The sequence below is a fragment of the Flavisericum labens genome (assembly GCF_045446075.1).
In the GTDB taxonomy this organism is placed as follows: Bacteria; Bacteroidota; Bacteroidia; order Flavobacteriales; family Flavobacteriaceae; genus Flavisericum; species Flavisericum labens.
The window spans coordinates 25,686-83,356 of the sequence record NZ_JBJJBQ010000013.1; the positions used below are offsets into that span (position 1 = coordinate 25,686).

A 57,671-nucleotide genomic window follows, 5' to 3' on the forward strand; every position below is an offset into this window, starting at 1 on the left:
TGTCGTTTGGAGATACAGATATACTGCCTGTGATTCTTCGACTACTGTTGATTGGACTCATACTTATACCATTGATTACGCTGGCGCTTTAACACCTCCTGCTTTAGGAACTAGCACTGTCGCTTGTCCTGCTGACGCAACAGACCCTGGTGCTCCCGCAGATATTACTGATGCTTGTGGCAGAACCGTTTCTGCTGTACTTATTGGGCAAGATGCCGCAACCCCTGGTTGTGAAGGAACTGTCGTTTGGAGATACAGATATACTGCCTGTGATTCTTCGACTACTGTTGATTGGACTCATACTTATACCATTGATTTACCTTCACCAATAGTTCCTGCAAACGGATCTAGCAATGTACAATGTTTAGCAGATGCTGTTCAAGTTGCCGCTCCTCTTGTTACCGATGCTTGTGGAAACAATCTAACTCCAGTAATTACTGAAAATGTTGATCCCGTTCCAGCCTGTGGCGCTAACAAAATTTACACATATACTTATACCGATTGTGCAAATAATGTATCTGTTTACACATATACATATACTATTGATGACACAACAGATCCTACAGCAATCCCACCAACGGCAACAGCCTTACAATGCGCTGGAGATATACCAGCCGCTATAACAACAATAACAGCCTTTAACAATTTAATTGGAGCCAATGCTTCCGATAATTGTACAGCCACTTCCAATCTTACGGTTTCCTCAACAACAGGAAGCTTAGTAGGACAAAGTTATAATGGTACTATTAATAGAACATACACCATCACAGACGCTTGTGGAAATGAGACCGATGTTGACCACGTGTTTAACATTAATGATACTACCCCACCTACAGCTGTTTGTCAACCAATTACCGTACAATTGGTTAATGGCATGGCCAACATTGATGCCTCAGAAATAAATAATGGATCTAATGATAATTGTGGAGTTCCAAGATTAATTAGTGTTTCTCCATCAAGCTTTAATTGTAGCAATGTTGGAGCAAATACAGTAACATTGGTTGTTGAAGATGATGCTGGCCTCCAAAATTCTTGTACTACCACCGTTACTGTTGAAGACAATGAAGCACCAAGTACTGTTTGTATAGCATCTTCTTCTCTTACTATAACTTTAGACCCAGTTACTGGTACTGCATCAATAACTCCAGATCAGATAGATAATGGATCAAGTGACGAATGTGGTATTGCCTCTATGAGTGTTAGTCCAAATGTGTTTGATTGTACTGATGTTGGAAACAATACCGTAACACTTACTGTAATAGATAACAATGGAAACCCTAATAGTTGTTCGACTACCATAATAGTAGACCCACCAACTATTTCAACAGGCGCTATAACAGGAACCGTTGTAAACCCAATACCAGATAACCCAGAGCCAGCAAGTGATTTAGTTGAAGTTACGGCTTGCCCTGGTGGCACTTTAGTTCCTAGAGATGTTGAATTGACATTAGATCTTACTGGTAGCAATATTGATGCGAGCAATATTAGTACTTGGCAAATTTCAACCAATCAAGGAGTTTCATGGACTGATGTTGCCGGTACTTCGGGACAAACTACAGTGACTATAATGGGGCTAACAACAACAACCATTGTTAGAGCCTATATTCTATCTGGTAGTTGTCCATCTATTTCACCTTATGCATTAATACGTTTTTTACCACCAGACGAACCACCTATTATAGAAAGTATTACAAGTACGACTATTTGTTTAGGTGATGATGTTGACATTGTGGCTTCTAGCTTCTTTGAGTATGGAGGACAATTTGGCGGCGGCGGTTATTTTAATTATGCAAACCCCGATAATTGGCTTGTTGATGGTGTGGAATTCTTCCCAGCACCTGGTAATAATACAAATCCATCAAACTGGTTTGAGACCAATGGACCAAGAATATTTGGAGGTATTAGATATGATACGTCGGACAACACAAAATTTGCTGTTGCTAATGGTATTGGTTTTTCAACTACTATGGAAACACCTATTTTTAGTACTATAGGAATGTCTGCTAGTGAAGCTATACTTGAATTCTATCAAGCTTACTATTTCTGTGACGGTGCTTTTGGAGAAATTAAACTATCTACAGATGGCGGTGAAAATTATGACATTACTCTTAATACTGATCAAAATGACAACTTAACTTCTGGAAATGATTCTGGTTTTTCAGTTTTAGCAACTAGTGGAGGTTGTGGTAATGGTCCACAGGGACAACATCCAACATCTGACCCTTTTCAACCCGCATCCATAGACCTTTCAGATTATTTGAATGAGCCAAGTTTAAGGATCATGTTTATTTTTGACAGTACACTTTCAACATCTACATGTAATGCTAATTTTGCCCCAGGAGCGACAAACACTTGCGGTAATATCCCAAGTAATTTCGATGTTTATAGTACTTGGGTGGTTGATGATGTAGGATTTCCTTATGCGCCTATAGATGAAATATTGCAATGGCGTGATGAATTTGGAAATGTAATTGCTACAGGAAGCAACGTAACACTCACACCTATTGTACCAGGAGAAAGACGGTTTAATGTAACGGCACTTGTTAATGGCTGTAGAGCAGATACAGACGATGGTACTGAATTTGTAGATGTTAGCACTAGTTTAGCCTATGCAGGAGAAGATTTCACCCCAGCTAGTGGTAAATGTGGACAATCAAGTATTCAATTAAATGCCTATGACAATACCATTTCGGCATACAATAATAGTTTAACATTCGATGAGTACGGCAATGCTGCCTATCCTCGTCCTGGAAGTGGCGATGTAGTACCAACGCAACATTACACATTAAATGACCCCAACGACATGGGTTCGGTGTTCGATTATATGGGTACAGGGGTTACTGGTACTTGGAGTGTTGTTTCAGCTTCAACTACTGCATGCGGCGCAACAGCAACCTTCTCGAGTAATACAGACCCTAGGGCAACTTTTACTGCTGAACCAGGAGATTATACTTTACGATGGACATTAAATGATGCCAATGCGTGTTGGGACGAAGTAGATGTTACCATTACAAACTGTAGCACCATAGATTTTGATGGCTCAGATGATTATATAACCTTTAAAAATAACTATAATTTAAATGGTTCTTTTAGTATTGAAGTTTGGATTAAACCCGAATCCACAACAGGTACCATTTTTTCAAGAAAAGACATAAATGTTCCTAATGCTGGTTATGATTTAACCTTAGCTGGAGGAAATTTATCCTTTAATTTTGGTAGTGGTTCTATTTCTACTGGAAACATAATTGATACTTCTAGGTATTATCATATAGCTGTTACTTTTGATGGTTCTGAATATATTATTTACGTAGATGGTGTGCCTATTGGCAGTCCTGTTTCTGGAAGCGCACCTGCAACCACACCTAATAATATAGAAGCCATACTTGGAGCTATGGATCAAAGCCCTCCAGGTATTCCTATGAATTATTTTAGTGGATGGATGGATGAATTTAGGGTATGGAACCGAGCACTTAATGTCCAACATATCAGGCAAATGATGAATCAAGAAATCATGGCTTTAGGAACTGACGTAGGTGGTGAAGTGATTCCAACCAGAATATATGGTGTGGATACCAATCAAGATGGTACTGAAGAAGATTTACTCATCTGGGCTGATTTAGAAGGTTATTACAGAATGGATGCCGCTTGTGGTTACCTTACTGCTATCAAAGGTGTTACTGGTAGATTAAGAAATATTAATTCTTCCCAAAATGAATGGGCACCAATTCCTTATACGACTTCTAGTGATAATGATTGGGATAATAGTAATACCTGGACTCATGGAGATTATTGGTATATTCCGGGAAGCACTCAACACAGTACTAGTATAGACTGGAACATTGTAAGAACATCCAATACTGTTACGATGGACCATCAAGATATGACCCTATTGGGACTATTAGTAGACTCTAATGAATTAACTATAACTAATACTGGCGGCCAAAACGAAATGAATCCTGGTCATGGCTTATGGATAACAGACTATCTAAAACTTGACGGTTTTATTGATTTAGTAGGTGAATCCCAACTGGTACAAAAAAGATACAATACTACTGGGAATCCAACAATTCAGTTTAATGAAAGCATTTTGGACGTAACCAGTAGTGGCTATTTAGAACGTGATCAGCAAGGGGGTATAAACAAATTTAATTATAACTATTGGAGTCTTCCAATTGGAGCCATAAATACCAGTAGCAACAATATGCCTGCAACTTTGTCAAATAATAAAAAGGATGGCACAACTTCTAGTTCTCCTGCACCAATTACATGGATAGGTGGTTATGACGCTTCAGCCCCCAATCCAGTATCTATTCCTGAATATTGGTTATGGGCTTATGAGAACTACCCAACCAATGTATATGGTAATTGGGTCAAACTATATAAAACATCAGGTATTAAGGCAGGATTAGGCTATACCATGAAAGGTAGTGGCAACACAAGCTATTCTTATCAAAACTATGTTTTTACCGGCAAACCTAATAATAATACTATTACTAGAGCCATAACCCTTAATAACGATGCTTTAGTTGGAAATCCCTATCCGTCTGCTCTAGATGCAAATGAATTTATTTTGGATAACATTCCTGGAGGCAACCAAGGAACTACTGGAAGCATTGATGGCACCCTTTATTTCTGGATACATTTTGACTCTAATAACACTCACGTTTTAAGAGATTACCAAGGAGGTTATGCCACTTACAATTTATCTGGTGGACTAGCTCCGGTTACAGGGCTAAATTATACCACAACCGATGGATTTTATATTAGTGGTGCTGGAAATACAAATTTAAGGCCTGGTCAATATATGCCAGTAGCTCAAGGCTTTTTTGTTCATTCCGCATTTGCTGGTGATAAAGACGAAAATTTTCTTAAATTTCAGAATAGCCAAAGAATCTTCAAAAGAGAAACCAATGATAATGCTGCTGATGGATCGCAATTTTTGAAATCAAGTAATTCTAAAAGTGCAAAAAATAGTTCAGACTCCACTATAGATGAGACATCTATTAAACGCATTAGGTTTCAGTTCAAATCAGCTGAAGGAACAAATAGGTCTTTATTATTAGCTTTCACACCAAATAATGAAGCATCTGATGGTTTTGATTATGGTTATGATGCTAAAGTTTTTGAAACCATCCCTAGTGATATGCTCTTCATGATAAATAATGAAAAATATACCATTCAAGGGGTTGGGGCTTTTGATGAAAACAAACAATATCCATTTGGTATTTTCTCTAAAGATGGAGGTGTCATTGAAATTTCTATTACTGAAATGGAAAATTTAGACCCAAATACCAAAGTGTATATTTATGATAGTTTATTAGAAACTTACACAAAAATAAATGACAAGAATTCAAAATATGAAACAACAGTTGAGGCTGGCAATCATTTAAATAGGTTCTATATTACATTCATTAAAAAGAATAAAACGCTTTCTTCAAATGTTAATGAGTTTGACCAATTCGATATTAAATACTTAAATGACACTAAAGAAATTAACATTAAAGCCGCAAATTATGTTGAAATCAAACAAGTATATCTAATTAATACGCTTGGACAAACAATAAAGGCTTGGAATAAAACAAACGTACCGACAATGTCTAATGAAATGACAATTCCTTTAACAAAAAATATTGCTGAAGGTAGTTATATTATTAAAGTAGTTAGCTCCATCGGAATTGTTAACGAAAAGATTATTGTTAGTCAATAATTAAATATAAACAAGCATAAAAATGCCCTCTAGAGTTCTAGAGGGCATTTCTTTTTTTAATACTTAAAAATTTGTAATCTTTTTATCATATATATTTAAAAAAGTGTATTTCGTCGATTTTTTTTGCTCTTTAAGGGTTTTATATCTACTTTAGCTATAGAAAAAATGTTAATGCTCATTAAAACCCCAAATCTAATGGCAAAAAAAATATACTTATTCTTAATATGCCTTTTGTGCACTCTAACAAATGGTTTTGCAAGTGAATCAACATCACTGGCGATAAGCAGCAATATACAAAGAGTCAGGATTGATTTTACTATGCCCGACGGCTATGTAAGACATTTATTACTAGCTTTTACTAAAGATAATTCAGCTAGTGATAATTATGACTATGGTTATGATGCCATAAACAGAGATGCCTACCCATATGATTTAAACTGGATGATTGGGGATTTGCGTTGTACAACACAAGGTGTTGGAGCATTTGACGACTCAAAACAATACCCATTAAACATGTTTATGTCCAAGGATGGCCAAGTTGAAATAGCCCTCGAAGAATTAGAAAATTTTGATACACCGATTGATTTGTTCATTTATGATTCTCAACTAAATACATACACACAAATCAACGACTCAAATTATGCTGATACTATAGAAGCGGGAGATTACTTAGATCGCTTTTATTTGGTTTTTAAAGATAATAGTGCAGATTCTTCAATAGCCTTTAAATCACTTTCTAATGAAGAAGTTTCTTTAACCGATGCCAATATTGGTTATTTGAACAATACAAAGGAACTTTATGTTGAGACAAATGACAAATTTACCATTAGCACCATCCATATATACAGTTTATCTGGACAAGAAGTGTTTTCTTTAAACCATGTTAACTCTAGCCAAATTAAAGTTCCCTTTTATGTTAATCAACTTAAATTTGGCATTGTATTAGTTGAAACCAATCAAGGTGCTTTACTCAGAAAGAAAATAGCTATAAAATAAATCGGTCAAAAAAAATACCCCAATTTAATTTTAGGACGGTTTTATTTTTTCCATCAAAGCTTCAAAAGACACCTTAAATTGCTCCCCAGTAGCCATACTTTTTAAAGTATAGCTATTGGTGTTCATCTCCTCCTCACCTACCAAAACCACAAACGGAATGTTTCGTTTATTGGCATGATTCATTTGTTTTTTCATTTTGGCAGCATCTGGGTATAGTTCCGCATTAACACCCTGTTGACGCAATTGCTTGATCGCTTTTAAACTGAATAAGGCTTCCTTTTCTCCAAAATTAATAAACAGTACTTCTACATTTTTATTCACGGTTTCTGGGAACAACCCCAACTCCTCAAGAACCAAATAGATTCTATCCAAACCAAAACTAATACCAACACCGCTAACGTTTTTCATTCCGAAAATACCGGTTAAATCATCGTAACGGCCTCCGCCGCCAATCGAGCCCATTTTTACATTTTTAGGTGCAGCAACCTCAAAAATAGCTCCGGTGTAGTAATTAAGTCCACGAGCTAATGTGACATCAAGTTGCAAAGCCGCCGTCGCCAATCCTAATTTTGAAATAGCATTATTTATAAAATTCAGTTCGTCGATGCCTTTTTTACCTTCTTCGGAAGTGTTTAGAATACTTTTTAAACTCTCAATTTGCGATTCGAAAGACCCAGACAAAGTGAACAACGGTTGTAATTTTGAAATACCATCTTCTGAAATGCCTTTTGCACGCATCTCCTCCTTCACTTTTTCTTCACCTATTTTATCAAGTTTATCGAGTGCAACGGTAAAATCGATTAATTTATCGGAAGCACCAATAACTTCAGCTATTCCAGATAAAATTTTACGGTTATTGATTTTTATGGTAACACCTTCCAGTTTTAACGCTGAAAAAACAGCATCATATAGTTGAATAAATTCTACCTCCTGCCACAACGAGTTGCTGCCCACAACATCGGCGTCGCATTGGTAAAACTCTCTAAAACGTCCTTTTTGAGGTCTATCTGCTCGCCAAACAGGTTGGATTTGGTAACGTTTAAACGGAAACTCTATTTCGTTTTGGTGTTGCACCACGTAACGGGCAAAGGGAACCGTTAAATCGTAACGGAGAGCCTTTTCTGATATAGAATTTGTTAATTTATTTGAATCCTTTTCTTGGTATGCAGCAGCATCAGCCTTTGCCAAATAATCCCCGGAATTTAAAATCTTAAAAATCAAACGGTCGCCTTCATCGCCATACTTACCCATTAGGGTTTCAGAGTTTTCAAAACTTGGCGTTTCAATGGGCTGAAAACCGAAAGTTTCAAACGCATAACGAATGGTATTAAAAATATAGTTTCGCTTAGCTACTTGTTCCGGATTAAAATCTCGGGTACCTTTTGGGATGCTTGGTTTTTGGGCCATTTAATAATTTTAATTTATAAACTTCGATTTCGCTTCCACCACGCCCAGCGAGTTCTTTCTGTTTTGCAATGGGTTAAAAAAGCGAATTCCTCATCATAACATAACCAATGTTATAGTATGATGCGGAGTGACAAAAATAATTAATGAAGACGTCTTTGCGAGTTTTTTCAAGAAAAAAAGCGTGGCAATCTTTTAAATTGAAACTTATAGTATTAGCAACACACGATTAATAGATTGCCGCGTCGTGCCTCCTCGCAATGACGTTAGTTTATTAACTTATCAAAATACTGATACAATTCGCCTTTGGTTATTACAGCGCCCTGTTCAATCATATTGAATTTATCAGCATTTTTATCTTCTGAATATGCTTTGTCAGCTTGAAGGAACTCTACGCTTTCATCCATTAAGTTTTCACGAAGCCAATCATACCCTTCTTGGGTTGTAATATCGATAACTTCATTTTTAACGTTTACTACGATGGCATGCATTTGTTCGTCATCCAAATGAAACAAATACATGTGCTGTGGTGCAAAATGCTCTAAATACTCGGCTTTGTTCAAAACACCTTCCCAAATTAAGTCGCTAAACACATCCAGCTCTGTTTCGGCCAATTCGGGCTTATTAGCTTTTAGGTTGGTCCACTCATCATGCGTTATGGATTGCGTGGCTAAAAAATTAATAAATTCCTGGTGCAGTTCTTCGAACTGTTCTTTTGTAAGTCTTCTGTACTTCATCTTTACAAATATCATAAAAAAAGCCCCAACATCGTTGAGGCTCTTTATTTTATTTCAGCTTAATTAAGCCTGTGCGATAACCTCAAAAGGAAAATCGAAAATCACTTCTCTATGCAAACGTACAACAGCATTGTACTGTCCTAAACGCTTGATGTTTCCTCCTGTAATAGTAACAAATTTTTTGTCAACTGTGTGTCCTGCTTTTTCAAAAGCTTCAACCAAATCAGCTTTGGTTACCGATCCAAATAATTTATCACCAGCAGTAGCACCTTCAGTTGCTTTAGCTGTAATTTTAATATCTAATCCTTTAATAGCTTCTGCCGTTTTGTTAGCATCTTCTATTACTCTTTTGTCTTTAAAAGCTCTTTGCTTTAAGTTTTCTGCCAATACTTTTTTTGCAGAAACCGTAGCTATAACAGCTTGCCCTTGAGGAATTAAAAAATTTCTACCATAACCGTTCTTAACTGTTACAACATCGTCTTTAAATCCTAAATTTTCAACGTCTTGTTTTAATATAAGTTCCATTGTTATGTGTATTTTATTTTAATAAATCTGCTACGTATGGCATTAAAGCTAAGTGACGCGCTCTTTTTACAGCAACAGACACTTTTCTTTGGTACTTTAATGACGTCCCTGTTAAACGACGAGGTAAGATTTTACCTTGCTCGTTAACAAATTTCAATAAGAAATCTGGATCTTTGTAATCAATGTACTTGATACCAGATTTTTTGAAACGACAGTATTTTTTTTGCTTACTAGTTTCAATATTTAAAGGCGTTAAATATCTAATTTCTCCGTCCTTTTTTCCTTTTGATTGTTGTTCTATTGATGACATAATTAAGCTTTTACTTTAAGTTTTTCTCTTCTTCTCTCTGCCCAAGAAATAGCGTGTTTATCTAACGAAACGGTTAAATAACGCATAAAGCGTTCGTCACGTCTAAACTCTACTTCTAATTGGTTAATCACATCACCAGCAACGGTGTATTCAAACAAATGGTAAAAACCACTTTTCTTGTTTTGAATTGGGTAAGCTAATTTTTTTAGCCCCCAATCTTCTTTTGCCACCATCTTAGCTCCGTTAGAAACAAGAAAATCTTCGTATTTCTTTACTGTTTCCTTTATCTGGTCTTCAGATAAAACGGGATTTAAGATGAAAACAGTTTCGTAATGATTCATAAAAATCGTTTTTATTGTTAAAAATTGGCTGCAAAAATAAATAAATTCTATATATTACACAACTATTACCGACCCTAAATTTATTGATCGAAAACATGAGACAAATAATGTTAAAAATTTGTTAAAATGTGCATTTTAACGATGTTTTTTGGTTTTTAACCGAATTATTCGTACTATTGTCGATACTTAACCGAAATAATACAAATGTTATGACTTTAAACTGTGTAGTAGTAGACGATTCAGCAATACAACGTCTCTCTATTGTTAAGTTGGTCGAAAATCACCCTTCGCTAAACTTAATTGCAGAGTACAGTAGTGCCCTAGAAACCAAAAATGGTTTAAATACGCACCAAGTAGACCTTATCTTTTTAGACATTGAAATGCCAGTGTTAAATGGATTTGAACTTCTAGACGTATTAAACAACAAACCGCAAATTATTTTTGTAACCGGTAAAACCGAATATGCTTTTAAAGCATTTAATTACGATGCTACCGATTACTTACACAAACCTATTACTAAAGAACGTTTCAACACATCTGTTGAAAAAGCTCTAGAACAACATAGGTTAACACAAGACTATAACGAAGAAGATGGCGAGCACATTTTTGTGAAAAGCAACCTTAAAAAACGTAAAGTATATATTAAGGATATTAAATGGATTGAAGCCCTTGGTGATTATGTAAAACTGGTTACTGAAGAAAACAGCTTGGTAGTACTTTCTACCATGAAAGCGTTTGAAGCCGAATTACCAGAAGGCAAATTTTTAAGAATTCACAAATCTTACATTGTTAATCTTGACAAAATCGACAGATTTAACAGTAAAAATGTTGAGGTTGGTGCCTACGAAATCCCTTTAAGTAGAAACAAAAAAACCCAGTTGGTTGATGCCTTAAATAATATTTAAGGATTTAAATGGATAGAAATCCTGATTCTAAATTGGGGTTAAGTTCAATAACGAAATTTGAAAGTAATTTCTATTTCACTAAAAGTTATCGACATTTAAAATTACCCTAACCGACCGAAAATCTTTTATACTTTGGAAGCTATTATTTACTTTAATAATAGCTTCTTTTGTTTTTGACAAAGACTGTTGTTTGGGTATTTTAACCAAAATGTTTTTATGAAATTGGTTTCTAATACGAGCTATTGGTGGCGACTCCGGGCCAAGAACAAAATCACCAAATATTTGCCTTAGTGATTTGCCATACCAAATGGAAGCCTTTTCAACCCTATTATAATCTTTATGTTTTAGCGTAATTTTTATCTGCCTGTAGACCGGTGGGTATTTATAATTATAACGATCGTTCATTTGCTCGTTAAACATATCAATATAATTATTCGTTGAAACTTGTTGCAAAATATTATGGTGCGGATTATAGGTCTGTATCAAAACCTTACCTCGTTCCTCGGTGCGCCCCGCCCTACCCGATACTTGCACCATAAGCTGAAAACTCCGCTCGTGTGCTCTAAAATCCGGAAAGTTCAGCATATTATCGGCATTCATAATACCAACCAGTTTTACATTTCTAAAATCCAAGCCCTTCGTAAGCATTTGCGTGCCAACCAAAACATCTATTTCCTGTTGTTCTAAAGCAGTTATAATCTTTTCATAGCCGTATTTTCCGCGTGTGGTATCCAAATCCATTCGAGCCACATTGCGTTTGGGGAACAACACTTTAACCTCCTCTTCTATTTGCTCGGTTCCAAAACCTTTATTATCCAACTCTTGACTACCACAAGCCATACAATCTTGCAACATAGCCATCACATAGCCGCAATAATGACAACGCAACTGGCTACGGTATTGATGGTAGGTTAAACTCACATCGCAATTAGGACACTGTGGCGAATGTCCGCAAGTATTACACTCGACAATGGGCGAAAACCCTCTTCTGTTTTGAAATAAAATAACCTGCTGACCAGCTTCTAAAGTTTCGGCCATTTCCCCCAACAACCTATCACTAAAATGGCCTTTCATTTCTTTTCTTTTGCGCTTATCCTTTATATCCACCAATTCAATGTCGGGCATAATCACATCATTATACCGGTGGTTTAATTCCACAAAACCGTATTTGTTTTGTTTCGCATTAAAATAGCTTTCCAAACTTGGAGTTGCCGAACCCAAAAGCACTTTTGCCTGATGCATATTTCCTAAAACCACGGCTGTATCGCGTGCGTGATAGCGCGGTGCCGGGTCAAATTGTTTAAAAGATTGTTCGTGCTCTTCGTCAACTATAATGAGCCCTAAATCTTTGAACGGCAAGAATATCGACGAACGGGCACCCAGTATAATTTTCGCTTTCGCAGAATCATCCAAAACGTGGTTCCAAACCTCAACTCGTTCATGCGATGAGTATTTAGAATGAAATACCGCTACCTTTTCGCCAAAGTATTCCTGAAGCCTATTGATTAACTGCGCAGTTAAAGCAATTTCAGGAAGTAGATACAGTACTTGCTTGTTGTCACTAAGAGCATCTTCAATCAGTTTTACATAAATTTCGGTCTTGCCCGAAGAGGTTACGCCATGCAATAAGGTAACTTGATGTTTTTCAAAACTTTTATTTACTTCAATTAAAGCTGTTTTCTGGTAAGTGTTGAGTGTTTTTGAACTTTCAGTATCTCCCCCCGTGTACTCTACCCTATCGGTTTGAATATGATATTCTTCGAGAATACCTTTATCAATTAATGCTTTGATGATGGCTGAAGATGCTCCACTTTCTTGGGTTAAATCTAAAACTTTAACTGGCTTTTTGGTTTTGGCAGAAATAGAAAACAAGGTGAGCACTACTTGACTTTGCTTTGGCGCCCTACTCAAATCTTCTAATAAATTTTGAAGCGCACTTTCTGAAGAAAAATTGTTATGCAATTTCACATACCGCACCAACTTAGGTTTATACTTTTCATAAACCTCTTCTTCAACTGTAACAATTTCTTTTTCAATAAGCCTTTTTATTACTGGCAGAACATTCTTTTTTTCAAGAATATTGGAAATATCATGAATTTTTAATGACGACTGATGTTGCAACGCTTCAAAAACCAAAAATTCATCATCTTTTAAATCAGACTCATCAACAGTTTGCACTTTACATTTACTAACTACAGTTTCACTTTCCAAAATAAAAGCATTTGGCAAGGCTGCTCGCATTACATCACCTAAAGTACACAAATAGTAATTGGCTATCCATTGCCACAGTTGCAATTGCCTTTGGTTAACAACTGGGGATTCATCCAAAATTTGTTGAATATCTTTAGCTTCATAAGCCGTTGGTGCATTGGCATGGATTTTAAAAACAATACCCGTATAAATTTTAGATTTTCCGAAGGGCACAGCAACGCGCATTCCTGGTTTTAGAAATTCGGCTTCGGCAGATGTTATGCCGTAAGTAAATAACTTTTGAAGCGGAATAGGAATAATAACGTCAATAAAATTTAACATAAACTAACGTCTTTTTCTTAGTTTATTCAAGGAGGCATTTAATTCATAACCCAAAAGCAAAATGTTTGCATTGAGCCATAAATAAAACAACAAAATCAGCAATGCGCCTATGGAACCATAGAGCTTATTGTATTGGCTAAAATTTTCAATATAAAGTCCAAACAAATACGACGTGAGCATGATAAGAAGCGTAGTAAATAAGGCTCCAATGGAAAAGAATCTCGATTCTCTCCCCTCGCGTGTTCCAAAATAATACAGCGTTGCTGTAGCCAAATAAACCATAACAACAAAAAAGAGGTACTGCACTACGCTGGTCCAAAAAACACTATCAGTGCCAACGTGATAGCCATGCTTTTCTAGAGCATCCAACAAACCTTGTACCACATAAATTTGAATATAACCCAAAACGGCAATAGTTACAATAAGTAAAAATGCCAAAATTAAGGCTATGCCCAAAGCAAACAAATACTGCCGAAACACGTTACGGGTAAGTTGCTCGTGGTATGAATTTTCAAAACCCGAAAACACCGCATTTACACCATTGGCCATTAAGGCTATTGACAATATAAAAACTGATGAAAGCAGTCCGCCACGTTGCGATTGGTCTATATTTTCAAAAATATTTTTGAAGAAAAAATCTGATGTTGTTGGCGGTAAAAATGATTCTAAAAATCTTAAAAATTCAATTTTAAAATCATCAATAGGCACATACGGAATAACGATTAATACAAACAACAAAAACGGAAAAATAGCCGTAAAAAAACTAAATGCAATGGCACTAGCTCTTGTAGTTAAAGCACCTCTAACTATACCCGTTATGTAAAGTTCAAGCAAATCGTAAAACGACAACCCTTCAAGACCAGGCAGTTTTATCTGTTTGAAAAACCGCACCAAAACATTAACCACAGGAATTTTGTCAAGTTTATCTTCTAGGGATTTATCCATTAATAATTTGCTTTTGCAGTAGTAAGCAAAGTTATTAAAATTAAGATTGCCTTTTAATATTTAAGTTCGAATTTAAAGAACAATATATTCGGCCAATATTTATTTAACGGCTTTTAAACTCAAGTCCATATTATAAACGGAATGAGTCAATGCACCGCATGAAATATAATTCACACCACACTCGGCATAATGCCGTATGGTATCTTCATTTATATTTCCTGATGATTCGGTAAGACACTTATCGCCAATTATTTTTACCGCTTTTCTGGTATCTTCGTAATCAAAATTATCCAAGAGAATTCTATAAACCCCTTCGTTTTGCAATATTTCTTCAACTTCAATAAGGTTTCTTGCTTCAACCATTATCAAAAGTTTTCTACCGGTTTCTTCCAAGTACTGCTTGGTCATTTCAATGGCTTTGGTAATGCCTCCAGCAAAATCAATATGATTGTCTTTTAGCATAATCATATCATACAATGCAAACCTGTGGTTTTCACCTCCACCAATTTTTACGGCCCACTTTTCAAGCACACGTATCCCTGGTGTTGTCTTTCTGGTATCTAAAATTTTAGTTTTTGTGCCTTCAACCAAATCAACAAACATTCTTGTTTTTGTAGCAATGGCACTCATTCGCTGCATAGCATTTAAAACGGTTCGTTCTGCCTTTAAAATAGACTGCGAAGACCCCTCAACATACATTACCACATCGCCGAAAGTTACCTCGGTACCATCTTCAATACGCACATCCAACTTTAAATTTTTATCAACGTATGCAAAAACTTTTTTCGCAAAATTAACCCCACCAATAATACCTTTATCCTTTACCAAAAGCTTAGCTCTTCCTCTCGCATTCTCGGGAATACAAGCCAAAGAGCTGTGGTCGCCATCACCTACATCTTCTCTAATGGCATTAGCAATTATACCTTTAACTTCGCTATCAAACTGTTCTTGTGTAATCATTATTTGTCGGTTAGTTTAGAGCAAAAATAAGAAATAGATTTACTTAATTAAATTAATATTTTATGAAATTTATATTTTTTTCGTTATTTAGCTGCGTTTTTCATAAACAGAAAGCCATAATTTTGTATTTATGACCATTAGACTACTTGCCATCGGCAAAACTGATAATAAACAACTTACACATTTAATTAACGATTACACAAAGCGTTTAGGGCACTATGTTAGATTTGAATTGGACATTATCCCCGATATAAAAAACAGCAAAAACTTAAGCGAGTCCCAACAAAAACAAAAAGAAGGCGAACTTATTTTGGGTAAATTAAAGCCAACGGATCAATTGATTCTTTTGGACGAAAATGGAAAACAGGTCGATTCGGTTGCCTTTTCTTCATATTTACAGAAGTATATGAACTCGGGCATTAAACAACTGGTTTTTGTTATTGGCGGTCCTTACGGATTTTCTGAAGACGTTTATAAAAAAGCTAATGGGAAAATATCATTGTCTAAAATGACATTTTCCCATCAAATGATTCGATTATTTTTTATTGAACAGCTGTACAGAGGATTCACTATTTTAAGGAATGAGCCCTACCACCACCGCTAATACGTTTTATAAACTTGCTTTCTTTTTTTTAGTTGGCGATCTAAGTCGCTAATGGTCTCCCTAACGGCCACTTCGTAATTATGCTCCTCTGATGTTGCAAATATTCTGGGACCCGGTAAACTCAATTCTATATTACAAATTTTACCTTTATCATGATGTTTTTCATCTTTTTTAAAATATACGGTTGCGCCAATTAAAAACTCATATCTATTAAACAATTTTTCTAGTTTTTCTTCAGTGAACGCCGAAAGGGTTTCACTTACATCTACATCTACATACTGAATGTTTACTGTCATAATCTTTTCTTTTTAATGATTAATTATAGTGGTAATATACAAGTTTTTTGAAAAATTCATAGTGATAAAAGTCATAAAATAAATTAGAAAGCCGAACAGGGTTTCATACTTATGCCAAATGGTTTTTAAATCTTATTTTTGATATTCATAAAATCATATCTATGGAACTTGTATTCGCGACCAACAACAAAAACAAAATAAGTGAAGTTCAAGCTTTAGTACCCAACAACATTAAATTATTAAGCCTAAAAGATATTGGTTGTTTAGAGGACATCCCTGAAACACAAGATACAATTGCAGGCAATGCTATCCAAAAGACTGAATACATAAAGACCCATTACGGCTACGCTTGTTTTGCCGACGACACAGGACTTGAAGTTGAAGCTTTAAACGGTGCACCCGGAGTGTATTCCGCAAGGTACGCTGGAGAACAAAAAAATGCCGAAGACAACATGCGGAAATTGCTTTCTGAATTAAAAAACACAACCAACAGAACTGCGCAGTTCAAAACTGTTATCGCCCTTCACCTTAATAATGAATTACAAACCTTTGCCGGAATCTGTACCGGAGAAATCACAAAAATTAAATATGGTGAGAAAGGATTTGGCTATGACCCCATTTTTAGGCCAAAAGGCTACGAACAGACTTTTGCCCAAATGGATTTAAGCCTAAAAAATAGTATTGGTCACCGAGGCAAAGCTGTATCGCAATTGGTAAGTTTTTTAAACAGCTCCAAAAAGTAAACTCCAAACAAAAAACTATAATTAGGTATTGCTTGTTAATTTTCTTTATGCTACTTTTAAATTATGATGACAGAGGAATACATTGAAAAAGAAAATGCTGCGATTACCAAAGCTTACAAAGAGCTTTTAAAAGTTAGCTATACAACCTTAACGGACGACGATAAAAAGCTCATAAGAAAGGCCTTTGAAGTAGCCATGGACGGTCATAAAGATCAGCGCCGTAAATCCGGAGAAGCGTATATTTTTCATCCATTGGCGGTGGCCAAAATTGTTGCTCAAGAAATTGGTTTGGACGGTACATCAATCGCGGCAGCCCTATTACATGATGTGGTTGAAGACAGCCCTGATTACGAGGTTAAAGATATCGAAAAACTCTTCGGTAAAACCGTTGCGACTATTGTTGACGGGTTGACCAAAATATCCTCATTGAGCAAAGAAAAAGACATGGACGTGTCGTTGCAAGCCGAAAACTTCCGAAAAATGCTGCTTACCTTAAACGATGATGTTAGGGTAATCATTATAAAAATCGCGGACAGGTTACACAATATGCAAACCATGGATTCCATGCGTCCCGACAAACAGATAAAAATCGCATCCGAAACCCTTTATATTTATGCACCTTTAGCGCACAGAATAGGTTTATATAATATCAAAACCGAATTGGAAGATCTTGGACTAAAATATACCGAACCCGATGTTTACAACGACATTCTCAGCAAAATAAAGGAAAGCAAAGACGAACAAGACGCCTATATTGAAAAATTTAGCGCCGTCATACAAAATTCGCTCGACAAGGAAAGTCTTAGTTATACCATAAAAGGACGACCAAAATCCATTTTCAGCATTAAAAAGAAAATGATGAATCAGGGTGTTTCTTTTGATGAGGTTTACGATAAGTTCGCCATAAGAATCATTTACAAATGTGACGCCGACCCTCATAACGAAAAGTTCTTGGCCTGGAAAATCTACTCCATTGTTACTGACCATTTCAGGCCCAACCCTATTCGGTTGCGCGATTGGATATCCTCTCCCAAATCGACAGGATACGAAGCCTTACATATTACCGTTATGGGCCCTAGAGGCCGTTGGGTAGAAGTTCAGATACGAAGCGCACGTATGAACGAAATTGCCGAAAAGGGCTATGCGGCACACTATAAATATAAACAAAGCAACGAGAAAGAAGATAATCTAGAAACCTGGATAAACCGACTTCAAGAAGCTCTTGAAAATCCAGAAACTAATGCGGTAGATTTTGTAGAACAGTTTAAGCTCAACCTATATTCAAAAGAAATATTCGTGTTTACCCCAGCAGGTGATTTAAAATCACTACCCAAAGGTGCAACCGCTCTCGATTTTGCCTTTCATATTCATACCGAAGTTGGAATGAAAACCCGTGGCGCCAAGGTCAATAATAAATTGGTTACACTAAGCCACGAACTTAAAAGTGGCGACCAAGTTGAGATTTTAACAGTCGAAAACGCAAAACCAAATGCCAACTGGCTAGATTATGCTACTACGGCAAGAGCACGAAGCAAAATAAAATCGGCCTTACGGGAAAACAAAAGAATTATTGGCGAGGACGGAAAAGAATTGTTGCGCCGTAAGCTCAAGCAATTAAAAATAACACTTGACGAAGAATCCGTCAATGATATGGTAAGATTCTTCAAGCTAAAAACAAGTCTGGATTTATTTTACAGAGTTGGTGTTGGAACTATTGATAATACCTTGATTAAAAATTATGCCTCCTCAAGAAGCAATGCTTTCATGACTTTTATCAAGAATCGTATCAACAAAAAAACACCAATTAAAAAAGAGGAGCTTGACAAAGAAGAAATTACCTTAAAATATGATTCTCTTGTTTTTGGAAAAGAAGAGGAAAAGCTCGACTATAAATTAGCTAATTGCTGCAATCCCATCCCTGGTGATGCCGTTTTTGGTTTTTTAACCGTTAACGAAGGTATTAAAGTTCATAAAAAAAACTGTCCCAACGCTGTTAGTTTACAGTCCAACTATGCTTACCGTATCATGCCGGCCAAATGGATAGATTCTACCCAACAGGAATTTCTGGTTAAGATTGTACTTGCTGGAATTGACCACATTGGCCTTGTAAACGATATTACTACTGTGGTTTCAGAGAATATGCACGTCAATATGAAAAGTGTAAGTTTCGAAAGCCATGACGGATTGTTTTCAGGCAAAATCAATGTTGTTGTAAAAAACAATACCATGATCAGGAAGCTTTTGGATAAACTTAAAAAAATTAATGGTATCGATAAGGTTACTAGAGTGTAAAAAAAGTGTAAATTTGCCACGAAATTATGGATGCTAAACCAGAAAACAAAAATCAAGAGATTGTAAAAAACGTTTTTACTACGTTTCTTGAAGCCAACGGACACCGAAAAACGCCCGAACGCTATGCCATACTGCAAGAAATCTATAATAACAACGAGCATTTTGACATAGAATCTCTATATCTTAGCATGAAAAACAAAAAATACAGAGTTTCTCGTGCTACGCTTTACAATACCATTGAGCTTCTTTTAGAATGTGGTTTAGTAAGAAAACATCAGTTTGGGCAAAATCAAGCACATTACGAAAAGTCTTATTTTGACAGGCAACACGACCATGTGATACTAACAGACACAGGTGAAGTTATAGAATTTTGCGATCCAAGAATTCAATCCATAAAGAAAACCATCGAAGAAGTTTTCGATATTGAAATTAACAACCACTCACTCTATTTCTACGGAAACAGAAAATCAACAAACAAATAACTAATTTTTTACAATGGCAGTAGATTTACTACTAGGACTACAATGGGGAGACGAAGGCAAAGGTAAAATTGTTGACGTACTAACATCTAACTACAACATTATAGCCCGTTTTCAAGGTGGCCCAAATGCGGGGCACACTTTGGTTTTTAACGGAAAAAAACACGTATTGCATACCATTCCATCGGGAATTTTTCATGACGATGCTACCAACTTGGTAGGAAATGGTGTGGTAATAGACCCGGTTATTTTTAAAGGGGAATTGGACAAGCTTGAAGTGCAAGATGTCGATTATAGAAAATCTCTAATGATTTCTCGTAAAGCACACATTATACTACCAACCCACAGATTACTTGATGCTGCCAGCGAAGCTTCTAAAGGTAAGTCCAAAATTGGATCTACTTTAAAAGGAATTGGCCCTACTTACATGGACAAAACCGGAAGAAACGGTATTCGCGTTGGGGATTTAGAACTTAGCGACTGGAAAGAACGCTACAGAAATCTGGCAGATAAGCACGAAAAAATGATTGCATTTTATGGTGTGGATATTGAGTATAATTTAAAAGAACTGGAAGATGAGTTTTTTAACGCCATTGAAACATTAAAATCGTTAAAATTCATAGATTCTGAGGAATATATTTACCAAGCGCAAAAATCAGGAAGAACCATTTTAGCTGAAGGTGCACAAGGCTCTTTATTGGATATTGATTTTGGCACATATCCTTTTGTTACCTCAAGTAACACAACCGCTGCCGGGGCATGTACAGGTCTGGGTGTTGCACCTAACCAAATCGGTGAAGTGTTCGGTATTTTTAAAGCCTATACCACTAGAGTCGGGTCTGGGCCTTTCCCAACCGAGTTGTTCGATGAAGATGGCGCGACCATGGCGAAAGTTGGTCATGAATTTGGTGCTACCACAGGCCGCCCAAGACGCTGTGGTTGGTTAGATTTGGTTGCATTAAAATATGCTTGCCAGGTTAATGGTGTTACGCAATTAATGATGATGAAAGCTGATGTACTTTCTGGGTTCAAAACCTTAAAAGTATGTACGCAATACAAATATAAGGGGGAAACCATTTCGCATTTACCTTATAATATAGAGGAAGAAAATGTTGAACCTATTTATTCTAATTTTAGTGGCTGGAAAGAAGATTTAACCAGCATGTCTGATGCTTCAGAATTACCAAAAGCGCTAAACGATTACATTGCATTTTTGGAAAAGGAATTGGAAATACCAATTACTATCGTATCTGTTGGTCCAGACAGAAAACAGACCATATTTAAAAAACAATTAGTTTAACTAAATAAAAAAGCTCCGAAATGATTCGGAGCTTTTTTTTCATATTCATAGTTATAGTTTGACTAACTAAACTTTAATAGTACACCCTATGGCTTTTGTTTCTTTTTCAGGAACTTCTTCACCGGCCAACAATGCATCTACGGCATCTTCAACATATTTAGTAGTTACTGCAGAAGCATCTTTGTAGTTATCATCAATAGCTCCAATATACTTAACCACATTTCCTTCATCAGTACTTTGCAGCACAAAAATATGTGGCGTCTTAGTGGCACCGTATTTAGGGTAAACACTTTGTTTGGCATCAATTAAATAAGGGAAATTAAAACCTTTATCTTCTGCTCTTTGTTTCATGGCATCCAAATTATCACCAGGCTTCACTTCAACATTATTTGGCATAATGGCAATTACAGGGTAACCTTTGTCTTCATATTTATTATTTAATGCTATTATTCTATCTTCATATTTAACAGCAAAAGGACATGTATTGCAAGTAAAAGTTACGATAAATCCTTTAGCTTCTTCGTAATCTGATAGCGAAACCATTTTACCATCAATGTTTTTTAAAGAGAAATCTTCGGCGATATCGCCAATTTTATAACCGTCACTAATGGTAAATGCACTCATTACAACTAAAACAAGCGCTACTGAAAGAATTTTGATTGACTTTTTCATAATTTTATCTATTTAAAAATGGGTTTAATTTTTCTTTTAATTCTTCATAGGTAAATGACTGCTCATAAAACTCACGCGTATCATTTTTATAAATTATAGTAGCAGGAATGGAGCCTGACCAGTTTTCACTTACTTTAGGAATCCAGCTATTCATATCTGGGTCATCAAGCGCTACCACCCTACTCTGCAACTTATTTTCTCGTATAAACGGCATTAACTTCTTCTCATACAAATGCGGAAAATCTAAACTCACCAACAACACCTCTACCTTTTCATTTCTATACTCAGCATTCAATTTCTCAAAATAAGGCAACTCTTTCACACAAGGTGCACACCAAGTGGCCCAAAAATTTACGACATAGGTATTACCGTCATGTCTGTTCAAGAACTTCTCAAAACCCTCAAAATCATAAACTTCTAGGTCTAATTTTTTGCTAACAGGTTTCGATTCTGTTTGATTGGGTGTTCTATTAATGGCAGTATCATTTTTTTTGTCATTAATACAACTTACCAAAAACAACACGCTAAGCGTTAAAAGTTTTATTTTCATATTTTTAAAATTAAAAATTCCATAAGTTTATTAATGATTTTTAACAGTTTTTTATGTTAAAAAAAATCATTAGCTAATTATTCCCATATATTTCCTGCAATTTCCGTACATTTGTATATACAAGAGTTAACAAGTGAGGATAGAAGACATACTTAAAACAAGCTCTAATCTACCATTGTCAAAAAAAGTTGTTGTTAACCTTTTGTTTACCCATGGTTTGGTTAACGGCAAATTGAACATTGTACTCAAACCTTACGATATTTCACTACAACAATTTAATGTACTGAGAATTCTTCGGGGGCAAAAAGGCAAGCCGGTAACATTGGCAATTCTACAACAACGCATGATAAACAAAATGAGCAACACTACGCGATTGGTAGATAAACTAGTAAAAAAACAATACGTAAAAAAGACAAAAAACAAACAAAACAAAAGAAAAATCGATATCACAATAACAAACGAAGGGTTGGATTTTCTTAATGAGGTAGACGGCCTTATTAATAACGCAGAGTTAGATTTAACCAATTCCTTGAACAACGATGAAAAGCTCGAACTCATTCGATTATTAGGGAAGTTAAGATTAATAGCAAATTAACCAAGTTCGAGTGCATCCTAATAATCTAGAAAAACTGCCATTCTCCAATGGTAGTTTTTTATTTGAAAAAAACCGACAATATTTTGGGTAATAATTTTTTCATTTCTATATTTGAAGCGTTAAAAACAAAACAATGAATACGATTTTAAATAAAACTTGGTGGTGGTGCTTTAGAAACTAAAAATTCGTGAAGTAAAACCTAGTATATTTAAAACTAAAAATATTCAAAAAGGCTTGTCAATTCACGACAAGCCTTTTTCTTTGTACCGAAATCATTAATTAATGGAAAAATATAGCCTTTATACTCACCATAAAAAAATACTAACCGATACCATTACACCAGTTACCGTGTATTATAAAATTCGTGACAAATACCCGAACAGTATACTTTTGGAAAGTGGTGACTACCATAGAAACCACAAAAACTTTTCATATATCTGTTTTAATCCCATTGCGTCTATTAAGGTTGAAAATGAAGTAATATCTCAATCCTTTCCAGATGAAAGCACAACCCGTTTGGAAATAACTGATGAGGTGAATGTGGTTGACGAAATTTATAATTTCACCAAGCGCTTTGATGCAAAATCGGAAGAAAACTTCAAATTCATCAACAATGGCATTTTTGGCTACACTGCCTACGATGCCGTTAGGTATTTTGAAGATATTCAAATAAGCAAAAAAGACAATTCTGTTATTATTCCCGATGTATATTATGCCGTTTACAAAAATATTATAGCTATAAACCATTTTAAAAATGAGGCTTACATATTTGCACATTGTTATGATGACAACGAAAATAATATTGATGAAATTGATAAACTCATCAACATCCAAAATTTTGCCTCATATAATTTCAACACCAAAGGCGATATTGATTCTAACTTATCCGATGATGAATTTAAAGAAAATGTTGAACTAGCTAGAAAGCACTGCCACCGAGGTGATGTGTTTCAATTGGTACTATCCAGACGTTTTTCACAAGAATTTACTGGAGACGATTTTAATGTTTATCGTGCCTTACGAAGCGTAAACCCTTCCCCCTACTTATTCTATTTTGATTATGGGGATTTTAAAATTTTTGGAAGTTCGCCTGAAGCACAACTTATTGTTAGCGATAGTTTGGCAGAAATTCACCCCATTGCAGGCACATTTAAACGCACCGGTGATGACCAACAAGACGCCGTTTTAGCCGAAAAGTTAAAAAACGACGATAAAGAAAATGCGGAACACGTTATGCTTGTAGATTTAGCAAGAAACGACTTAAGCCGCCATGGCAGCCAGGTGAAAGTTGAAACGTATCGCGAAGTTCAGTTTTTTTCGCATGTTATTCATTTGGTAAGTAAAGTTACGGGACAAAAACACGACACTACTTCTACGATGCAGGTTGTAGCAGATACTTTTCCTGCAGGAACTTTAAGTGGTGCACCAAAACATATGGCTATGCAACTCATTGAAAAATATGAAAAAACAAGTCGTGGTTATTACGGTGGCGCCATAGGTTTTATGGATTTTGATGGTAATTTTAACCACGCCATTATGATTAGAACCTTCTTAAGTAAAGATTACAAATTGAATTGGCAAGCTGGTGCAGGTATGGTTTCAAAATCAAACCAAGAAAATGAATTGCAGGAGGTATACAATAAGTTAGGAGCATTAACCAAAGCTATCAAATTAGCAGAAGATATATGAGTTTAGAAAATTAATAAATGTTTAATTTAGAAAAACAATTAAGTAAAAAGTAAAGCCCTCATTTTCGACCTAGTCGAAATCATCAATCTGCAGAAATAATGATGAAGGAATGAAGATGCAAAGCGAAGCTTTTAGCGGGACATTCCGTAAGCGAATGTTCCGCCGGAATTTCCTTAGATTGATTTGATTTTATGGTTCGTTTTGTATCAAGACAAAATGAACAAGAATTAATAGAATACAATAATTAAAAAGGTTCTTGCTTGAGCAGGAATGACGAAAAGATGAAAAAAGTATTAGTTATAGATAATTACGACAGTTTCACCTACAATCTAGTGCATTATTTAGAAGATTTAAATTGCGATGTTACTGTAGTAAGAAACGATAAGTTAGCTCTAGAAGATGTTGAACCGTTTGACAAAATTGTGCTATCGCCAGGACCAGGAATACCCGATGAAGCTGGATTACTAAAAGCCATTATAGAAAGATATGCCCCAACCAAAAGCATTTTAGGTGTATGCTTAGGACAACAGGCCATTGGTGAAGTTTTTGGTGGTTCCCTTATTAATTTAGATGAAGTATATCACGGTGTGGCCACTCAAGTTGAAATATGTGTTGATAACGAAACCATTTTCAAAGGATTGAAAAAAAATATTGAAGTTGGTCGTTATCATTCTTGGGTTGTAAATCCAGATTTACCAGATAGCTTGGAGCCCACTTCATTTGATGAAAACGGACAAGTCATGTCCTTGCGTCACAGAGAATACGATGTAAAGGGGGTGCAATATCATCCAGAATCTGTACTTACACCAGACGGAAAAAAGATATTAGAGAATTGGGTTAACGATTAGCTGTTGGCTATTGGCTATTGGCTATTGGCTATTGGCTATTGGCTATTGGCTATTGGCTATTGGCTATTGTAAAAAGAAATAATTTTAAATTGAACAAAAACATAAAAGTAAGTCAAGTCCCTATTTTCAACATAGTTGAAGTCTTCAATCTGTAGAAATAGAGAACGAAAAACGGAACTGCGAAGCGCAGCTTCAAGCATGAAGTTTTAAAAGCAAACGTTCCGAAGGAATTTCCTTAGATTGATTTGATTTTTTGGTTCGTTTTGTATCAAGACAAAATGAACAAGTTTAAAAAAGTGAAATTTTTAAAATTGATTCCTGCCTTCGCAGGAATGACAAATATGAAAGACATACTAAATAGACTTATAAACCACGAAACTCTTACAGCAGAAGAGGCAAAACAAGTTATTGTTAACATATCTAACGATTTGTATAACCCAAGCCAAATAGCATGTTTTCTTTCGGTCTTTATGATGCGTAGTATTTCCATTGAAGAGTTAACAGGTTTTAGAGATGCCCTTTTAGAACTTTGTGTACCCATCAACCTCAGCGATTATAATGCTATTGATATCGTGGGCACAGGAGGCGATGGGAAAAACACTTTTAACATCTCTACACTGTCGTCCTTTATTACTGCAGGTGCGGGTGTTAATGTTTCCAAGCACGGTAATTATGGGGTGTCATCAACTTCAGGTTCATCCAACGTTATGGAGTCTTTAGGTGTTAAATTTTCCAATGATGAAGATTTCCTAAAGCGCTGTTTAGACACAGCAGGCATATGTATTTTACATGCACCTCTTTTCCATCCAGCAATGAAAAACGTCGCACCTATTCGTAAAGCGTTAGGCGTTAAAACCTTTTTTAATATGCTAGGCCCTATGGTTAATCCGTCTTTTCCAAAAAATCAAATGTTAGGCGTATATAACTTAGAGCTTTTGCGCATGTATAGTTTTATTTATCAAAATACCGATAAGAATTACAATATTGTTTATGCATTAGATGGCTATGATGAAATTTCACTAACCGGAAAAGCAAAAATAGTTTCAAATCATTCCGAAAAATTGTTTTCACCAGAAGATTTAGGTATAACTCAAATAAAACAAGAAGATATTTTTGGGGGTGAGACTATAAAAGATGCTGCAGACATATTTGTTGACATTATTAGCGGAAAAGGCTCCGAAGCTCAAAACAACGTAGTTTGTGCCAATGCTGGTCTAGCCATAGCCACATCCAAACAAATTTCGCATAAAAAAGGCTTTGAAATGGCCAAAGAATCGTTATTTTCTGGAAAGGCAAAAACGAGCTTGGATAAATTAATTGAATTAAGCAGTTAGCAAAAAATAAAATTCCAAAGGAATTTCCTTAGAGTGATTTGATTTTTTGGTTCGTTTTGTATCAAGACAAAATGAACATAAACATAAAAAAAATGAACATTTTAGATAAAATAGTAATAGATAAGCACAAAGAAGTCGAGCTTCGGAAAGGTCTAATTCCCGTTTCACAACTTGAGTATTCTGTTTTGTTTGGAAGACAAACTATTTCACTGGCTAATAATTTACGAAACAGTAAATCCGGAATTATTGCTGAGCACAAAAGGCGCTCGCCTTCAAAATCTGTTATCAATAACACTTTAAATGTTCAGGATGTAGCGGCAGGTTATGAAAATGCAGGTGTTTGTGGCATGTCGGTTTTAACCGATGGAAAATATTTTGGAGGTTCGCTAGACGATTTATTAACCGCACGTGCCAGTTGCAATTTACCATTGCTAAGAAAGGAATTCATTATTGATGAATACCAAATACTAGAAGCCAAGGCTTTCGGTGCCGATGTTATTTTATTGATTGCTGCCATTTTAACCAGAGAAGAAATAAAACAGTTTTCAGAACTTGCAAAAAGCTTGAACTTAGATGTGCTTTTGGAGATTCATAACGAAGAAGAATTACATAAATCTATTATGCCCAGTTTGGATATGTTGGGTGTTAACAATAGAAACTTAAAAACCTTCGATGTTAGTCTTGACACTAGTAAAACCTTGAGCACTTTAATACCTAATGATTTTGTAAAAGTATCGGAAAGTGGCATCAGCAACATTCAAGCTATTAAAGAGTTACAGCCATTTGGCTACAAGGGTTTCTTAATTGGTGAAAACTTTATGAAAACCGATACCCCAGGTGCAAGTGCCACTGAATTTATTAAAAATTTAGGACAATGAAACTGAAAGTCTGCGGGATGAAATACCAGAGTAATATTGAACAAGTTGCAGCATTGCAACCTGATTACCTTGGATTTATATTTTATGGAAAATCTGCAAGACAATTTGATGCTGAAAACATACCAAAAACAAAAGACTCAATTAAGAAAACAGGGGTTTTTGTTGATGCAGATTTAGGGTTTGTTGTCGAAAAAATAAATAAACACCATTTAAAAGCCGTCCAATTACACGGCAAAGAATCACCTGAGTATTGTGACGTATTGCGTCATACAGAACTTGTTTTAGAATCTCAAAACTTAGAAATCATCAAAGTATTTTCAATAAAAGATGAATTTGATTTTAGCGTTCTTCAACCCTATGAGAAAGTTGTTGATTACTTCCTTTTCGACACCAAAGGGAAACTGCCTGGAGGTAACGGTTATACCTTCAACTGGAATGTTTTAAATAACTACCCATCAACCAAACCGTTTTTTTTAAGTGGTGGCATAGGAATTAATGAAGTTGATAAAATAAAAGCTTTTCAGCAAAGCGAAGCCTCAAAATACTGTTATGTCATAGATGTAAACAGTAAATTTGAAATTGAACCCGGATTAAAAAATGTTGAACTTTTAAAAGAGTTTAAAAACAAACTGAGTAATAAAACCATGAATTACAACGTAAACGAAAAAGGCTATTACGGCGAATTTGGCGGCGCGTTTATTCCAGAAATGCTATACCCCAATGTTGAAGAATTGCGTCAAAAATATTTAAAAGTGATGGCAGAACCTTCTTTTATAGAAGAGTTTAACCAGCTTCTCAAAGATTATGTGGGTCGCCCGTCTCCTCTATATTATGCAAAGCGCCTATCAGAAAAATACAATACCAAAATTTACCTTAAGCGTGAAGATTTAAACCATACTGGAGCGCATAAAATAAATAATACCATTGGTCAAATTCTTATGGCTAAACGGCTAGGAAAAACCCGTATTATTGCCGAAACCGGGGCAGGACAACACGGTGTTGCAACGGCTACTGTTTGCGCATTAATGGGCTTAGAATGTATTGTTTACATGGGTGAAATTGATATTGCAAGACAAGCACCAAACGTAGCCCGAATGAAAATGTTAGGCGCCGAAGTAGTACCTGCGAAATCGGGAAGTCGTACTTTAAAAGACGCCACTAACGAGGCCATTCGCGACTGGATTAACAACCCAGTAAACACACATTATATTATTGGTTCGGCCATTGGCCCACACCCTTATCCCGATATGGTGACTCGGTTCCAATCTATTATTTCTGAAGAAATTAAATGGCAATTAAAAGAACATGAAGGGCAAGAAAACCCAGATTATATCGTGGCCTGTATTGGTGGCGGAAGTAATGCTGCAGGAACATATTATCATTATTTGCATGAAGAAAATGTTAACATCATTGCTGTCGAGGCTGCTGGTTTAGGCGTTGATTCTGGTGAAAGTGCCGCTACTTCCGTTTTAGGAAAAGAAGGTATTATTCATGGTTGTAAAACCCTGTTGATGCAAACTAACGACGGGCAAATAACTGAGCCTTACTCGATTTCGGCCGGACTGGATTACCCAGGTGTTGGCCCCATGCATGCACATTTGGCCAAAACAGGACGGGCAGAATTTATGTCCATTACCGATGATGAAGCCATGAACGCTGGTTTAGAACTTTGTAAACTCGAAGGTATTATTCCAGCCATAGAAAGCTCGCATGCTTTGGCTATATTCGACCAAAAAACGTTTAAACCTGATGATATAGTTGTAGTAAGTTTATCAGGTAGGGGTGATAAAGATTTACAGAACTACATCGAATATTTTAAAATTTGATTTTTCATTTACAATGAACAGAATAAACCAAAAACTACAGGAAGACAAAAAACTACTTTCTATATATTTTACAGCTGGCTACCCGAGCCTTAACGACACGGTTTCCATTATTCAAGACCTAGAAAAAAACGGTGTGGATATGATTGAAATCGGCTTACCATTTAGCGACCCATTAGCTGACGGACCGACTATCCAAGAAAGTTCTACAAAAGCGCTTAAAAATGGAATGACTACTGAAGTACTTTTCAATCAGCTAAAAGATATCAGAAAGACGGTTAAAATTCCTTTAATTATTATGGGGTATTTCAACCCAATGTTGCAATATGGCGTTGAAGACTTCTGCAAAAAATGCAAGGAAATAGGTATTGACGGATTGATTATTCCAGATTTACCAGTTGATGTTTACCATGAAGAATATCAGGCCATTTTTGAGAAATATGGGCTAATAAACGTTTTTCTTATTACACCTCAAACCAGCGATGAGCGTATAAGGTATATCGACTCGGTTTCAAACGGATTTATTTATATGGTAAGCAGCGCCAGTACTACAGGTACCAAATCTGGTTTTGGGGATGAGCAAACCAGCTATTTTGAACGCATTGATAAAATGAACCTTAACAACCCACAAGTAATCGGTTTTGGTATAAGCAATAATGAGACCTTTAAACAAGCTACCCAATATGCCAAAGGCGCTATAATTGGAAGTGCATTTGTTAAACACGTAACCAATGAAGGCGTTAAGTCTATTTCCAATTTTATAAAATCAATACTATAATTGATACTCAAACAAAACTAATTAAAACTACCAATTATGAACTGGTATTTAAAAGTTATAAAAGATAACTATGCTAACTTTAATGGAAGAGCAAGAAGACAAGAATATTGGATGTTTACATTAATTCATGTCATTATCATATTTATATTAGGCTTTTTAGGAGGTGCTTTCGCCGAATCTTCCGATAATTTAATTCCACTGATTATTCTAGCAATATATTTTTTAGCTACTTTTTTACCAGGCTTAGCCGTTACAGTAAGAAGACTTCATGACACCGGTAAAAGTGGTTGGTTCTATTTGATAACATTGATACCTTACATTGGCGGTATAATACTTTTAGTTTTTACTGTAAAAAACGGTGACGTAGGCTCCAACAAATACGGCCCAGACCCTAAAGCTCCATCTATAGATGAAATTGACGATATTGGAAAACCCTTAGTAGATTAAAAAATATTGAAACTTTTTAAAGACTTTAAAATTATTATTTTGCTCTGTCTAACTTTAGGCTTAGCTCCTTTTTTTCCAGAACCACATATTTGGGGAAAATTAAAATGGCTTGTTGGTGGGGCAAAAGGTATGCAACCTATAGATTGGTTTGATGTATTTATGCATGGATTTCCTTTTATATTACTTATTTCGGCATTGGTATTGAAATTATTAAAAAAGTAAAACTGTTTTAACAGGTAAAACCAAGGTTTTAAGATACATTTAATACAATTTTATCTCATATTTCTTAAATTATAGTGAATCAAAAAAAATAGAAAATTATGGGAATTATTAAAGATAAAAAGAAATTTGAAAGAACGAAAGAACAGAAAAACCCGTTAAATCCTTCTGGTGATATTAATCAGAACAGAAACGAGTTTGATATGGACGAAAAAACTATTAAAAAGCAGCAAAACAAGAAATAATATTGTTAATGTAAAACAATAAAATAACCTATTCCTAAACAGAATAGGTTATTTTTTTGTAATTTCAAACTGATGTCTCTAAGTATAGGGATTATTTTACCATGGAGAAGCCAAGTACGGAAATGAATCCAAAAACTCTTTGTCATTAGCATCCACATTATCATCAGATAATTGAGGAAACTCAGGATTTGTTAACCCCTCTTCACCTCCAAAAATTAATATCAGTTCAACTGTAATTACATCATCTGCAAGTGCTCTACCGGTTAGTACATTTGTACCATCAAAAAAAGTTGTTGGCGATATCATTGATACAGTAAGTACATCAGTGGCTAAAGCTGTTGTAAATTGTTCTGCTGTAAAACCTAATGCGTTTGTATCAGTTGCATTATTAAATGCTGGACTCAATCCCATTAAATTAGATTGAAACATGGATTGAAATAATGCACCCTGTTCTGAAGGAATAGTAACATTAAAAGCATCTTTACTACCATTTGATACTAAAACAGTATTAATGGCTGGTCTACCCATTTGATCTTCTTGCATCCATGTTGCATCTATAAATGGATTGTCTTTATCCTTTGTTTTTTTTAATGAAAAATCTTGGCTATCAGTTAACAAATTCATTTCATCATCATTATAATTTTCTTTTTCGCAACTTAGAAACAATGTAGCTACTACAACTATTCCTAAAATATATTTTATTGTTTTCATAATTATTTTTTTTAGTAAATTATTGTTTTCTTTTTGTTTCTACCCATGTATTTATTGAATTTGAATTTCCTAATAATGATTTAGGAACTTCAATAACAACAGATAATACATTAGTGCCAGCAAAAGTATCTACGCCCTCTTCAAGAAAACCGTCAGCATTACCAGCAAGAATAGCTGAGTATTGAGCAAAATCAAAAAAGAAAGGGTCGTCTCTGGGGCCAGCAAAATATTTTATACCATTTAAAGAAGATTCAATTCTAGGTGTTTGATCATAATTGGTAATCTTCACTGAATTAACTTCTTCATTTGAATCAGAATTAGGAGTACTTACTAAACCTGTTTGGTTAGGTACAATTGGTCCTAAAAAATACATTCGTTTGTTCTTTGGAGCAGCTTGAATCACTAAATCTTCAATAGCATCACCATTAGTATCGATATTAAATTCGATCATAATGTTTTCATCAAATTGAGCTTCTTGAGTCGCTGAGGGACTTAACAAACCTTGAAGGTTAGCGACAAACACAATGTTATCTGTGTTTTCGCCCTGAAAGGCATAAAAGTCTGTGATGTCACTTTCTCCTCCTGCTACGGCTGGAGCATCGATATGATCTGCAGCAATAAAAAAGAGGATGGCTGTGATAAAAGCACCAATACCTAAATACGTTTTTAAATTTTTCATTGGATTAATTTTAATTATATAAGCAATATTGCTTACAGATGCTTACGTATTTTTTAGTTAAGCGGTTTTATATTTTTTGTAATATTTTAATTATCGTATTCTTTTTGTGTATTATTTTCACAAATAACCATTTATAAATACTAATAATTTAAGAACAATATTTATAAGTAGGGTGCCAATTAATAATTGATTTTTATCTTCGTTAAAAAGAACAATATGCCTCTTAACATTGTTTTAATAGAACCCGAGATTCCAAATAACACTGGAAACATTGGGCGCTTGGCTTTGGCTTCTGGCTCTAAGTTGCACTTGGTTAAACCTTTCGGTTTTGAAATTAATGATTCGCGATTAAAACGTGCAGGATTGGACTATTGGCAACATTTGGATATCACGTATTACAAAAATATTGAGGAGTTCTTCAAAATTAACAAAGACAAAAGCATGGTTTTTCTATCGAGTCATGGCACCAAAAACCATTGGGACATCCGTTTTGAAGATGACATGTTTTTAGTTTTCGGGAAAGAATCTGTTGGGTTACCAAAATCCATTATTGAAGCCCATGCAAACAAACTTTACAAAATTCCGCTACACAGTCCTCACATAAGGAGTTTGAATTTGGCCAATGCCGTAAGTATAATTGTTTATGAAGGATTACGGCAGTTAAATTAATTATGTTTTTTCCATAAAAACTCATAGATTTAGACTACTAAACAAACCTTGAAAACACATACACTTCACCATGAAAAAACATTTACTTTTACTTCTTTCCACTTTTATCTTAACCTTTTTTTCAACCACCTTAATCGCACAACCTAATTTTGATTTGGTTGGCTTCGCAACTGAAAACGGAGGAACAACTGGAGGGCAAGCTGGCTCAACGGTTACTGCAAACACATTTACTGCACTTAAAAATTATGCCGAAAGTGCTACACCTTATGTAATTATGGTTAATGGCACCATAGAAAACGGAGCCGATGGCGGTAGAATAAGTATAGCGTCAAACAAATCTATTATTGGTGTTGGCAACGATGCCTTCTTATACGGTATTGGTCTGGAGGTTAAAAATAACAGCAACGTTATTATTCAAAATCTAAAAATTTCACTCACTGGTGTTACCACAAGAACAGATAAAGCTGGTGTGTATTCATCAACCGGAGATAACGGCCAGCCACAAATTTTAGTAAACGGAGGCGATTGTATTTCAATTAACGGTAATTCAACAAATATCTGGATTGACCATTGTGAATTTTTTTCAGAAGATCCTAATACACAAACCAACAAAGATTTGTATGATGGTTTAATTGACATTAAAAACAACTCAGGCTTTATTTCAATTTCTTGGTGCTATATGCACGATCACCATAAAGGCGGTTTGGTTGGATCTAGTGATAGCGACCTTTGGGTAGACAGAAAAATAACCATGCACCATAATTACTACAACAAAGTATTTTTAAGAGTGCCTATGTACCGTGGTTCAACAGGTCACTTTTTTAACAACTATATTCTTGATGCGGTCGATGCCACCGAAATAAGAGCTAACACCTGTGTTCGTGTTGAAAAAAATTATTACGAGCCTTTACATTATTCTATTTACACACCTGCTGATTCGCCTGGGCAAACTGAGCGTATTGATAATATAATTGTAAGCCAAGCGTCGCGCCCATTTCCGAAGGATTGCGTTGCCGACATTCCTTATGATTACGCTGGCGCTCTAACAACCACAACGGCAGATGTAAAAACCATTGTGCCGCAGTATGCCGGTGTTGGCCAACTGGGTGATGACTGTAACAGTGATTATTTGGGTTCTGCCTACATCGACGATTGTGATACTTGCGTTGGTGGAAATACGGGTTTCGAACCTTGTGTTTTAGACTGTAATGGTGATGAAGACGGAACTGCCACAATTGATGGTTGTGGTACTTGTTCAGGTGGGAACACTGGCATAGCCCCATGCGATGAAGATTGTGAGTGGATTGAATATCAAGCGGAAGATGGTACTATGAGTGCGGGTAGTGTTGATTCAAATAACGAAGGTTTCACTGGATCGGGCTTTGTAAACACCGATAACACCACTGGCGAATGGTGGGAACATACAATAAACGTAACATCGACTGGTACGTACAATGTCAGATTTCGCTATGCCAACGGAAGTACAGACCGCCCTATGAGTATTAATGTTGACGGAAATCAACAAATTGCCGAACAAGGCTTTCCGAATACAGGAGGCTGGACCTCTTGGGTATATTCTAATTTCACATTAAACTTAAACCAAGGCGATAATGTACTAAGGTTTACGTCGCTTTCAGATTCTGGTGCAGCGAACCTTGACAGGATTGATGTTTGTTCTGGCGAAGCGTTGTCCATATCTGAACTAGAATTAGAGTCTATTGTACAACTTTATCCTAACCCGGCAAAAAACTCATTAACCATAAAATTTAAGGAAACCCCACAAAACAATACCGTAATTCAGATGTATGATAGTGTTGGTAAATTAATTATAAACGATTACCAAGTCAAAGCTTCAGAAGAAATACTGAATTTACAAAATCTAGATTCTGGACTATACTTTATAAAAGTTTCCAATACGGAAAAAACACTTGTAAAACGTTTTGTTAAATTATAGCAAAATATAAAAACCTGGACTCACTAATTAATGTTTTGAGTTCAGGTTTTCTTTTATTTTTTATTCTTGAGCATTTGTAAATACATAGCTTCCACCTTAGTGCGCGCCCATGGTGTACGCCGTAAAAACTTCAAGCTCGATTTAACTGAAGGGCTATTAGTGAAACACTTTATTTTTATATTATAGCCCATAAACTCCCATCCGTAATGTGCTACCAACTCGTTTATAATTTTTTCGAGTTTAACGCCGTGCAGCGGATTATTAGGTTGTGATTCCATTAACAAGGTTTTTAATCTTTATGGCTTTTTCAAAATGGTTTAGCTTATGGGTTTTTATCCACCACGTAGCAGCTTCCATCAATAATTCAGGGTTGTCGTTTTTGTTTTTAAAAAACGCATAAAATGAAATGCCCACATTTTCTCCTTTAGTTGCTAGCCTTTTATCGCAAACCTCAATGATTCTATCTTTTAAAACCTGTTGCATTAAATTAATTTCGTCTATCGTTGTTACGTTTTGGACGTCTGGACTTATTATTTCTACCAGTACCCGAGTTCCTGTTTGAGTTACGCGGGCTTCTATTATTTCTGTTACGTCCTTGTCCCGGTTTTATTGGCTCGGTTGAAGCGTTGGGGTCTGGTTCAAAACCTTCAACAATTTCAACTTCAATTTTTTCGCCAATAAGTTTTTCTATATCCCTTAAATAAAGGGTTTCGTCTGCACTCACTAACGATATGGCTTGTCCATCGGCTCCCGCCCTACCCGTTCTGCCAATACGGTGCACGTAATCTTCAGAAATGTTGGGCAGTTCAAAATTCACCACATGGGGCAACAACTTAATGTCCAAGCCACGTGCCGCAATATCGGTAGCTACCAAAGCCTTTACACTTCCGTTTTTGAAACCCGCTAAGGCTTTGGTTCGCGCCCCCTGACTTTTATTACCATGAATGGCCGCCGCCGAAATTCCGGCACTAACCATTTTTTTACAAAGTTTATTGGCGCCATGCTTGGTTCGTGTAAATACCAAAACCTGTTGCCAGTTACCATCAGAAATCAGTTTGATAATCAACCCTGTTTTTAAACCTTTAGCCACGCGATATACTTTTTGGCTTATCGCTTCAACCGTAGTGTTTTCCGGAGTAGCTTCCACTTGCACAGGATGGCTTAAAATACCATGCGCCAACTTTTTTATCTCTTTTGAAAAGGTCGCAGAAAACATTAAATTTTGTCGTTTGTTGGGCATCATGTTTATTACCCGTTCTATATCCCGTAAAAAGCCCATATCGAGCATACGGTCGGCTTCATCCAAAACAAAAATTTCTACCCGCTTTAGCGACAATAAACCTTGGTTTTGCAAATCGAGCAAACGCCCAGGGGTAGCCACTAAAATATCGATGCCTTTTCGTATTTGAGCCACCTGTGGTTTTTGATTTACACCGCCAAAAATAACGGCACTACGCAAATCTAGAAATTCGCTATACTCCCTAACATTGGCGTAAACCTGTGCTGCCAATTCTCGGGTAGGTGTTAAAATTAAAGCACGGATGGGCCGATATTTTTCTTTTGGGTTCTCAGATAAAATATGTAGTAAGGGTAAAGTAAAACCTGCTGTTTTTCCGGTTCCAGTTTGTGCCGATGCCAATACATCTTTACCTTGTAATACTGGTGGAATGGCTTTTTGTTGAATGGGACTTGGGTTGGTGTATCCTTTTTGGTCCACCGCTTTTAGTAAGGCTTCAGATAAGCCTAAAGATTGAAATGACATATATGGTATTTATGAAGGCGCATTATGGGCTTTGGAAAAAGCCGCTTTGGCGCTGCTATCTCCGTCCTTCTAATTAAAGTGCAAAGGTACAGCTATTTTATGGGTATTTTTTGTTTATTTGATTTTGTGGGAAAAAATGGCGATATTCGTTTAAGTATTATTACACATGTACAACTTAAAAATAATGACAAAAACAACATTACTTTTATTATGTTTATTAACAATAAACTTAATTGAAGCCCAACAAAATGCGGTTACGGAAAAAGGTGAAGAAGTAATATTATTTGATGACGGAACTTGGAAATATCAAAATGGAGACCAGTTAAAGGAAACGGAAATACCGATTAATCCGAAACACTTCGAAAAAGACCCGAAATCAACCTTTTTGCTTAAAAGCAACAATTTTAACATTGGTTTTTACTTAAATCCAAAGATATGGTCATTTAAAAAATCAATTGATAATCCCGATGCAGAATATGAACTCCAACTTAAGAATGGCGACTTATACGGAACGGTAATATCCGAGAAAGTTGAGATTCCACTTAAAACACTGAAATCAATCGCTTTAGAAAACGGGCAATCGGCGGCACCAGACTTGAAAATTGTTAAGGAAGAATATAGAATCGTAAATGATAACAAAGTATTACTTCTACAAATGAATGGGTCTTTTCAAGGAATAAAAATTTCCTATTACGGGTATTATTTTTCAAATTCAAATGGAACAGTCCAATTCCTTACATACACTTCACAAAACCTGATAGATAATTACAAAAAGGAGATTGAAAACTTATTAAACGGGTTAATTGAATTGAACTAAACATTATAAATGCCGAAAAGAATTCAGTTATAGTTCGTTGAGATTTTTAATTGATTACACACAAAAAAATTCCTTATACTGCATCACCCGAAAATCAAACGTATTAAAATTGGGGTTGTTGGCTTTTAGCTGTTTATAAAGCGATAATCGGCTTATGGAAATATTGGCTGCTCCCGAGCTTGAGCTTAATGATACGGTTTTTATTTTCCGGTTCAATTTAACAAATTCTCGCTCTTCGCTCGGAATGACGAACTGATGAATACGAGGTACTTCATTTGAAACTAATTCAAGTTCTAAACCATAATTTTTCAAATGTTTTCTGAAAAAATATTCGGGACCGTTTTTACTGTTTCCGCCCGCAAATAATAGCGTTTCGATATTTGGATATTGTTTTAAACACCTAACCATATTGCGTAGTTTTATGTTTTTCATTCCCAAATCGGTAGCATCTATTTTTTCGCGTTCGCAGCTTTCTACAATATCACACACTCCTATTTTGTGTTCAATTAAAAAAGCCTTGCGTTGCTCGACAGCTTCGTTGGAATTATCATATCGTAAATTCAGATTGTAGATTTTATCTATAAACAGCCAAAGGGAGTTGTGATAACTTCCGTAGCAAAAATCGACATCCTTTTCTAACAGTTCACCTGTTGAAAATCGTGGTGGTGGCAATGTACCCACGATAAGTTTGGTGGTATTTGCTTGAATAAATGGTTGATATGGGTGTTCGTGCTTAAACATAATATTCAAAAAAAGCTGTTTTATTTTAAAGTCAAAAATATTTGGCTAAACATGTAGATTTCGTTAAATTATATTTCAGTCAATTTAAAACCAAAAAGTATGGGAAAAGGAGATAAAAAAACAAAACGGGGAAAAATAAACCGAGGCACTTTTGGAGTGAGAAGGCCCCGAATAAAAAAGAAACCACCTATTGAAATTAAAATTAATGTAGGTGATAAAGCTAAACCGAAATAAAAATTAGTCAAGCTCTTTTAAAAGTTTGTCAACCTCAACAATAGTGTTTCGATAAAGACGCTTATTGGGTTTGGTCATGTGGCTAGACTCCATAGAGACTTCTTTAAGTATGCCTTTGGCTTCAGCTTCTTTTTTTATGCTCAATAAAAACTTAGCCAATATTAGGCGTTCTTCGTAAAAGGAATACCTAATATCTATTTGACGTAAATTGGTTTCTGCTTCTTCAATGTTACCCGTACGTTCTAATGCTAAACCATAAAGAAACTGTGTTCTTGATTTTTTAAATTCAGAATGTCCCTTTATTTTTTCGGCATATTCGATAACTTTTTCGCAATCTTCAAGATTGAAGTACGCTTCAATTAACTGTTTTGTCGCATAAAAGTTATTTTGTGATTTGTCTTCAAGAGCTTCCAAATAATGCTCCACTGAGTGATTGTAATCCTTAATTTCTAAATAAGCATCGGCAAGGTCCATCCTGTTTTGATAGGTTTCAGCAAACTGTAACCTTTTTTCTAGGTCCTTTATCTTCTTGGTAGGATTGATTATGTGAGCAACCTCATTGGTTATTTTTTCGGCATCACGTTTATTATAAACCTGTGTTATTATGTAAATAACACAACCAATTACAGGGATGAACATAATGATAAAAAACCACCAAAATGAATTTTTACGTGTAAACATGTGGTAAACACAAAAGCCCTGAAGCGCTAAAATAAGGTAATAATGCATTGAGAATCCTTTTTACAATAATAAGGGTTATCTTATAAAAACCAACTCGGTTTCTGAAGACATGGGTTCGCTAAAATTATAGCCTTCGTAATTAAAGCCTTTTAAATCATCAAGTGTTTTAGCATCAGTATCAACAATATAACGCGCCATGTAGCCACGAGCCAATTTAGCATAGGTCATAATGGTTTTATACTCCCCATTCTTAAAATCTTTAAAATTGGCAGTTATGATGGGGGTTTTCAATGCCTTTTTATCTATGGCCTTAAAATATTCGTTGCTGGCCAAATTTAAAAACAACTCACCATCTTCAAGTTCTTCGTTTAAGGCTTTGGTAATATCCTTTTTCCAGAAATCGTAAAGGTTTTTTTTAACGCCGACGGGCATTTTGGTTCCCATTTCCAAACGATATGGCTGAATTAAATCGGTTGGCCTCAACAACCCGTACAACCCTGAAAGGATACGAACGGTATTTTGGAGTTTCTCTATTTTTTCATCAGGAATGGTATAGGCGTCCAATCCGCGATACACATCACCACTAAAAGCATAAATGGCCTGGCGGGCATTACCTGTTGTAAACGGTAATTCCCTAGTTTGGTTGCGCTCGTAATTCAATTGGCCTAAAGCATCAGAAATACTCATGAGTTTTGATAAACTTTTTGCCGATTTCTTTTTGAGCAGTTTGTTCAACCTCTCTGATTGCTTTAAAAACTGTGCTTCTGTATGTTTTTTTGTTGGTAACTGACTTTCAAAATCCAACGATTTTGCTGGTGATAATACTAGTTTCATATCAAATATCTTCTTTGTTTCTGCAAATGCAGAAAACTAAATTTTCATTTTCATCAAATTTACAACTACTATTCTATTTTTAATTCTTACCGTCAAAATTATTTTAAATGACATTATAAGATGAATTTATCAAAATGAAAATACCAAACAATTAAATTATCTTTGCACATCTTTAAAGAATAGCTATGCGCATTGATATCATTACCGTTTTACCCGAATTGCTTAAAAGTCCGTTTGAAGCTTCTATTTTAAAACGTGCCATTGAAGCCGGTTTGGTTGAAGTCCATTTTCATAATCTTAGGGATTATACAACGGATAATTACAAATCGGTTGATGACACCCAGTTTGGCGGTGGTGCCGGTATGGTTATGATGGTTGAACCTATTGATAAATGTATTTCTGCATTAAAAGCTGAACGCCATTATGATGAAGTGATTTATATGACTCCAGATGGCGAAACTTTAAACCAAGGTATTGCCAACCAATTATCGCTTAAAGAAAATATTATTGTTTTATGCGGCCACTACAAAGGTGTGGACCAACGTGTACGCGACCATTTGGTAACGCGCGAAATATCCATTGGCGATTACGTACTATCTGGCGGTGAACTAGGGGCTGCTGTACTTTGCGATGCGGTTATTAGATTAATTCCAGGAGTTTTGGGCAACGAAACCTCTGCACTAACCGATTCGTTTCAGGATAATTTATTGGCACCGCCCATTTATACCAAACCTCGTGAATACCATGGCTGGAAAGTACCCGAATTGTTATTTAGTGGAAATTTACCTAAAATTGAGAAATGGCGAGAAGAGCAAGCTTATTTGAGAACTAAGGAACGCCGACCGGATTTACTTGATGAATAAAAATCAATTTTTTAAAAACTTTTGATTTTTAGCTTTTAACTATTAACTTTTTAATTATCTTTGCACCCAATTTCGGGTTAACCTCTGGCGAGAATCGTGAACGTTGTTCTGAATCAACCACTATTAATTTTAAAGATATGGAATCTTTAGTAAAATTTGTACAAGACGAATTTGTAACAAAAAAAGAATTACCGGATTTTTCGGCTGGAGACACTATTACTGTTTTCTACGAAATTAAAGAGGGTAATAAAACACGTACCCAGTTTTTTAGAGGTACCGTAATACAACGAAGAGGTTCTGGAAGTTCAGAAACTTTTACAATCAGAAAAATGTCAGGTTCAATTGGTGTTGAGCGTATCTTCCCAATCAACCTACCAGCATTGCAAAAAATAGAAGTTAACAAACGTGGAAAAGTACGTAGAGCAAGAATTTACTACTTTAGAGGTCTTACTGGTAAAAAAGCCAGAATTAAAGAAGCCAGACGCTAAGAACAATACATTTCTGCAGATGCAGTATTCAAAAAGCCTTGAAATTTTTCAAGGCTTTTTTTATTAACAAAAGTTAACAACCTGCCTTTATAACATGTTGAAAACAAATTAGTTGAAAAACTTGGCTAATTGGGTTTTTAGTTGTATCTTAGTAGAAGAAATAATAACAACATTGCGTTGGTTTCGTCTCAACAACGAATTTATATTATATTCTAAATAAGGTAACGTTCTTATAAAAAATTGTTTTTTGAGGTATTGGAGTAAACGTGTGTATGCATGTAAAGCGAAATGCCATGATATCATAAATAGAGACATATGTGCAAACAGATGTTAACTAATGTGATTGAAAGCTTAAAAAGCAACAACGAGCGAAAGCAAAAGTTGTTTAATACAAGCAATGCTATTAATAAATTTAACGCGAAAGCGAAGAGGGAGTTAATAGTATCAAGAAAAACAGTTAACGGAAACATGATGTAATAAGTCAATACATTTTGAAAATTACAAAAATGTTTCTTTGAAATAACAGCACTTGAACCGAAAGATTTGAATGAAAATTTTGAGTTTGATAGTAGAAATACTAAAAGGTCACGTTAAGTTAGTTATTTCGAAAAAGCCATGTCAGAATAGATGTAGTTCTATCGTGATATGGCTTTTGTTTTTTTAAACTTTGCGTTTAATTTTTAAATAATCCTTACTCTTCCCCCGCTTTTTTACCATTATCGCAATTCGTATATCTACAGGATTTTAGTTAATCGATTAAACAATGATAACTGTCATTTTTTTGTATATTCGCATCGCTAAAAACGGAAGGTTTACTTTCCTTTATGTTTTTGGTCTTTTAATAATTCTAAAATTAATTCACAGGAATGTCTAAAATTATTTATACTATAACCGACGAAGCACCAGCTCTAGCTACAAAATCATGGTTGCCAATTGTAAAAGCATTTGTTAATTCTTCAGGTATTGATATCGAAACCAAAGACATTTCTTTGGCCGCAAGAATTTTAGCAACATTTCCAGATTTTTTGACAGAAGAACAGAAAGTTTCAGACGATTTACAATTATTAGGTGATTTGGCCAAAAAACCAGAAGCTAACATTGTAAAACTTCCAAATATCAGTGCTTCGATTCCACAATTAAGTGCAGCCATTTCTGAATTACAGGCCTTAGGATATAAAATCCCTAACTATCCTGACGAGCCAAAAAATGATATTGAAAAAGAAATAAAGTCACGTTACGACAAAATTAAAGGTAGTGCCGTAAACCCTGTACTGCGTGAAGGTAATTCTGATCGCCGTGCGCCAAAGGCCGTAAAGAATTTTGCAAAGAACAATCCTCATAGCATGGGGGCATGGAGTTCAGACTCAAAGTCACATGTCGCAACTATGGAAGAAGGCGATTTTGCACACACCGAAAAATCAGTTACCTTAGATAAAACGACTAATATTAAGATTGCTCACTTCGGTGACAACGGAAACGAAACGGTTTTAAAACCATCTTTCCCAATCCTGAAAGGCGAAATTATTGATGGTTCCGTAATGAGTAAAAATGCATTGATAAGCTTTTTACAAGAGCAAATAAAAGACGCTAAGGCTTCCGGAACATTATTCTCTTTACACATGAAGGCCACCATGATGAAGGTTTCAGACCCTATCATATTCGGTCATGCTGTAAAAGTATTCTTTGCTGATGTTTTTGATAAGTATGCCGATGTTTTTGAAAAAATTGGTGTTGAAGAAAACAACGGTCTTGGAAATGTACTTTCAAAAGTAAAGGAACTTCCTTCAGATAAAAAAGGCGAAATCTTAAAAGCCATAGATACGGCCATTGAAAACGGTCCTGATTTAGCTATGGTAAACTCAGATAAAGGCATTACCAACCTACATGTGCCAAGTGATATTATTATTGATGCTTCTATGCCAGCAATGATTCGTAACTCAGGGCAAATGTGGAATGCTGATGGAAAAGCACAAGACACAAAAGCAGTAATTCCAGATAGCAGCTACGCAGGAATTTATACAGCTACCATAGACTTTTGTAAAGAAAATGGTGCATTCGATCCAACGACCATGGGAACTGTGCCAAACGTAGGTTTAATGGCTCAGAAGGCAGAAGAATATGGATCACACGATAAAACTTTCGAAATTCCTTCTAACGGAACTGTAAAAGTCATTGATGACGCTGGTAACACATTGATAGAACATGTTGTTGAAGCTGGAGACATATGGCGTATGTGCCAAACTAAGGATGCCCCTATTCAAGACTGGGTAAAATTGGCCGTAACTCGTGCAAGAGCATCAGAAACACCTGCTGTATTCTGGTTGAATGAAGATCGCGCGCATGATGCTGAATTAATCAAAAAAGTAAATACATATTTAAAAGATCACGATACTTCTGGCTTAGATTTAAGAATTTTGAGTCCTATTGACGCTACTATTTTTACTTGTAAGCGATTAAAAGACGGAAAAGATACTATCTCTGTATCAGGAAATGTTCTTAGGGATTACCTTACTGACCTCTTCCCTATTCTAGAAGTTGGTACTAGTGCAAAAATGCTTTCTATCGTACCATTAATGAATGGCGGTGGTTTATTTGAAACTGGTGCTGGTGGTTCTGCCCCAAAGCACGTGCAGCAATTATTGGAAGAAAACCACTTACGTTGGGACTCTTTAGGTGAATTTTTAGCCTTAGCTGTTTCATTAGAGCATTTTAGTGAGGTTAATAATAATGAAAAAGCCAAAATTTTAGGTGAAACTTTAGACGACGCTACCAGTAAATTGTTGGAAAACAGAAAAGGACCTTCTAGAAAGGCCGGTGAGTTGGATAATAGAGGAAGTCATTTTTACCTAGCTCTATATTGGGCACAAGAATTGGCAAATCAAAATGAAGATGAAGACTTAAAAGCGGAGTTTGCTCCAATAGCTAAAAAATTAGCAGATAACGAATCTGCTATTGTAAAAGAGCTTAACGATATTCAAGGCAAACCTGTTAGCTTAGGCGGCTATTATGAACCAAACGAAGAATTAGTTGGCCAAGTGATGCGTCCAAGTGCAACCTTCAATTCAATTATAGCATAAATACTTTTGTTAAAGTATCGCAAAAGCTCCTTTTTTAAGGGGCTTTTTTTATTTTTATAAAAAATTGCAAGTTTAAATATATCGATTCGCTTACATTTAGGTGTTAATTAAGATATTTTAACATGACGCAGCAAAATATCCTGCTCAACCAATGAAAAGAACTTCCCTATGTTTTTTATTAGTTTGGTGCTTTTGTAGTATACTTAACGGCCAAGAAAAATTTACAATTAGCGGTACCGTAAACGAACAAAAAAGTAACGAAACTCTAATTGGCGTCAATATTATTTTTCCTGAAATACAATCAGGAACCACCACCAACGAGTATGGGTTCTACTCCATAACATTACCAAAGGGCACTTACAATATTGTGGTAAGTTATTTGGGTTTCAACAGCATTTCAGAAACCATCAATTTAACGGCTGACACCACAAAAAATTTCAGTTTAACTGATGCCCTTGAAGATCTGGGTGAAGTGGTCATTACTCAAAATATAGAGAAGCTAGACATCAAAGCCCCTCAAATGAGTGTTAATAAGCTAAGCTCGAACACCATAAAAGAAATCCCTGTGGTTTTGGGTGAATCAGATATCATAAAAGCCTTATCATTACTCCCTGGTGTTACCACTGCAGGTGAAGGTGCTTCTGGATTTAATGTTCGCGGTGGTGCAGTCGACCAAAATTTAATTCTTTTGGACGAGGCCACCATATATAATTCATCGCACTTATTTGGTTTCTTTTCGGTTTTTAACCCAGATGCCATAAAAGACTTACGCTTATTTAAAGGTGGTATTCCTGCCCGATATGGCGGACGCGTGTCTTCAGTATTAGACATCTATCAAAAAGAAGGAAACAGTAAAGAGTTCCATGCAAATGGTGGTATCGGTATTGTATCCAGCAGATTGTTGGTAGAAGGCCCATTAGAAAAAGACAGAGGCTCCTTTCTTCTAGGTGGTCGCTCGAGCTATGCCCACTTGTTTTTACCGCTTTTTGACCTTGATAACATCGCCTATTTCTACGACCTAAACACGAAACTTAGTTATAAGCTAAACGACCGTAACAACATTTACCTTTCTGGATATTTTGGTAGAGACGTGTTCAGTATTGAAGACACTTTCGAAAACACTTATGGGAATTCAGTATTAAATTTTAGATGGAACCACCTTTTTTCTGATAAACTATTTTCAAACCTATCGCTGATTTATTCAGATTACTATTATAACTTAAAACTTAACTTTGTTGAATTTGATTGGGTATCGGGCATCAGGAATTTCAATTTAAAATACGACCTAAAACACTATGTAAGTAATAAATTAAAACTTCAATATGGGCTTAACAGTATTTACTATAAATTTAACCCCGGTGAAATTAACCCTACTGTTCCTACTTCTGGTATAAACAAATTTAAATTAACCGATAAATTTGCTTTTGAGAATGCTATTTATTTTGATGCCGAGCACAAGGTTTCAGATAAATTATCACTCTCTTATGGATTGCGCTTTAGTAGTTTTCATCGTTTAGGACAGGATGAACTCAACACTTACGAAAATGATGAAGCCGTTATTTTTAATGAAGATCTTCAGATTTATGAAAAAGCCGAACCCATTGGTACGGAATCCTTCAAAAGAAGCGATGTTATAGAAAATTTTTTCAACCTGGAGCCTAGGGCATCGTTGGCATATCAGTTAAATTCGGAAAGTTCTGTAAAGTTTAGCTACAACCGAATGAGCCAATATTTACATTTATTGTCTAATACCGACTCGCCTACTCCATTGGATATCTGGACACCTAGCGGAAAGTACATCAAACCTCAGTTGCTAGATCAATATGCCATTGGCTATTTTAAAAATTTTAAGGATAACCTTTACTCTTTAGAAATTGAAAGTTTCTACAAAAAAATAAAAAACCGTATCGACTACATTGATGGTGCAGATTTAGTGGCCAATAATGCTATCGAGCAAGTTATTCTTAATGGTCAAGCCCGAGCTTATGGAGCAGAATTATTATTAAAGAAAAACAGTGGTCAATTTAAAGGATGGCTGGCTTATACAGTTTCAAAATCAGAACAACGAACACCAGGAAGAACCCCAAACGAATTAGGTATTAACAAAGGTAATTGGTACAGAACACCATACGATAAAACACACGACATTTCACTAACCACCAGTTATGAATGGAACAAAAAATGGAAAGCCAATGCCAATTTTTTATTCCAAACAGGGCAGCCAGCTACTTTTCCCAAGGCCCAGTATACATATAATGGACTTAATATTCCACATTACGACGGCAGGAACGAAAATAGACTTCCAACTTATCATAGATTAGATTTTGCCTTAAATTATACGCCAAAACCAGACAAAACAAAAGGCTGGCAAAGCTATTGGGTTTTCGGAATTTATAATATTTACAACAAGAGAAATGCCGCTTCAATTAATTTTAGCCGTAACCCAGATACAGGTAAAAATGAAGCTACTAGACTCTCCATTTTTGGTATTGTGCCTTCAGTATCCTACAACTTCAAATTTTAACCCCATGAAAAGAATATTATACATATTGAGCCTTGTTCTTTTATCTACTTATTCATGTGAAGATGTTATTGATGTAGACGTTGAGACCATTGAACCCAAGTTAGTTATAGATGCATCATTACATTGGGTAAAAGGCACTAATGGGAATACGCAGCAAATTCGCCTCAGCTTAACAGCTCCTTATTTTAGCGATAATATCCCAGCTGCATCAGGTGCCACAGTCACCATAACTGATGAAAATAACAATACTTTTAATTTTATCGAAGATGGCAGCAGTGGCGTCTATAAAACCGAAAGCTTCTTGCCTGAACTTAATATGGTTTACAATCTTTATATAGAATATGACAATGAAATTTATACAGCCTTCACAACTTTAACATCTGTAGCACCTATTGAATATATTGAACAAAAGAATGATGGTGGTTTTGCAGGAGATGAAATTGAAATAAAGGCCTTTTATACCGATCCTGCAAACACAGAAAACTTCTACTTGTTTGAGTTTTTATTATTCAACAGCAACAAAGCTAATCTTGAGGTTTATGACGATGTATTCACAGATGGCAACCAAATATTTGCATTTTTCTCTGATGAAAACATTGAAGCCGGTGATGAACTTATTATCAGAAACTCAGGCATTACCAATCGTGCTTATCAATTTTTCTTTATTCTGCTTCAACAAACCGATGACGAAGCCGGTGACCCTTTTGAAACCCAGCCAGCCACGTTAAGAGGCAATTGTATTAACCAAACCAACCCCGAAAATTTTCCTTTAGGTTATTTCAGAGCATCCGAAACTGATGTTTTCACTTACGAAATTCAATAGGCATCCTACCGTTTTAAATATTAAGTTTTATTTAACGTAATAAAATCTTACAGTTTCTTTTTTTTCGTAATTTTAATGTCTTACCAACAGAGCTCAACATGAAAAAAAAAATTGCCTTTATAATAGGTCTTATCGTACTTCCCATCTTGGCCTATTCGTTTTTTTCTTCTTCATCCGACGAAGATGTTTCATTAACCAGTAAAGTAGAAAAAGGCACTTTTTTAAACGAAGTTTACATTTCTGGCGAAGCACAATCTACAAGTTCAAAAAAAATCAATGGCCCAAGTAACACTAGGCGATATGGTCTATATAACATAAAAATCCAAGATTTGGTACCAGAAGGTACCGTAGTAAAAAAAGGAGATTATATTGGCAAGTTAGATGTATCTGAACTGAACGGAAAAATTCTTGATGCTCAGTTAAACCTTGAAAAGGCACAATCCAGATATACACAACAAGAATTGGATACTACGCTAACGCTAAAACAAGAACGCAATGCCATAAAAGATTTACTTTTTAAAATAGAAGAAGACAAATTAGAGCTAGAACGCTCTATTTATGAACCCCCGGCAACTGTAAGGTCTTTAGAAATTAATATTGAAAAAACCGAAAGAGAGCTAAAGGAAAAAAGAGCTGATTATTCCATTAAGAAAAGACAGGCCAATGCTAAAATGATTGAAGTAGGCACTGAAGTTTCGAAATACAAAAAGCAAATTGACGAATTGTTAGATCTTCAAAAAGAGTTCAGTATTTATTCTGAAGACGACGGTATGGTAACCTATATTAAAGAATGGAATGGCACAAAAAAGAAAGTGGGTGCAACCATATCTCCATGGGAACCCGCCATTGCCAGCCTTCCTGATTTAACTAAAATGGAATCTAAGACTTTTTGTAACGAAGTAGATATTCGTAAAATTAAAAAAGGGCTAAAAGCCAAAGTAGGGTTTGATGCTTTTCCTGACATTGAGCTAGATGGTTTGGTAACCGAAGTGGCCAACGTTGGTGAAACCAAAGCAGGTTCTGATATCAAATTGTTTCAGGTGAACATAAAAATTAATGGAACCAACAAAAACATCAGACCAGGTATGACTACTTCAAATAAAATCCTTACCAGACAGCAGGATGATGTTTTAATGATACCGCTTGAAGCCGTTTTTTCAAAAGATTCCATTAGCTATTCTTATGTGAAATCAGGCTTGTCCATAGAAAAAAAACAGGTCGAACTAGGTCTTGCAAACAATGAAGTTGTTATAATAAACAAAGGCCTCAATGAAGGCGAGATTGTTTATTTAAACAAACCTGATGGTTTGGAAGACAAAAGTATAACACTGTTAGAGTAACATGGTAGACAAAATACTTTTAGAAAAGCTCAAATCCAATTTCAATGAAGCATTTTGGTTTATCAAAACCAATAAAGTCCGAACATTTTTAACGGCATTGGGTATTATTTTTGGTGTAGCTTCCGTAATAGCGATGCTAGCCATAGGTAATGGTGCCGAAAAAGAAATTTTAGCCCAACTTGAGCTCGTAGGTGTCAATAATATTGTGGTAACCCCTATCCCGGATGAAGCCAAGGAAGGTTCTAATGAAGATGAAGAGGAGAGCAATGACCAATCAGAATCCAAACGGTTTTCAAAAGGCTTGGATGTTCTGGACGCCCAAAGTGCAAAAAAACATATCCCGAGCGTAAAACTCATAAGTCCGGAAATTATCTTAAACACATACATGATTAATGGCGGCAGACAAAACCCAGTAAAACTAGTTGGTATTTCTCCCAATTTTTTTGAAGCTTCTAATATTTCCTTAGATAAAGGAAAGTCTTTTTCTAATTATCAAATAAAAAATGCCATGCCAGTTTGCATTGTGGGTAAAAAAGTTGAAAAAAAATTATTTACTGGAGAAAGCGCATTAGGAAAACAAATAAAGGTTAAAGATGTTTGGCTACAAGTTATAGGCGTTATAGAAGAAAAACTCATATCTGATAAAGCGCAAGAAAACCTAGGTATCAGAGATTTAAACGAGGATGTTTATATTCCCATAAATACATTTTTGGTAAGATATAAAGACCGAAAAATAATAAGTGACAATCAGCAGGTCAGAAACAGAAACCAAAACGGTCCCCAGAATAAAATACCTCGAGGTAACTACCATCAAATTGATAAATTAACGGTACAGGTTGCCAATTCAAACCAACTGAAAGCAACAGCCGAAGTATTGAGTAAAATGCTCAAACGCCGGCACAATGATGTGTTGGATTTTGAAATTACCATTCCTATTCAACTTCTCAAACAACAGCAAAAAACGAAACAGATTTTCAATATTGTACTGAGTATTATTGCTGGTATATCTCTACTCATTGGTGGTATAGGAATAATGAATATCATGCTAGCATCCGTTCTGGAAAGAACAAAGGAAATTGGCATTATTCGCGCTATTGGTGCCACCGAAGAAGATGTTATTTTACAGTTTCTCTCAGAATCAGTTTTAATAAGTGTTGGCGGTGGAATAGTTGGTATTTTTCTTGGGATAGTTAGTGCTTACACCATTGAATTAGTTTCTGGTATTGAAACGGTATTATCATTAACATCTATATTGGTTTCATTTTTTATTGCCGTTTTAGTTGGCTTAACATTTGGAATTTTTCCTGCAAAAGCTGCAGCTAAAAAAAGACCAATAGAAGCTTTAAGATCCGAATAATTCGTCATGAAAAAAACAATTATAATTGCCCTTTTACTTTTACCTCTAATTGGCCTTTCTCAATCTAAAAAAATAACACTTGGAGAGGCTATTTCAATTGCCAAACAAAAATCGCCCGATTACAAAATCAACCTTAACAGAAATCAAGCAAGTTATTGGCGCTTTAGGAATTATAAAGCAAGTTTTTTGCCCGAATTACGGTTCAATGCCATTTTACCAGAGTATAAAAATGAAGTTGAGCGAATAACCAATGATGAGGGCCAAGATGTATTTAGAACCAGAAATCAATTGTTTATTCAAGGCGGATTATCCATATCGCAGAGTGTGCCCTACACTGGTGGTACATTTTCCGTTAATTCCCGTTTGGAACGTATTGAACTTTTTGGCCTTGATGATAACATAGGGTATTCTGTAATTCCGTTTACGGTTAATTATTTTCAAAACTCGCTTCTTTATAATGAGTTTAAGTGGGACAAAAAAATTGAACCTTTGGTTTTTGAAGAATCCAAACGCGATTTCATTGAAAATATGGAACAAATATCGGTAAGTACATCAAATCGCTATTTCGATTTATTAAAGGCTCAAATGCAATTGGAAATTGCAAAAACCAACCTGAAAAACCAAGACACGCTTTATCAAATTGCTGAAGGCAGATTCAAAATGGGAAAAATTGCCGAAAACGAACTGTTGCAGATGGAACTAACTCTTTTAAATTCCAAAAACAGATTAACATCCAATACCATTGAAGTAAAACGGACATCGCAAAATTTGGCGCGCTACTTAGAATTGGATACCGAAAATATAGAACTAGCTGTTCCAGAAGATTTACCACTTTTTGAAGTTGATATCGATAAAGCTCTAGGTGAAGCCCAGTCCAATAGGAAAGCAGTTATCGAATTCAGAAGAAAACGGCTAGAAGCTGAAAAAGAAGTTGCTTTTCAAAAGGGAAACAACAGGCTTAATCTAGGGGTTTCTGCCAATTTTGGTATTTCACAAAACGGTGATGATTTTAATAATTTATTTAACAATTTCAACAAGCAACAAAGTGTTCGGGTAACTTTAGGTATTCCTATTTTTGATTGGGGCGTATCAAAATCCAGGCGTAAAATGGCCGAGGCTAATTTAGATTTAACAAACAACAACATAAATCAGGATAAACAAGAGTTTGAGCAGGAAATTTTTCTTCATGTACTAAATTGGAGCAATCAAAGGGATTTTTTATTCACGTCCCAAAAAGCTAAAGAAGTAGCTACCAAACGATACGATATTTCTCAAAAACGATATATCCTTGGAAAAATAACGATTACCGATTTAAATATTGCTTTAAAAGAACGTGATGATGCCGTACTAAGATATCTCAATTCTTTAGCAAGTTTTTGGCGAGACTATTACGTTTTAAGACAACTTACCTTGTACGATTTCATAAATGATAAAAAAATCGAGGTTCAAGATATCCTTTATAACTAAAACTGCCGATTAATTGCTATTTTTGGCCCATGAGTTTTACAAAAACTACAGAGCAGGATTCTAATTACAATCATTTAGAAAACATGTCGGTATCAGAGTTATTGGTTAATATCAATAATGAAGATAAAACCGTGCCCTATGCCGTTGAAAAAGCGCTTCCGCAAATAGAGCAATTAGTAGAGCAAATTGTTTCGAAGTTAAAAATGGGTGGTTGCTTGTTTTATATAGGTGCAGGTACCAGTGGCCGTTTGGGAATTTTAGACGCCTCAGAGTGCCCACCAACTTTTGGAGTTCCCCATGAATTGGTGGTTGGACTCATTGCCGGCGGCGATTCAGCCATTAGAAAAGCCGTTGAGTTTGCAGAAGACTCTCTTACATTAGGTTGGGAAGATTTACAAAAGCACAATATTTCTAGCAATGATGTGGTTATTGGTATTGCCGCTTCAGGAACTACGCCATACGTTATTTCAGCCTTAAAATCCTGTAATGAAAACAATATTATTACGGGTTGTATAACCTGCAACCAAAATAGTCCATTATCGCAAACTGCACAATTCCCCATTGAGGTTATTGTAGGTCCAGAATTTGTTACCGGTAGCTCGAGAATGAAAGCTGGAACGGCTCAAAAACTGGTTTTAAACATGATAACCACGTCAACCATGATTCAATTGGGCCATATAAAAGGCAACAAAATGGTAGATATGCAATTGAGCAACAACAAGCTGGTGGACCGAGGCACCAGAATGATTATGAATGAACTTGATATTTCAAAAGAAGCAGCAGAAACACTGCTTAAAACATATAAAAATGTGCGGTTAGCCATTAAAAATTTCAACCATGGAAAATAAAACAGATAAAGTCATTCTTTTTAAAGGAATAAAAACATTAATATTTGCAGTATTGAGTCTCTTTATCGGGCCAATTTTATTGACTTTTGCATTTAGTCAACCTGAAAACTCGTTATACATTCCGCTTTTAATTGTGGGCTGCTTAATTTGTGCCATGGCTGTTTTTTTAATTTTTAAAGGCATAAGGCTCATAATGAGCAGCATGTTTAAAAACAAATAGACCATCTATTCTATTGAGGCTTGCTTTGGTGTCGTTGGGTTATAGCCAAAATCTGAATCTGCAATTTCAATACTCAAACTATCAAAAATATAATTGATAATGGCGTAATGATGGATGGTATGGCTATTGGCTTGAGCCAACAAAGAACCATAAGTATAAAGTATTTCTGTTTTTCCCAACCCTAAATCATCAACTACTAAAACGGTATCATTAATATTGAAACTGGCCGAATTCAACTTTTCCATTATTACATCCAAGTAGTCTTTTGCACAATCGCAATTTGATTCTACATTTCTATTCCTACTTCTCGCCGTTAAGTCTATTTTATTCTCAAAGCTTAGGTTAAAGATACAATCATAAAAATCAAGGATGTGCCTAATATGTGTTCCAATGCTTGAATGGTAAGGAGGTACAGAAGAATTACATAGTTCCTCATTCGATAAACTGTTCAACACAACTTGCGCTTTTTGCAGTGTTTTTAAAGTAGATTGGATGATAACGCTCATGGACACTAAAATAGCTAAAATAATTTTAAACAAGAATAACTTTTCATTAGTCTTTTTTGCAACTACACCTTACACTGTCCTATCATTTTATTAACCCACAATATTATAAACCACTGTTTTTCGCACAAAAACAACACAACTATTATTTACATGTTACATATATGGCATACTTTGAAACATATGTTTGATGCTATTGTTAGGTTTAATTATAGCTTTATAAACCTTGTAAACTTACACCGATTAAATTATGAAAACTAAAATATATATTCTAACGGCATTGTTACTTTTCATCGGAAAACCTATGCAAGGGCAATTGTTAGAAAAGCTTAAAGAGCGAGCTAAGGAAAAAGGTATTAAAACAAGTGATAATGTTAGTTACGATAGTACAGCTTATGATCCGAATTTAAAAACTGACACCTACGAAATTGAAGAGTTGGAATTAAACTCTGCAAAAGATTTTTATAACCAAGATGTAGTTATGGCATTATTTAATGACGGTAAGCTTGTTCAAACGGCTTACTTTGATGCTGACGTTATTGCCATGCGAACAGAACAAATAGGTCAATCTTATCCTATTTTTCATGACGATAAAGGTAAGTTTTATGCTTACAGTGAAGATGAAGGGCAATACAAAACTATGAAACTACTGCCCACCAGCTCCATGGGTTTTATGACGGCCGGCATGACCACTCAAGCCTATAAACTTCCACACGAGCCTTATTTTAATGCCTTAACCGCATTAGAGGACATAGGATCTGGACTTAATTTTTTAGTACTGGAAATGGCATTTGTTTACAAACCCGAACATTTTAAAAATAACCCCAACTATACCTTAGAAAACATAACATGTCTTGAGTCTAAAACCTGTTCAAGATATAATTACAACTATCAAGATTACAAAGGAAGCTATATACAGTTTGATAACCAAGATAGATTAGTTGAATTATATATAGTATCCAGCAGTGCCCAATTAAAAGATCAGCCAACGGGAAAATTCATATTCACATACAAATCCTGCAAAGTAAAACTTCCTGAGGCGGTTGAACAATCAATTGTGCCAGGACCTTTAGGCAAAATATTACCTATAGAAAAAGGACTGGAACCATGGAAACACAATAAAAAAGACAAACAATAAAATTATAGGTCATGAAAGCAAAATACATACTATTATCTCTTTTTTTTATAAGTGTTAGCTATAATGCCGAAGCACAATTTTTAAAAAAATTAAAAAAGACTGCCGAACGAGCAGCCGAACGCACCATTCTTAAAAAAACGGATGACATAGTTTCTGGAAAAACAGAAAAAACTATCGATGATGCCACAGATGGTAAAAAAGATGAAGAATCGGCAAAATCGAATGATACGCTTGTAACAGCTAGACAAAATACCTCACAAAGTGCGCCATCTACAAATCCTATGATGGGCTTAAATAAAAAAAAAGTAGAAAAACTACCAGACACCTATGCATTCGATTGGGAGTTCAAAACCAATATGGCATTAACCAGTAAGAAGAAAAAAGACAATGCCGACTATGTAATGAATTTCTTTCTAAATAACGATAAGGAATATTATGCTATGGATGTAGAAAATGAAGACATTAAAAAATCTGGAGGAAAAGCCATAATGGTATTCGATTTTAAATCCCAATCTATGGTTATGTTCAGTAGTTCAAGTAATCAAAAAATAGGAATGGTAACTAAACTTAAAGATCCAACAAAAAAGAAAATAAAAGATTCAGATCGAAATTACACCATTAAGGAAATAGGTACAAAAACCATACTAGGTTATGAATGTTATGGTATAGAAATAGAAAATCCCGATACTAAAGCCATCTTATATTTTACGTTGGACGCGCCTGTAAATTTCAGTGCCTTTTTTGTGTTCTCTAGTGAGGCCGCACCAAAAGGTTTTAGCGACCCGCAGTTATTTGATGTTCTAAAAGAGGATGCTCTACTTATGGAAATGGATGTTTCCAGTAAAAAGAAAAATGAAAGTATTAAAATGACCGCTATAAGTCTTGAAAAAAAGAAGATGGAATTCCATAAAAAAGATTACCAGTTTATGAAAATGGGACTTTAACAATGATACCTCTCTGGAATTAAAAAAACTTTAAAAAGCTATTAATCAACAAACAATTTAATTATGAAATATAAGTACTTCATTCTCTTCTTAAGTTTATTATTCTCCTGTAATATATATGCTCAGGCCACTTTTACTGTTACCAATACTAATGATTCTGGGCCAGGGAGTTTGCGACAGGCAATTCTAGATGCTAATGCTACTGCCGCAAAAGATGTTATTGAATTTAATATACCTAATGGAGGCCCTCATACAATTACACTATCAACAGAGCTATCTCCAATTTTCTTTCCAGTTGATATTAACGGAAATACTCAGCCAGGGTTTAGTAGCGGAAATCCTCAAGTAATAATCGATGGAAACGAGGTCAATTTTGGTTTTGCCTTTATAACCAACAGTTCTGGGAGCTCAGTAATTGGGTTGGTAATGGGCAACTTCGCTTTGGATGCCATTGATGCTGAAAGTACAGACAATCATATTATTGAGGACAATTTTTTGGGTGTTAATGTTGATGGTCAGACGCCTTTCCCAAATGGTAGAGGGATTAGTCTGAACAATAGCAATGGAAGTTCTGTTGGTTATAATCTTATTTCTGGTAATACTCTTATTGGTTTATTTATTGAAAACGGCTCTCAAAATACAACAGTACTAGCTAATAAAATTGGTACCGACTATTCTGGTACTATTGCCGTGCCTAATAATGATAATGTTGTTATCAGCGAATCTCCGAACAATATTATTGGAGGGGCAGATCTTACTGAAAGAAATATAATATCAGGAGCACTTGATAATAATGACCAAGGTGAGGGTATACTTATTACGGGTTCGGGATCAACAAACAACGTAATTAAATATAACTATATAGGGACTGATTTTACCGGTAACGTTGGAATACAAAATGCATTTGCTGGTATTCTTATTAGGGCAGGAGCTAACGCCAATATTATTGAAGGCAATCTTATCTCTGGAAACTATGATAGTGATTTTGACCTAACTAGAAATGGAAATGGCATTCAAATAGATGGTGTAGGTTCAGACAATAATATAATTCAAGGAAATTATATTGGTACCACAGCGGATGGACTTAGTCCATTACCTAATAGATCTGGTATAGATATCCAAGGAGGTCCTAATGCTACGCAAATTGGAGGATCAAGTCTAAATAATGAAGGAAATGTTATTTCGGGCAATAATAATTCGGGTATCGAAATTGGGAACCCTCCTCTTATAAACCCCAATAGCTCTAACAATAATGTAATCCAAGCAAACTATCTCGGTGTAGGTTCTGATGGTATAACCTCTCTTCCAAACAATCGGGCTATCAATATGGTACATTCAAATTCCAATCAAATTGGCGGTTCCAACCTTATAAATAATAACATTATCTCAGGAAATGATAATTACGGGATATATATGTTCAACTGTAGTAACAATTCTATAAGAGGAAATTATATTGGATTAGATGTAAATGGTAATATTCAAGCAAATGGTAGCCGGGGAATATGGATAGATGGAACTGGATCTTCCAATAATATTATTGGAGACACCAACAACTTGTTCAGAAATTGGATTTCTGGTAATACAGCTTACGGGATTGTATTAAGTGATGGCGCTAATCTTAATGAAATAAAGGGAAATTATATTGGAACAAATCTGGATGCCAACAGCTCTATAGGCAACGGTACAGGAATCCGAATTGAGGATAGTCCAAATAATATGATAGGTGGTACGGACCCAGGTGCTGAAAATATCTTATCTGGCAACACTAATGATGGTATTGTTCTAACAGGAGCAAGTACCTCAAATAATCAAATAATTGGGAATTTTATAGGAACTAATAATG

The 57,671-nt window shown here is 35.5% G+C and carries 55 protein-coding genes and 1 pseudogene (1 of these 56 only partly in view); 36 read left to right on the top strand and 20 right to left on the bottom strand.

From position 1 onward, the window contains the following. The coding region (locus ACIEHO_RS15275; RefSeq protein WP_406973300.1) for an HYR-like domain-containing protein at window positions 1-5,707 on the top strand (5,707 nt) is incomplete at its 5' end. A 195-nt stretch (window positions 5,708-5,902) separates the two neighbouring features. Continuing rightward, complete coding sequence (locus tag ACIEHO_RS15280; protein WP_406973302.1) at window positions 5,903-6,703, top strand: hypothetical protein; 801 nt, start codon at window positions 5,903-5,905, stop codon at window positions 6,701-6,703. A 30-nt stretch (window positions 6,704-6,733) separates the two neighbouring features. Here ACIEHO_RS15280 and hisS read toward each other — a convergent pair whose 3' ends face one another. The 5 genes from hisS to rpsF all read right to left on the bottom strand — a co-directional run bounded on the left by hisS (window position 6,734) and on the right by rpsF (window position 10,020). After that, window positions 6,734-8,110 (bottom strand): histidine--tRNA ligase, encoded by a 1,377-nt coding sequence (gene hisS / locus ACIEHO_RS15285; RefSeq protein ID WP_406973304.1) that lies wholly within the window; start codon window positions 8,108-8,110, stop codon window positions 6,734-6,736. A 263-nt stretch (window positions 8,111-8,373) separates the two neighbouring features. Beyond that, window positions 8,374-8,844 (bottom strand): DUF6495 family protein, encoded by a 471-nt coding sequence (locus tag ACIEHO_RS15290; protein WP_406973306.1) that lies wholly within the window; start codon window positions 8,842-8,844, stop codon window positions 8,374-8,376. 63 nt (window positions 8,845-8,907) lie between these two features. After that, window positions 8,908-9,369: a 50S ribosomal protein L9 gene (rplI, locus tag ACIEHO_RS15295; RefSeq protein ID WP_406973308.1), complete on the bottom strand. Its 462-nt coding sequence runs from the start codon at window positions 9,367-9,369 to the stop codon at window positions 8,908-8,910. Window positions 9,370-9,382: 13 nt separating this feature from the next. Further along, on the bottom strand, window positions 9,383-9,679 hold the full coding sequence (gene rpsR / locus ACIEHO_RS15300) for a 30S ribosomal protein S18 (RefSeq protein ID WP_406973310.1): 297 nt from the start codon (window positions 9,677-9,679) through the stop codon (window positions 9,383-9,385). A gap of 2 nt (window positions 9,680-9,681) precedes the next feature. Then, window positions 9,682-10,020, bottom strand: coding sequence for a 30S ribosomal protein S6 (gene rpsF, locus ACIEHO_RS15305; RefSeq protein ID WP_406973312.1), 339 nt, complete (start codon window positions 10,018-10,020; stop codon window positions 9,682-9,684). 209 nt (window positions 10,021-10,229) lie between these two features. On the opposite strand from rpsF, the gene ACIEHO_RS15310 reads away from it, so the two are divergent. Further along, window positions 10,230-10,925, top strand: coding sequence for a LytR/AlgR family response regulator transcription factor (locus tag ACIEHO_RS15310; protein WP_406973314.1), 696 nt, complete (start codon window positions 10,230-10,232; stop codon window positions 10,923-10,925). A 78-nt stretch (window positions 10,926-11,003) separates the two neighbouring features. Here the strand turns inward: ACIEHO_RS15310 and priA are convergent, their stop codons facing one another. The 3 genes from priA to nadC form a co-directional block, all read right to left on the bottom strand. Further along, a complete protein-coding gene (gene priA / locus ACIEHO_RS15315) occupies window positions 11,004-13,457 on the bottom strand; it encodes a replication restart helicase PriA (protein ID WP_406973316.1) in 2,454 nt (817 codons plus the stop codon). A 3-nt stretch (window positions 13,458-13,460) separates the two neighbouring features. Beyond that, a complete protein-coding gene (locus ACIEHO_RS15320; protein WP_406973318.1) occupies window positions 13,461-14,402 on the bottom strand; it encodes a YihY/virulence factor BrkB family protein in 942 nt (313 codons plus the stop codon). Window positions 14,403-14,501: 99 nt separating this feature from the next. Beyond that, window positions 14,502-15,362 carry a carboxylating nicotinate-nucleotide diphosphorylase gene (nadC, locus tag ACIEHO_RS15325; RefSeq protein ID WP_406973320.1) on the bottom strand — a complete coding sequence of 287 codons (861 nt, stop codon included), beginning with the start codon at window positions 15,360-15,362 and terminating at the stop codon, window positions 14,502-14,504. Between the two features lie 130 nt (window positions 15,363-15,492). Here nadC and rlmH point away from each other — a divergent pair, with 130 nt between their 5' ends. Then, complete coding sequence (gene rlmH / locus ACIEHO_RS15330; RefSeq protein ID WP_406973322.1) at window positions 15,493-15,966, top strand: 23S rRNA (pseudouridine(1915)-N(3))-methyltransferase RlmH; 474 nt, start codon at window positions 15,493-15,495, stop codon at window positions 15,964-15,966. Here rlmH and hpf read toward each other — a convergent pair. After that, window positions 15,963-16,262, bottom strand: a complete 300-nt coding sequence (gene hpf, locus ACIEHO_RS15335; RefSeq protein ID WP_406973324.1) for a ribosome hibernation-promoting factor, HPF/YfiA family — start codon at window positions 16,260-16,262, stop codon at window positions 15,963-15,965. The two genes, rlmH and hpf, sit on opposite strands and share 4 nt — an antisense overlap. 161 nt (window positions 16,263-16,423) lie before the next feature. On the opposite strand from hpf, the gene ACIEHO_RS15340 reads away from it, so the two are divergent. From ACIEHO_RS15340 to ACIEHO_RS15355, 4 genes are all read left to right on the top strand, one after another. Beyond that, window positions 16,424-17,005, top strand: coding sequence for a non-canonical purine NTP diphosphatase (locus tag ACIEHO_RS15340; protein ID WP_406973326.1), 582 nt, complete (start codon window positions 16,424-16,426; stop codon window positions 17,003-17,005). Between the two features lie 66 nt (window positions 17,006-17,071). Then, a complete protein-coding gene (locus ACIEHO_RS15345) occupies window positions 17,072-19,297 on the top strand; it encodes a RelA/SpoT family protein (protein WP_406973401.1) in 2,226 nt (741 codons plus the stop codon). A gap of 26 nt (window positions 19,298-19,323) precedes the next feature. Continuing rightward, window positions 19,324-19,779 carry a Fur family transcriptional regulator gene (locus ACIEHO_RS15350; protein ID WP_406973328.1) on the top strand — a complete coding sequence of 152 codons (456 nt, stop codon included), beginning with the start codon at window positions 19,324-19,326 and terminating at the stop codon, window positions 19,777-19,779. A gap of 13 nt (window positions 19,780-19,792) precedes the next feature. After that, window positions 19,793-21,076, top strand: coding sequence for an adenylosuccinate synthase (locus tag ACIEHO_RS15355; protein WP_406973330.1), 1,284 nt, complete (start codon window positions 19,793-19,795; stop codon window positions 21,074-21,076). Between the two features lie 66 nt (window positions 21,077-21,142). Here ACIEHO_RS15355 and ACIEHO_RS15360 read toward each other — a convergent pair whose 3' ends face one another. Then, the gene (locus ACIEHO_RS15360) at window positions 21,143-21,748 is read right to left on the bottom strand and encodes a thioredoxin family protein (protein ID WP_406973332.1); all 606 of its coding nucleotides are present in this window, start codon (window positions 21,746-21,748) and stop codon (window positions 21,143-21,145) included. Between the two features lie 4 nt (window positions 21,749-21,752). Beyond that, a complete protein-coding gene (locus ACIEHO_RS15365) occupies window positions 21,753-22,298 on the bottom strand; it encodes a TlpA family protein disulfide reductase (RefSeq protein ID WP_406973334.1) in 546 nt (181 codons plus the stop codon). Between the two features lie 133 nt (window positions 22,299-22,431). Between ACIEHO_RS15365 and ACIEHO_RS15370 the strand changes: the two genes are divergently transcribed. From ACIEHO_RS15370 to ACIEHO_RS15420, 11 genes and pseudogenes are all read left to right on the top strand, one after another. Beyond that, on the top strand, window positions 22,432-22,893 hold the full coding sequence (locus tag ACIEHO_RS15370; RefSeq protein WP_406973336.1) for a MarR family winged helix-turn-helix transcriptional regulator: 462 nt from the start codon (window positions 22,432-22,434) through the stop codon (window positions 22,891-22,893). Window positions 22,894-23,175: 282 nt separating this feature from the next. After that, window positions 23,176-24,582, top strand: a complete 1,407-nt coding sequence (locus ACIEHO_RS15375) for an anthranilate synthase component I family protein (RefSeq protein WP_406973338.1) — start codon at window positions 23,176-23,178, stop codon at window positions 24,580-24,582. 281 nt (window positions 24,583-24,863) lie between these two features. Continuing rightward, the gene (locus tag ACIEHO_RS15380) at window positions 24,864-25,430 is read left to right on the top strand and encodes an anthranilate synthase component II (protein WP_406973340.1); all 567 of its coding nucleotides are present in this window, start codon (window positions 24,864-24,866) and stop codon (window positions 25,428-25,430) included. Between the two features lie 341 nt (window positions 25,431-25,771). Then, window positions 25,772-26,764 (top strand): anthranilate phosphoribosyltransferase, encoded by a 993-nt coding sequence (trpD, locus tag ACIEHO_RS15385; RefSeq protein WP_406973403.1) that lies wholly within the window; start codon window positions 25,772-25,774, stop codon window positions 26,762-26,764. Between the two features lie 92 nt (window positions 26,765-26,856). Beyond that, window positions 26,857-27,642: an indole-3-glycerol phosphate synthase TrpC gene (trpC, locus tag ACIEHO_RS15390; RefSeq protein ID WP_406973342.1), complete on the top strand. Its 786-nt coding sequence runs from the start codon at window positions 26,857-26,859 to the stop codon at window positions 27,640-27,642. Between the two features lie 17 nt (window positions 27,643-27,659). Beyond that, window positions 27,660-28,253: pseudogene (locus tag ACIEHO_RS15395) on the top strand (phosphoribosylanthranilate isomerase); the annotation flags it as partial. 33 nt (window positions 28,254-28,286) lie between these two features. Further along, the gene (gene trpB / locus ACIEHO_RS15400) at window positions 28,287-29,468 is read left to right on the top strand and encodes a tryptophan synthase subunit beta (protein ID WP_406973405.1); all 1,182 of its coding nucleotides are present in this window, start codon (window positions 28,287-28,289) and stop codon (window positions 29,466-29,468) included. Between the two features lie 13 nt (window positions 29,469-29,481). Continuing rightward, a complete protein-coding gene (gene trpA / locus ACIEHO_RS15405) occupies window positions 29,482-30,243 on the top strand; it encodes a tryptophan synthase subunit alpha (RefSeq protein ID WP_406973344.1) in 762 nt (253 codons plus the stop codon). A gap of 36 nt (window positions 30,244-30,279) precedes the next feature. Then, entirely contained in the window at window positions 30,280-30,690 is a 411-nt protein-coding gene (locus ACIEHO_RS15410; RefSeq protein WP_406973346.1) for a DUF805 domain-containing protein, read from the top strand. A 6-nt stretch (window positions 30,691-30,696) separates the two neighbouring features. After that, a complete protein-coding gene (locus ACIEHO_RS15415; RefSeq protein WP_406973348.1) occupies window positions 30,697-30,912 on the top strand; it encodes a hypothetical protein in 216 nt (71 codons plus the stop codon). A 98-nt stretch (window positions 30,913-31,010) separates the two neighbouring features. Further along, window positions 31,011-31,154, top strand: coding sequence for a hypothetical protein (locus tag ACIEHO_RS15420; protein ID WP_406973350.1), 144 nt, complete (start codon window positions 31,011-31,013; stop codon window positions 31,152-31,154). Window positions 31,155-31,250: 96 nt separating this feature from the next. On the opposite strand, the gene ACIEHO_RS15425 is transcribed toward ACIEHO_RS15420, so the two are convergent. Continuing rightward, on the bottom strand, window positions 31,251-31,865 hold the full coding sequence (locus ACIEHO_RS15425) for a DUF4331 family protein (protein ID WP_406973352.1): 615 nt from the start codon (window positions 31,863-31,865) through the stop codon (window positions 31,251-31,253). Between the two features lie 19 nt (window positions 31,866-31,884). Further along, window positions 31,885-32,544: a DUF4331 family protein gene (locus ACIEHO_RS15430; protein WP_406973354.1), complete on the bottom strand. Its 660-nt coding sequence runs from the start codon at window positions 32,542-32,544 to the stop codon at window positions 31,885-31,887. Window positions 32,545-32,760: 216 nt separating this feature from the next. Between ACIEHO_RS15430 and ACIEHO_RS15435 the strand changes: the two genes are divergently transcribed. Then, window positions 32,761-33,213, top strand: coding sequence for a tRNA (cytidine(34)-2'-O)-methyltransferase (locus ACIEHO_RS15435; RefSeq protein WP_406973356.1), 453 nt, complete (start codon window positions 32,761-32,763; stop codon window positions 33,211-33,213). 70 nt (window positions 33,214-33,283) lie between these two features. Then, complete coding sequence (locus tag ACIEHO_RS15440; protein ID WP_406973358.1) at window positions 33,284-35,167, top strand: pectate lyase family protein; 1,884 nt, start codon at window positions 33,284-33,286, stop codon at window positions 35,165-35,167. 53 nt (window positions 35,168-35,220) lie between these two features. On the opposite strand, the gene ACIEHO_RS15445 is transcribed toward ACIEHO_RS15440, so the two are convergent. The 3 genes from ACIEHO_RS15445 to ACIEHO_RS15455 are packed head-to-tail and all read right to left on the bottom strand — an operon-like array spanning window position 35,221 to window position 36,929. Then, entirely contained in the window at window positions 35,221-35,445 is a 225-nt protein-coding gene (locus ACIEHO_RS15445) for a VF530 family protein (protein WP_406973360.1), read from the bottom strand. After that, window positions 35,429-35,650 carry a DUF6500 family protein gene (locus tag ACIEHO_RS15450; protein WP_406973362.1) on the bottom strand — a complete coding sequence of 74 codons (222 nt, stop codon included), beginning with the start codon at window positions 35,648-35,650 and terminating at the stop codon, window positions 35,429-35,431. The genes ACIEHO_RS15445 and ACIEHO_RS15450 overlap by 17 nt, the downstream gene beginning before the upstream one ends. Window positions 35,651-35,654: 4 nt before the next feature. Further along, the gene (locus ACIEHO_RS15455; protein WP_406973364.1) at window positions 35,655-36,929 is read right to left on the bottom strand and encodes a DEAD/DEAH box helicase; all 1,275 of its coding nucleotides are present in this window, start codon (window positions 36,927-36,929) and stop codon (window positions 35,655-35,657) included. Window positions 36,930-37,113: 184 nt separating this feature from the next. Here ACIEHO_RS15455 and ACIEHO_RS15460 point away from each other — a divergent pair, with 184 nt between their 5' ends. Further along, window positions 37,114-37,746, top strand: coding sequence for a hypothetical protein (locus ACIEHO_RS15460; protein WP_406973366.1), 633 nt, complete (start codon window positions 37,114-37,116; stop codon window positions 37,744-37,746). A 54-nt stretch (window positions 37,747-37,800) separates the two neighbouring features. Here the strand turns inward: ACIEHO_RS15460 and ACIEHO_RS15465 are convergent, their stop codons facing one another. Continuing rightward, a complete protein-coding gene (locus ACIEHO_RS15465; protein ID WP_406973407.1) occupies window positions 37,801-38,487 on the bottom strand; it encodes a uracil-DNA glycosylase family protein in 687 nt (228 codons plus the stop codon). A gap of 99 nt (window positions 38,488-38,586) precedes the next feature. Here ACIEHO_RS15465 and ACIEHO_RS15470 point away from each other — a divergent pair, with 99 nt between their 5' ends. Then, entirely contained in the window at window positions 38,587-38,721 is a 135-nt protein-coding gene (locus ACIEHO_RS15470) for a 30S ribosomal protein THX (RefSeq protein WP_406973367.1), read from the top strand. A 3-nt stretch (window positions 38,722-38,724) separates the two neighbouring features. Here the strand turns inward: ACIEHO_RS15470 and ACIEHO_RS15475 are convergent, their stop codons facing one another. Together ACIEHO_RS15475 and yaaA are read right to left on the bottom strand one after the other, a co-directional pair. Further along, a complete protein-coding gene (locus ACIEHO_RS15475; RefSeq protein WP_406973369.1) occupies window positions 38,725-39,450 on the bottom strand; it encodes a hypothetical protein in 726 nt (241 codons plus the stop codon). Window positions 39,451-39,477: 27 nt separating this feature from the next. Next, window positions 39,478-40,236, bottom strand: a complete 759-nt coding sequence (gene yaaA, locus ACIEHO_RS15480; protein ID WP_406973371.1) for a peroxide stress protein YaaA — start codon at window positions 40,234-40,236, stop codon at window positions 39,478-39,480. 185 nt (window positions 40,237-40,421) lie between these two features. Here yaaA and trmD point away from each other — a divergent pair, with 185 nt between their 5' ends. The 10 genes from trmD to ACIEHO_RS15530 all read left to right on the top strand — a co-directional run bounded on the left by trmD (window position 40,422) and on the right by ACIEHO_RS15530 (window position 53,243). After that, window positions 40,422-41,099 carry a tRNA (guanosine(37)-N1)-methyltransferase TrmD gene (gene trmD, locus ACIEHO_RS15485; RefSeq protein WP_406973373.1) on the top strand — a complete coding sequence of 226 codons (678 nt, stop codon included), beginning with the start codon at window positions 40,422-40,424 and terminating at the stop codon, window positions 41,097-41,099. 137 nt (window positions 41,100-41,236) lie between these two features. Beyond that, window positions 41,237-41,587, top strand: a complete 351-nt coding sequence (gene rplS / locus ACIEHO_RS15490) for a 50S ribosomal protein L19 (RefSeq protein WP_406973375.1) — start codon at window positions 41,237-41,239, stop codon at window positions 41,585-41,587. 866 nt (window positions 41,588-42,453) lie between these two features. Next, entirely contained in the window at window positions 42,454-44,664 is a 2,211-nt protein-coding gene (locus ACIEHO_RS15495; protein ID WP_406973377.1) for an NADP-dependent isocitrate dehydrogenase, read from the top strand. Window positions 44,665-44,815: 151 nt separating this feature from the next. Continuing rightward, complete coding sequence (locus tag ACIEHO_RS15500) at window positions 44,816-47,188, top strand: TonB-dependent receptor (protein WP_406973379.1); 2,373 nt, start codon at window positions 44,816-44,818, stop codon at window positions 47,186-47,188. A gap of 4 nt (window positions 47,189-47,192) precedes the next feature. Beyond that, window positions 47,193-48,011: a DUF4249 domain-containing protein gene (locus ACIEHO_RS15505; RefSeq protein ID WP_406973381.1), complete on the top strand. Its 819-nt coding sequence runs from the start codon at window positions 47,193-47,195 to the stop codon at window positions 48,009-48,011. Window positions 48,012-48,109: 98 nt separating this feature from the next. Beyond that, the gene (locus tag ACIEHO_RS15510; RefSeq protein WP_406973383.1) at window positions 48,110-49,351 is read left to right on the top strand and encodes an efflux RND transporter periplasmic adaptor subunit; all 1,242 of its coding nucleotides are present in this window, start codon (window positions 48,110-48,112) and stop codon (window positions 49,349-49,351) included. A gap of 1 nt (window position 49,352) precedes the next feature. Beyond that, on the top strand, window positions 49,353-50,708 hold the full coding sequence (locus tag ACIEHO_RS15515) for an ABC transporter permease (protein WP_406973385.1): 1,356 nt from the start codon (window positions 49,353-49,355) through the stop codon (window positions 50,706-50,708). A gap of 6 nt (window positions 50,709-50,714) precedes the next feature. Then, a complete protein-coding gene (locus tag ACIEHO_RS15520) occupies window positions 50,715-52,175 on the top strand; it encodes a TolC family protein (RefSeq protein ID WP_406973387.1) in 1,461 nt (486 codons plus the stop codon). 29 nt (window positions 52,176-52,204) lie between these two features. After that, complete coding sequence (gene murQ / locus ACIEHO_RS15525) at window positions 52,205-53,023, top strand: N-acetylmuramic acid 6-phosphate etherase (protein ID WP_406973389.1); 819 nt, start codon at window positions 52,205-52,207, stop codon at window positions 53,021-53,023. Then, the gene (locus ACIEHO_RS15530; protein WP_406973391.1) at window positions 53,013-53,243 is read left to right on the top strand and encodes a DUF6095 family protein; all 231 of its coding nucleotides are present in this window, start codon (window positions 53,013-53,015) and stop codon (window positions 53,241-53,243) included. Before murQ ends, ACIEHO_RS15530 begins: the two co-directional genes overlap by 11 nt. A 5-nt stretch (window positions 53,244-53,248) precedes the next feature. Here ACIEHO_RS15530 and ACIEHO_RS15535 read toward each other — a convergent pair whose 3' ends face one another. After that, window positions 53,249-53,782 (bottom strand): hypothetical protein, encoded by a 534-nt coding sequence (locus ACIEHO_RS15535; protein ID WP_406973393.1) that lies wholly within the window; start codon window positions 53,780-53,782, stop codon window positions 53,249-53,251. A 214-nt stretch (window positions 53,783-53,996) separates the two neighbouring features. Between ACIEHO_RS15535 and ACIEHO_RS15540 the strand changes: the two genes are divergently transcribed. From ACIEHO_RS15540 to ACIEHO_RS15550, 3 genes are all read left to right on the top strand, one after another. Continuing rightward, window positions 53,997-54,884, top strand: coding sequence for a hypothetical protein (locus ACIEHO_RS15540; RefSeq protein ID WP_406973395.1), 888 nt, complete (start codon window positions 53,997-53,999; stop codon window positions 54,882-54,884). Window positions 54,885-54,895: 11 nt separating this feature from the next. Continuing rightward, a complete protein-coding gene (locus tag ACIEHO_RS15545; RefSeq protein ID WP_406973397.1) occupies window positions 54,896-55,828 on the top strand; it encodes a DUF4412 domain-containing protein in 933 nt (310 codons plus the stop codon). 63 nt (window positions 55,829-55,891) lie between these two features. Next, window positions 55,892-57,671 carry part of the coding region annotated (locus tag ACIEHO_RS15550) for a lamin tail domain-containing protein (protein WP_406973399.1) on the top strand (this coding region is incomplete at its 3' end). The annotated region continues 1,863 nt past the right edge of the window, so 1,780 of the 3,643 annotated nt are shown.

Bases quoted from the DNA above. Each gene is read 5' to 3' on its own strand.
- ACIEHO_RS15280 (WP_406973302.1), top strand. From the start codon at position 5,903: ATGGCAAAAAAAATATACTTATTCTTAATATGCCTTTTGTGCACTCTA.
- hisS (WP_406973304.1), bottom strand. From the start codon at position 8,110: ATGGCCCAAAAACCAAGCATCCCAAAAGGTACCCGAGATTTTAATCCG.
- ACIEHO_RS15290 (WP_406973306.1), bottom strand. From the start codon at position 8,844: ATGAAGTACAGAAGACTTACAAAAGAACAGTTCGAAGAACTGCACCAG.
- rplI (WP_406973308.1), bottom strand. From the start codon at position 9,369: ATGGAACTTATATTAAAACAAGACGTTGAAAATTTAGGATTTAAAGAC.
- rpsR (WP_406973310.1), bottom strand. From the start codon at position 9,679: ATGTCATCAATAGAACAACAATCAAAAGGAAAAAAGGACGGAGAAATT.
- rpsF (WP_406973312.1), bottom strand. From the start codon at position 10,020: ATGAATCATTACGAAACTGTTTTCATCTTAAATCCCGTTTTATCTGAA.
- ACIEHO_RS15310 (WP_406973314.1), top strand. From the start codon at position 10,230: ATGACTTTAAACTGTGTAGTAGTAGACGATTCAGCAATACAACGTCTC.
- priA (WP_406973316.1), bottom strand. From the start codon at position 13,457: ATGTTAAATTTTATTGACGTTATTATTCCTATTCCGCTTCAAAAGTTA.
- ACIEHO_RS15320 (WP_406973318.1), bottom strand. From the start codon at position 14,402: ATGGATAAATCCCTAGAAGATAAACTTGACAAAATTCCTGTGGTTAAT.
- nadC (WP_406973320.1), bottom strand. From the start codon at position 15,362: ATGATTACACAAGAACAGTTTGATAGCGAAGTTAAAGGTATAATTGCT.
- rlmH (WP_406973322.1), top strand. From the start codon at position 15,493: ATGACCATTAGACTACTTGCCATCGGCAAAACTGATAATAAACAACTT.
- hpf (WP_406973324.1), bottom strand. From the start codon at position 16,262: ATGACAGTAAACATTCAGTATGTAGATGTAGATGTAAGTGAAACCCTT.
- ACIEHO_RS15340 (WP_406973326.1), top strand. From the start codon at position 16,424: ATGGAACTTGTATTCGCGACCAACAACAAAAACAAAATAAGTGAAGTT.
- ACIEHO_RS15345 (WP_406973401.1), top strand. From the start codon at position 17,072: ATGACAGAGGAATACATTGAAAAAGAAAATGCTGCGATTACCAAAGCT.
- ACIEHO_RS15350 (WP_406973328.1), top strand. From the start codon at position 19,324: ATGGATGCTAAACCAGAAAACAAAAATCAAGAGATTGTAAAAAACGTT.
- ACIEHO_RS15355 (WP_406973330.1), top strand. From the start codon at position 19,793: ATGGCAGTAGATTTACTACTAGGACTACAATGGGGAGACGAAGGCAAA.
- ACIEHO_RS15360 (WP_406973332.1), bottom strand. From the start codon at position 21,748: ATGAAAAAGTCAATCAAAATTCTTTCAGTAGCGCTTGTTTTAGTTGTA.
- ACIEHO_RS15365 (WP_406973334.1), bottom strand. From the start codon at position 22,298: ATGAAAATAAAACTTTTAACGCTTAGCGTGTTGTTTTTGGTAAGTTGT.
- ACIEHO_RS15375 (WP_406973338.1), top strand. From the start codon at position 23,176: ATGGAAAAATATAGCCTTTATACTCACCATAAAAAAATACTAACCGAT.
- ACIEHO_RS15380 (WP_406973340.1), top strand. From the start codon at position 24,864: ATGAAAAAAGTATTAGTTATAGATAATTACGACAGTTTCACCTACAAT.
- trpD (WP_406973403.1), top strand. From the start codon at position 25,772: ATGAAAGACATACTAAATAGACTTATAAACCACGAAACTCTTACAGCA.
- trpC (WP_406973342.1), top strand. From the start codon at position 26,857: ATGAACATTTTAGATAAAATAGTAATAGATAAGCACAAAGAAGTCGAG.
- trpB (WP_406973405.1), top strand. From the start codon at position 28,287: ATGAATTACAACGTAAACGAAAAAGGCTATTACGGCGAATTTGGCGGC.
- trpA (WP_406973344.1), top strand. From the start codon at position 29,482: ATGAACAGAATAAACCAAAAACTACAGGAAGACAAAAAACTACTTTCT.
- ACIEHO_RS15410 (WP_406973346.1), top strand. From the start codon at position 30,280: ATGAACTGGTATTTAAAAGTTATAAAAGATAACTATGCTAACTTTAAT.
- ACIEHO_RS15420 (WP_406973350.1), top strand. From the start codon at position 31,011: ATGGGAATTATTAAAGATAAAAAGAAATTTGAAAGAACGAAAGAACAG.
- ACIEHO_RS15425 (WP_406973352.1), bottom strand. From the start codon at position 31,865: ATGAAAACAATAAAATATATTTTAGGAATAGTTGTAGTAGCTACATTG.
- ACIEHO_RS15430 (WP_406973354.1), bottom strand. From the start codon at position 32,544: ATGAAAAATTTAAAAACGTATTTAGGTATTGGTGCTTTTATCACAGCC.
- ACIEHO_RS15435 (WP_406973356.1), top strand. From the start codon at position 32,761: ATGCCTCTTAACATTGTTTTAATAGAACCCGAGATTCCAAATAACACT.
- ACIEHO_RS15440 (WP_406973358.1), top strand. From the start codon at position 33,284: ATGAAAAAACATTTACTTTTACTTCTTTCCACTTTTATCTTAACCTTT.
- ACIEHO_RS15445 (WP_406973360.1), bottom strand. From the start codon at position 35,445: ATGGAATCACAACCTAATAATCCGCTGCACGGCGTTAAACTCGAAAAA.
- ACIEHO_RS15450 (WP_406973362.1), bottom strand. From the start codon at position 35,650: ATGCAACAGGTTTTAAAAGATAGAATCATTGAGGTTTGCGATAAAAGG.
- ACIEHO_RS15455 (WP_406973364.1), bottom strand. From the start codon at position 36,929: ATGTCATTTCAATCTTTAGGCTTATCTGAAGCCTTACTAAAAGCGGTG.
- ACIEHO_RS15460 (WP_406973366.1), top strand. From the start codon at position 37,114: ATGACAAAAACAACATTACTTTTATTATGTTTATTAACAATAAACTTA.
- ACIEHO_RS15465 (WP_406973407.1), bottom strand. From the start codon at position 38,487: ATGTTTAAGCACGAACACCCATATCAACCATTTATTCAAGCAAATACC.
- ACIEHO_RS15470 (WP_406973367.1), top strand. From the start codon at position 38,587: ATGGGAAAAGGAGATAAAAAAACAAAACGGGGAAAAATAAACCGAGGC.
- ACIEHO_RS15475 (WP_406973369.1), bottom strand. From the start codon at position 39,450: ATGCATTATTACCTTATTTTAGCGCTTCAGGGCTTTTGTGTTTACCAC.
- yaaA (WP_406973371.1), bottom strand. From the start codon at position 40,236: ATGAAACTAGTATTATCACCAGCAAAATCGTTGGATTTTGAAAGTCAG.
- trmD (WP_406973373.1), top strand. From the start codon at position 40,422: ATGCGCATTGATATCATTACCGTTTTACCCGAATTGCTTAAAAGTCCG.
- rplS (WP_406973375.1), top strand. From the start codon at position 41,237: ATGGAATCTTTAGTAAAATTTGTACAAGACGAATTTGTAACAAAAAAA.
- ACIEHO_RS15495 (WP_406973377.1), top strand. From the start codon at position 42,454: ATGTCTAAAATTATTTATACTATAACCGACGAAGCACCAGCTCTAGCT.
- ACIEHO_RS15500 (WP_406973379.1), top strand. From the start codon at position 44,816: ATGAAAAGAACTTCCCTATGTTTTTTATTAGTTTGGTGCTTTTGTAGT.
- ACIEHO_RS15505 (WP_406973381.1), top strand. From the start codon at position 47,193: ATGAAAAGAATATTATACATATTGAGCCTTGTTCTTTTATCTACTTAT.
- ACIEHO_RS15510 (WP_406973383.1), top strand. From the start codon at position 48,110: ATGAAAAAAAAAATTGCCTTTATAATAGGTCTTATCGTACTTCCCATC.
- ACIEHO_RS15515 (WP_406973385.1), top strand. From the start codon at position 49,353: ATGGTAGACAAAATACTTTTAGAAAAGCTCAAATCCAATTTCAATGAA.
- ACIEHO_RS15520 (WP_406973387.1), top strand. From the start codon at position 50,715: ATGAAAAAAACAATTATAATTGCCCTTTTACTTTTACCTCTAATTGGC.
- murQ (WP_406973389.1), top strand. From the start codon at position 52,205: ATGAGTTTTACAAAAACTACAGAGCAGGATTCTAATTACAATCATTTA.
- ACIEHO_RS15530 (WP_406973391.1), top strand. From the start codon at position 53,013: ATGGAAAATAAAACAGATAAAGTCATTCTTTTTAAAGGAATAAAAACA.
- ACIEHO_RS15540 (WP_406973395.1), top strand. From the start codon at position 53,997: ATGAAAACTAAAATATATATTCTAACGGCATTGTTACTTTTCATCGGA.
- ACIEHO_RS15545 (WP_406973397.1), top strand. From the start codon at position 54,896: ATGAAAGCAAAATACATACTATTATCTCTTTTTTTTATAAGTGTTAGC.